The sequence below is a fragment of the Micromonospora sp. NPDC051924 genome (assembly GCF_055586005.1).
In genome coordinates this window covers 1-45257 of record NZ_JBVJJA010000047.1, presented here as the reverse complement: position 1 = coordinate 45257, position 45257 = coordinate 1, and the positions used below count along the sequence as shown (strand labels likewise).

30 protein-coding genes are annotated in these 45257 nt (G+C 73.3%); 16 read left to right on the top strand and 14 right to left on the bottom strand.

What is annotated here, in order from left to right; all coding sequences use genetic code 11:
- Window positions 1–105: 105 nt before the first annotated feature.
- Both ACZ6S5_RS28725 and ACZ6S5_RS28720 read right to left on the bottom strand, forming a co-directional pair.
- Window positions 106–870, bottom strand: coding sequence for a class F sortase (locus ACZ6S5_RS28725; RefSeq protein ID WP_466005343.1), 765 nt, complete (start codon window positions 868–870; stop codon window positions 106–108).
- The gene (locus tag ACZ6S5_RS28720; protein ID WP_466005342.1) at window positions 857–1732 is read right to left on the bottom strand and encodes a hypothetical protein; all 876 of its coding nucleotides are present in this window, start codon (window positions 1730–1732) and stop codon (window positions 857–859) included. Before ACZ6S5_RS28720 ends, ACZ6S5_RS28725 begins: the two co-directional genes overlap by 14 nt.
- A gap of 619 nt (window positions 1733–2351) precedes the next feature.
- On the opposite strand from ACZ6S5_RS28720, the gene ACZ6S5_RS28715 reads away from it, so the two are divergent.
- On the top strand, window positions 2352–4124 hold the full coding sequence (locus tag ACZ6S5_RS28715; protein ID WP_466005341.1) for a glycoside hydrolase family 6 protein: 1773 nt from the start codon (window positions 2352–2354) through the stop codon (window positions 4122–4124).
- Between the two features lie 206 nt (window positions 4125–4330).
- Here ACZ6S5_RS28715 and ACZ6S5_RS28710 read toward each other — a convergent pair whose 3' ends face one another.
- From ACZ6S5_RS28710 to ACZ6S5_RS28690, 5 genes are all read right to left on the bottom strand, one after another.
- Entirely contained in the window at window positions 4331–4714 is a 384-nt protein-coding gene (locus ACZ6S5_RS28710) for a hypothetical protein (RefSeq protein WP_466005340.1), read from the bottom strand.
- A gap of 133 nt (window positions 4715–4847) precedes the next feature.
- Window positions 4848–5171: a hypothetical protein gene (locus ACZ6S5_RS28705; protein WP_466005339.1), complete on the bottom strand. Its 324-nt coding sequence runs from the start codon at window positions 5169–5171 to the stop codon at window positions 4848–4850.
- Between the two features lie 13 nt (window positions 5172–5184).
- Window positions 5185–6840: a sodium:solute symporter family protein gene (locus ACZ6S5_RS28700; protein ID WP_466005338.1), complete on the bottom strand. Its 1656-nt coding sequence runs from the start codon at window positions 6838–6840 to the stop codon at window positions 5185–5187.
- 133 nt (window positions 6841–6973) lie between these two features.
- The gene (locus ACZ6S5_RS28695) at window positions 6974–7984 is read right to left on the bottom strand and encodes a hypothetical protein (protein WP_466005337.1); all 1011 of its coding nucleotides are present in this window, start codon (window positions 7982–7984) and stop codon (window positions 6974–6976) included.
- 14 nt (window positions 7985–7998) lie between these two features.
- A complete protein-coding gene (locus ACZ6S5_RS28690; RefSeq protein WP_466005336.1) occupies window positions 7999–8604 on the bottom strand; it encodes a hypothetical protein in 606 nt (201 codons plus the stop codon).
- Between the two features lie 487 nt (window positions 8605–9091).
- On the opposite strand from ACZ6S5_RS28690, the gene ACZ6S5_RS28685 reads away from it, so the two are divergent.
- From ACZ6S5_RS28685 to ACZ6S5_RS28655, 7 genes are all read left to right on the top strand, one after another.
- Complete coding sequence (locus ACZ6S5_RS28685; protein WP_466005335.1) at window positions 9092–11413, top strand: sensor histidine kinase; 2322 nt, start codon at window positions 9092–9094, stop codon at window positions 11411–11413.
- Complete coding sequence (locus ACZ6S5_RS28680) at window positions 11413–11835, top strand: roadblock/LC7 domain-containing protein (protein ID WP_466005334.1); 423 nt, start codon at window positions 11413–11415, stop codon at window positions 11833–11835. Before ACZ6S5_RS28685 ends, ACZ6S5_RS28680 begins: the two co-directional genes overlap by 1 nt.
- The gene (locus ACZ6S5_RS28675) at window positions 11825–12214 is read left to right on the top strand and encodes a DUF742 domain-containing protein (protein WP_466005333.1); all 390 of its coding nucleotides are present in this window, start codon (window positions 11825–11827) and stop codon (window positions 12212–12214) included. The genes ACZ6S5_RS28680 and ACZ6S5_RS28675 overlap by 11 nt, the downstream gene beginning before the upstream one ends.
- Complete coding sequence (locus ACZ6S5_RS28670) at window positions 12195–12797, top strand: GTP-binding protein (RefSeq protein WP_466005332.1); 603 nt, start codon at window positions 12195–12197, stop codon at window positions 12795–12797. Before ACZ6S5_RS28675 ends, ACZ6S5_RS28670 begins: the two co-directional genes overlap by 20 nt.
- 121 nt (window positions 12798–12918) lie before the next feature.
- Window positions 12919–13956 carry a lactonase family protein gene (locus ACZ6S5_RS28665; protein WP_466005331.1) on the top strand — a complete coding sequence of 346 codons (1038 nt, stop codon included), beginning with the start codon at window positions 12919–12921 and terminating at the stop codon, window positions 13954–13956.
- A gap of 178 nt (window positions 13957–14134) precedes the next feature.
- Window positions 14135–15886 (top strand): substrate-binding domain-containing protein, encoded by a 1752-nt coding sequence (locus ACZ6S5_RS28660; RefSeq protein WP_466005330.1) that lies wholly within the window; start codon window positions 14135–14137, stop codon window positions 15884–15886.
- 213 nt (window positions 15887–16099) lie between these two features.
- Window positions 16100–17584, top strand: a complete 1485-nt coding sequence (locus ACZ6S5_RS28655) for a sugar transferase (RefSeq protein WP_466005329.1) — start codon at window positions 16100–16102, stop codon at window positions 17582–17584.
- A 12-nt stretch (window positions 17585–17596) separates the two neighbouring features.
- On the opposite strand, the gene ACZ6S5_RS28650 is transcribed toward ACZ6S5_RS28655, so the two are convergent.
- Window positions 17597–18727 (bottom strand): PP2C family protein-serine/threonine phosphatase, encoded by a 1131-nt coding sequence (locus ACZ6S5_RS28650; RefSeq protein ID WP_466005328.1) that lies wholly within the window; start codon window positions 18725–18727, stop codon window positions 17597–17599.
- 95 nt (window positions 18728–18822) lie between these two features.
- On the opposite strand from ACZ6S5_RS28650, the gene ACZ6S5_RS28645 reads away from it, so the two are divergent.
- Window positions 18823–19362, top strand: a complete 540-nt coding sequence (locus ACZ6S5_RS28645; protein WP_466005327.1) for a MarR family winged helix-turn-helix transcriptional regulator — start codon at window positions 18823–18825, stop codon at window positions 19360–19362.
- Between the two features lie 31 nt (window positions 19363–19393).
- On the opposite strand, the gene ACZ6S5_RS28640 is transcribed toward ACZ6S5_RS28645, so the two are convergent.
- Both ACZ6S5_RS28640 and ACZ6S5_RS28635 read right to left on the bottom strand, forming a co-directional pair.
- Window positions 19394–21061: a PP2C family protein-serine/threonine phosphatase gene (locus ACZ6S5_RS28640; RefSeq protein WP_466005326.1), complete on the bottom strand. Its 1668-nt coding sequence runs from the start codon at window positions 21059–21061 to the stop codon at window positions 19394–19396.
- Between the two features lie 130 nt (window positions 21062–21191).
- Window positions 21192–22448 carry an ROK family transcriptional regulator gene (locus ACZ6S5_RS28635; protein ID WP_466005325.1) on the bottom strand — a complete coding sequence of 419 codons (1257 nt, stop codon included), beginning with the start codon at window positions 22446–22448 and terminating at the stop codon, window positions 21192–21194.
- A 59-nt stretch (window positions 22449–22507) separates the two neighbouring features.
- Between ACZ6S5_RS28635 and xylA the strand changes: the two genes are divergently transcribed.
- From xylA to ACZ6S5_RS28600, 7 genes are all read left to right on the top strand, one after another.
- Window positions 22508–23695 (top strand): xylose isomerase, encoded by a 1188-nt coding sequence (gene xylA, locus ACZ6S5_RS28630; RefSeq protein ID WP_466005324.1) that lies wholly within the window; start codon window positions 22508–22510, stop codon window positions 23693–23695.
- A 13-nt stretch (window positions 23696–23708) separates the two neighbouring features.
- Complete coding sequence (xylB, locus tag ACZ6S5_RS28625) at window positions 23709–25157, top strand: xylulokinase (RefSeq protein WP_466005323.1); 1449 nt, start codon at window positions 23709–23711, stop codon at window positions 25155–25157.
- A gap of 167 nt (window positions 25158–25324) precedes the next feature.
- Window positions 25325–28687, top strand: coding sequence for a LamG-like jellyroll fold domain-containing protein (locus ACZ6S5_RS28620; protein WP_466005322.1), 3363 nt, complete (start codon window positions 25325–25327; stop codon window positions 28685–28687).
- A 46-nt stretch (window positions 28688–28733) separates the two neighbouring features.
- Window positions 28734–34970: an RHS repeat-associated core domain-containing protein gene (locus ACZ6S5_RS28615; RefSeq protein ID WP_466005321.1), complete on the top strand. Its 6237-nt coding sequence runs from the start codon at window positions 28734–28736 to the stop codon at window positions 34968–34970.
- Between the two features lie 20 nt (window positions 34971–34990).
- Window positions 34991–35176 carry a hypothetical protein gene (locus ACZ6S5_RS28610; protein ID WP_466005320.1) on the top strand — a complete coding sequence of 62 codons (186 nt, stop codon included), beginning with the start codon at window positions 34991–34993 and terminating at the stop codon, window positions 35174–35176.
- A 286-nt stretch (window positions 35177–35462) separates the two neighbouring features.
- A complete protein-coding gene (locus ACZ6S5_RS28605) occupies window positions 35463–38660 on the top strand; it encodes an AfsR/SARP family transcriptional regulator (protein WP_466005319.1) in 3198 nt (1065 codons plus the stop codon).
- 57 nt (window positions 38661–38717) lie between these two features.
- Complete coding sequence (locus ACZ6S5_RS28600; RefSeq protein WP_466005318.1) at window positions 38718–40136, top strand: MFS transporter; 1419 nt, start codon at window positions 38718–38720, stop codon at window positions 40134–40136.
- Window positions 40137–40237: 101 nt separating this feature from the next.
- Here ACZ6S5_RS28600 and ACZ6S5_RS28595 read toward each other — a convergent pair whose 3' ends face one another.
- The 4 genes from ACZ6S5_RS28595 to ACZ6S5_RS28580 form a co-directional block, all read right to left on the bottom strand.
- On the bottom strand, window positions 40238–41893 hold the full coding sequence (locus ACZ6S5_RS28595) for a glycoside hydrolase family 13 protein (protein WP_466005344.1): 1656 nt from the start codon (window positions 41891–41893) through the stop codon (window positions 40238–40240).
- A gap of 81 nt (window positions 41894–41974) precedes the next feature.
- Window positions 41975–43048 carry a LacI family DNA-binding transcriptional regulator gene (locus ACZ6S5_RS28590; protein ID WP_466005317.1) on the bottom strand — a complete coding sequence of 358 codons (1074 nt, stop codon included), beginning with the start codon at window positions 43046–43048 and terminating at the stop codon, window positions 41975–41977.
- 63 nt (window positions 43049–43111) lie between these two features.
- On the bottom strand, window positions 43112–44074 hold the full coding sequence (locus ACZ6S5_RS28585) for a carbohydrate ABC transporter permease (protein ID WP_466005316.1): 963 nt from the start codon (window positions 44072–44074) through the stop codon (window positions 43112–43114).
- A gap of 1 nt (window position 44075) precedes the next feature.
- Entirely contained in the window at window positions 44076–45125 is a 1050-nt protein-coding gene (locus ACZ6S5_RS28580) for a carbohydrate ABC transporter permease (protein ID WP_466005315.1), read from the bottom strand.
- Between the last annotated feature and the right edge of the window lie 132 nt (window positions 45126–45257).

Genomic DNA, 45257 nt, shown 5'->3' with positions numbered 1-45257 from the left:
CCCCCCCCCCCCCCCCCCCCCCCCCCCCCCCCCCCCCCCCCCCCCCCCCCCCCCCCCCCCCCCCCCCCCCCCCCCCCCCCCCCCCCCCCCGCGCCCGTTCCGTCGTCAGGCAGTCATGGTGGCGAAGACGACGACGTTGTCGGCGTAGCTGCGGGCGTTCTGGTCGAACGCGCCGCCGCAGGTGACGACCCGCAGCCCGGGCCGGTCGCTCGGGCCGTAGACCAGCTCGGTGGGGAACGCGGTCTTCGGGTACGACTTCACCTCGTCCACGGTGAAGGTGGCGGTGGAGCCGTCCTCCCGGGCGACGCTGATGGTGTCGCCCTTGATCAGCGAGCCGAGGTTGAAGAAGACCGCCGGTCCGAGCTTGGCCGAGTCGACGTGACCGACGATCACGGCGTTGCCGGTCTCGCCCGGGCTGACGCCGGGGGAGTACCAGCCGGCCTTCATGGCCTGGTCCAGCGGGGGCACCTGGACCGTGCCGTCCGGGTTGGTGTCGAGGCTCATGATCTCGGCCTGCACCCCGATCCGGGGGATCGAGATGGTCGTCGGGGTCGACCGGGGCAGGGCGGCGGCGCCGCCGTCGGGGTTCGCCGTGTCCGGGGACGCTTGGAGGTCGGGGGCCGGCGCTACGAGGGCGTCGTCGCTGGCCTCCGTGCCGTCGGCGGGGGTGGCGGAGGCGGTGGTCGGTTCGGCGGGCCCGGCCTGAGCGAGCGGCTGGGGTGGGCGGGGCGGGGGCACCGTCCGGAAGGACGCGCCGATCATGCCGGCGCCCACCATGGCGAGTAGGACGACGACGGCGGCGCCGGCGGCGCGCCACGGTTTCCCGACACGGCCGCCGGCCCCTGTCGCCGTCCGGTCAGACGAGGTCATTGGCCCGACGCCGGCGCAGCAGGACGAGGCCACCCAGGGCGGCGGCACCGATCATGCCCGCGCCACCGGCGGCCATGCCCCGGTCGGTGCTGGTGGTGGTCATGCCACCGTCACCGCCGTCGACGTGACCCTTCGGCAGGACCACCAGCTCGCCCTCGCCGCACGAGCCCCTCAGCTCGTACCTGCCCGGGCGGGCGTCCTTGGAGATGGTGGCCTCGCCGAGGTAGACGAAGTCCTGCCCGTGCTCCCAGCTGTCCTCGCCGCTGCCGTAGTCGGACTCCCCGTCCTGGCCGTACTCGTCGTGGCCCTGCCAGCCGCTGCCCTGGTCCCCGGGGTCGACAGCCACGCCACCGCCCGTGCCGTTCCCTGGCGGCTGCGGCCAGCCGGTCTCGTCGCCGTGGCCGTCCGGGCCCTTGCCGTGGTCGTCCTTGCCCTTGTCGTCCTTGCCCTTGTCGTCCTTGCCCTTGTCGTCCTTGCCCTTGTCGTGGTCGTCGCGGCCCTGCTCGTCTCCGCGACCCTCCTCGTCGCGGCCGTGCCGGTCCTTGCCGTCGGGGCCCTGGTCCGCATCCTCCTCGTCGCGGCCCTGCCAGCCACCCTGCTCGTCGCCGCGGTCGTCCCGGACCGAGTGGAGGTCCACCTTGCCGGTCACCTTCGACCAGACAGAGGCGTGCTCCTGTGCCTCCGGGCAGATCTCGAGGAGCTTGACCTCGTCACCGGCCTTGACGACGTGCGGCTTGGCGATGACCTTGCCCTCGTCGTCCTGGTGCCCGGCCGCCCAGGCCAGACCCGGGGTGAACACCAGAAGGCCCGCACCGCCGAGGGCGGCACCCGCAACGACCTTCCCGAGCATCTTTTTAGCCATGACCTGCGTCACTCCATCCCTCTTTGTCCTGAGCTCGACGAGAGCCGAACTGCGACCGACGTTAGACCGTTTCATGACTTATCCGAGGGAAGATTCGCGTTTAAGAGTTTGAGGGAGAAGCTCCGTATAGGGCCTGTACGCGGCTTTAGCGGCCTTCTCGGATGCCTCTTGACGCTCCGTGCCGGCGTCGGGCCCCGGCGGCGTGGTTGGGTCGGTCCGGGCGCGGTCGTGCCCTGGCTGTCAGTCGCCACGGAACTGCCGGCTTCCGCACAGAACCCGCCGATCGCCCGCTCCCTCGCGATCCGGAACGATCAGCACCCGTGGTGCGGCGACGATGGCATCGAACCATTGCCATGGAAGCGCTCCCATGCAAGAATCGCTGCACGCGGTTCGGGGAGCCACACCGCGAGCTCAGGCGTCGAGGGCAGCCGGGTCGACCGGACGACGTCGGAGAGTCGACCGGCCGCTCGTGCCGGTCGCGTCCACACCACCACACGCCCGTCCGGGTCGGGCGCCCCCGAAGACACCCGTGGCGCCGACGGCCGTCCCTGGCGGACGTCCCGAGGGCCATTTCGCCGGGCCGTACGCGGATCCGGTCTCGCCCAAGGAGATCAGTGGCATGAATCTGTGGAGAAGGCTGTCCGGCCGGAGCCGGACGCTCGCGCTGACCGGCGCCGGCGTCCTGGTCGCCGGCGGGCTGGTGACCATCCCGGTCACCGCGGCGCAGGCCGCGACCCAGTGCAGCGTCGACTACGTCACCAGTGACTGGCAGGGTGGCTTCACCGCCACCGTGACGATCAAGAACATCGGTGACCCGCTGAGCGCCTGGAACCTCGGCTTCACCTTCCCGAACAGCTCGCAGAAGGTCGTCTCCGGCTGGTCCGCGAAGTGGTCGCAGAGCGGCCAGAACGTCACCGCGACCAACGAATCCTGGAACAGCACCCTGGCCAGCGGCGCCAGCACCACCATCGGCTTCAACGGCGCGTGGAGCGGCAGCAACCCGAAGCCGACCTCGTTCACCCTGAACGGCACGGTCTGCAACGGCGGCAGCCCGACCACGCCGCCGCCGACGACCCCGCCGCCCACCACGCCCCCGCCCACCACGCCCCCGCCCACCACGCCTCCGCCCGGTCAGCGCGTCGACAACCCCTACGCCGGGGTCAAGGGGTACGTGAACCCGGAGTGGAAGGCCAAGGCCGAGTCGGTGGCCGGCGGCAACCGGGTGTCGAGCAACCCGACCGCGGTCTGGCTGGACCGGATCGCCGCCATCAACGGCACCTCCGACAGCAGCTCCAACGGGTCGATGGGCGTGCGTGCCCACCTGGACGCCGCGCTCGCCCAGGGGGCCGGCTACATCCAGTTCGTCATCTACAACCTGCCCGGCCGCGACTGCGCCGCGCTCGCCTCCAACGGTGAGCTGGGTCCGGACGAGCTGCCCCGGTACAAGACCGAGTACATCGACCCGATCGCCGCGATCCAGGCCGACCCGAAGTACGCCAGCCTGCGGATCGTCAACATCATCGAGATCGACTCGCTGCCCAACCTGGTGACCAACACGTCGGGCAACGCGGGCGGCACCGCGATGTGCGACACGGTCAAGGCCAACGGCGCGTACGTGAACGGTGTCGGCTACGCGCTGGCCAAGCTGGGCGCGATCGGCAACGTCTACAACTACATCGACGCGGCGCACCACGGCTGGATCGGCTGGGACAGCAACTTCGGCCCGACCGCGGACATGTTGAAGACCGCGGCCACCGCCTCCGGCAGCACCGTGCACAACGTCACCGGGTTCATCGTCAACACGGCGAACTACTCGGCGCTCAAGGAGCCGTACATCAAGATCACCGACACGGTGAACGGCACCAGCGTACGGCAGTCCAAGTGGATCGACTGGAACCAGTACGTGGACGAGCTCTCCTTCGCCCAGGCGTTCCGCAACAAGCTGGTCTCGATCGGCTTCGAGAGCAACATCGGCATGCTGATCGACACCTCCCGCAACGGCTGGGGCGGCTCCGCCCGGCCCACCGGCCCGGGCGCGACCACCAGCGTCGACACGTACGTCAACGGGGGCCGCATCGACCGCCGGATCCACGCCGGCAACTGGTGTAACCAGGCCGGGGCCGGCCTCGGCGAGCGTCCCCGGGCGAACCCCGAGTCGGGCATCGACGCGTACGTCTGGGTGAAGCCCCCGGGCGAGTCGGACGGCTCCAGCGAGTACATCCCGAACGACGAGGGCAAGGGCTTCGACCGGATGTGCGACCCGACGTACACCGGCAACGCCCGCAACGGCAACAACCTGACCGGCGCCCTGCCCAACGCGCCGATCTCCGGTGCGTGGTTCCCGGCCCAGTTCCAGGAGCTCATGCAGAACGCCTACCCGCCGCTCTCCTGAGCCGGCGGCCGGCCCACCCACGGCGGCGGGAGTGAGGCACCGCCGCGTGGGTTCCCCGGGCCCCTGGTCGACGCCCACGTCGGCCGGGGGCCCCCGGCCGACCGGGGCACACCCCGGCGGCACCGGCCGGCGTGGACGAGCGCGGGGCCGGCGACGGCGGACGTGATCCGCGACGCCGCCGACCCCGCGCCGGATGCGTCAGCGCGTCAGGGGACCGTCTTCTCGATCGCCGCCCGGCCCAGCTCGGCCAGGTCGCGGCGGGCCCGTTCCAGGTTCTCCGGGGTGAGGTCCTGGCCCCGGGCCATCACCAGGTCCTCCGGCTCCCACGGCTGCTCGGCGCCGGTGCGGATGTTGTCCCCGCCGGCCCCGGTACCGGTGCCGGTGGCGCCGGTGCCGGCCGCGTACGGGTCGCCGAGGAGGTCCGGCGAGCCGGTGTCGGGCACGGCGCCGTCGGGCTCGGTGAAGACGGGATTGTCCGGGTCGCTGCCGCCGCTGCGCAGCTGCGGCACCGTGCTGTCGTCGTCCACCGCCGCGGCCACCTCGGGGGTCTCCTCCAGCGGCCGCCGGCCACCGCGGTCACGATCCGTCATGCTGCTGCCCTCCTGTCGGAGTTCCGTGATCCACCTGGGTTACCCCGTGCCAGCCCGGCCATGCCCACGGCCCGGCGGCGGGCCGCCGGGCCGTGCGGAAGTCGGCGGCACCGGGCCGCCCGGGTGGTCCGGGTCAGCGCTCCTCGCCGTGGTGCGGCTCCGGCGCGCGGCTGGGGCTGACCCACTGCCAGCCCAGCATCGCCAGCCCGAAGACCAGCATGACCAGGCCGGCCCAGAGGTTGATCCGGATGCCCTGCGCCTTGTCGATCTCCGCCTGCGAGTCGAAGAGCCCGATCAGGCCCACGATCAGCCCGTACACGACGAACAGCCCGCCGATCACCCGGCGGATGTCGAAGAGCCGGGCGGCTGCGGAGCGGTCCCGCTCCTCCTCGGTCTCCTCGACCAGCGGGTCGTACGACTCGCGGTCGTAGTGGTGGTGCTCGCGGTGGTCGGACATGGTGCGTCCCCTCTCAGAAGACCGGGATGTAGAAGAGGGCGGCCAGGATCACGGCGACCACGCCGAGCAGCACCGGAGAGCGGTACCAGGCGGCGTCGCCGGCCAGCGAGTCGTCGGTCAGGGTGGTGTTCGCCATGCCGTAGACCAGCCCCTCCAGCTCGTGGTCGCGCTTCGGCCGGGTCAGCGGGGTGATGATCAGGGCGACCACCGCCACCGTGACGAAGGCGATGCCGGCACCCCAGAAGCTCTCCTCCAGGTCCGAGTTGAAGTGCACCACGCCGCCCTTGTAGAGCAGGTACGTGGCCAGCGCGGCCAGGGTGCCCAGCAGCAGCGACCAGAAACCGGCCAGCGCGCTCATCCGCTTCCAGAACATGCCGATGATGAAGGTGGCGAAGAGGGGGGCGTTGAAGAGCGAGAACAGGGCCTGGATGTAGTTCATGATGTTGCTGAACCCGGCCGCGATGAACGCGGTGCCGATGCCCGCCAGCACGGCGGCGACGGTGGCGATCCGGCCCACCCTGACGTAGTACTCGTCCGAGCGGTCCCGCTTGAAGTACGCCTGCCAGATGTCGTACGTGAACACGGTGTTGAAACCGCTGACGTTGGCCGCCATGCCGGCCATGAACGAGGCCACCAGGCCGGTCACCGCGATGCCGAGGACTCCGTTGGGGAGCAGGTCGCGCATGAGCAGCGGGATGGCGTTGTTGTAGACCAGGTCGCCCTTGTCGGCGCCCAGCCCCTTCACCGTGATCAGCGCGATCAGGCCGGGGATCACGGTGACCAGCGGGATGAACAGCTTGGGGTACGCGGCGATGATCGGCGTACGCCGGGCCGCGCTCATGTTCCGGGCGGAGAGGGCGCGCTGCACCTCGGCGAAGTTGGTGGTCCAGTAGCCGAAGGAGAGCACGAAGCCGAGGCCGAAGACGATGCCCAGCCAGTGCGCGCCGAGCGGGTTGTCGGTGCTGCCGGTGCCCTGCCAGGCGTGCAGGCCGCCCGCGCCCAGCTTGGAGCCCTTGACCGCGTCCATCAGGCCGGCGACGCCGCCGACCTTCATCAGGCCGATCACCGTGATCGGCACCAGCCCAGCGATGATCACGAAGAACTGGAGCACCTCGTTGTAGATCGCGCCGGAGAGACCGCCGACGGTGATGTACGCCAGCACGATGAGCGCGCCCACCACGATCGCGACCCAGAGCGGCCAGCCGAGCAGCAGCTGCATGATCAGGGCGAGCGCGTACAGGTTGACGCCCGCGATGAGCACCTGGGCGACCGCGAAGCTGAGCGCGTTGAGCAGGTGGGTCGGACGGTTGAACCGCAGCCGCAGGTACTCGGGGACGCTGCGGACCTTGGAACCGTAGTAGAAGGGCATCATCACGATGCCGAGGAAGACCATCGCCGGGACGGCGCCGATCCAGTAGTAGTGGACCGTCATCACGCCGTACTGGGCGCCGTTGGCGGCCATGCCGATGATCTCCAGCGCACCCAGGTTCGCCGAGACGAACGCCAGGCCGGTCACCCACGCGGGAAGCGACCGGCCGGAGAGGAAGAAGTCGACGCTGGTGCGGATCGCGCGCCGGGCGGCGAAGCCCACCCCGAGGACCGTGACGAAGTAGAGCGCCAGGATCACATAGTCCAAGGCGTTCATGTTCAGGCGTAGGTCTGCGCCCATTCCGCGCTCCCTCCGTGCGACGCTGCGCCCGCAGGTACCCAGATCCGGAAATTTCATGCATGGAGTGCGATGCGTCGCACAGGGCGAGGCCCCGGCCGGACATCCGGCCGGGGCCTGGTGGTGGATGCTCCGGTCAGCGACCCAGCACGCGGTCCAGGAAGTCGCGGTAGCCGCGCACGGCCACCCGGAGCTGCTCGGTGTCGGCAGAGCCGGACTCCTGCCAGCCGCCCAGCTTGCTCTTCTGGTCCCGCAACGCGGCGGCGAGGGCCTCCATGGCCTCGTCGACCAGCGCCTGCGCCTCGCCGACCGCGGCCTTCGGGTCGTCCACGAAGCGCAGCTGCACGTCCCGCCAGCGGTCCCGGAAGCCCTGCGCGGCCTCCGGGGCGAAGAGCGTGGCGGCGTCCGCCGGAACCGCGCCCGGGGTGGGCCGGGCCGCCGGGGCCGCCGCGTCGGCCACGCCCGCGCCCGCGGCCGCCCCGGCCACACCCGCGCCGGCCGCGGCGGTGCTGGCGTCCGGATCGACCATCGCCGGCTCCGCGCTGCCGTACCCGGTGGCACCGGCCTCCGGTGCGTCGTCGCGCGCCGCGTCGGAGTGCTCCGCCGCCCAGCGGTCCGGGTCGTGCAGCCGGTCGCCGGCCGTCGGGTCGGCCCGCTCGTCGTCGAACGCGTCGGTCCGCCCCGGGGCGCCGTCGCCCGGCACGGCGGTCTCCTCGCCGCGCGGGTCGCGCTCGTCCTGCGGCCGCCCGCTGGCCATCGCGGACGCGGCCACCGCGTCGCCGACCGTGGTCGCCCCGAACGCCGTCGGCAGCGGAGCGGGGTCGTGGTACTCGGCCCGGCCGTCCCCGTCGGCGTCGGCGGCCTCCGCGTCCCGGATGTCCCGTGCGTCGTACGCCCGGGTCTCGTCCAGCTCCGCGTCCCGTTCGTCCGTGATGTCGGCGCGGCGGTCGTCGCGCTCGTCGACCACCGCCGGGTCGTCGAAGGTGCCCCGGTCGTCCAGCGCGTCCTCGGGTACGTCGGCCCGGTCGCCCCGGTCACGCCGGTCCCCGTCGGCCTCGGCGACGTCACCGGGCGGAGGGACCGGCACCGGCTCGGACCGGACGGCGTCGGGGTGGTCCTGGGTGATCTGCTGCTCTTCCTGGCGCATGGCGGCGGGCCTCCTCAGCGGCTCGTGGCGTCGGGCTCGGGCTCGGGCTCGGGGTCGGGGTGGCGCTGCTCCGGCGGCTGGGCGCCGACCGGGTCCGCGCCGAGCAGGTCGGCGAAGAGGGCCCGGTAGTGCACGAGCGCCTGCCGGAGGTCCTCCGTGCCGGCCTCGCCGCGCTCGTTGCGCAGCCGGATCTCGTGCGCGTCCCGGTAGTGGCCCAGGGTGCGGGCGTGCTCGACGGAGAGGTGGGCGGCCTGCTCGGAGAATTCGCCGGTCGGGTACCCGCGCTCGGCGATCAGTCGGCTGACCAGCTCGTCGGCCTCGCCCACGGTCTCGGCCGGGGAGTCGACGAAGCGGACCTGGAGTTCCTCCCAGGCCGCGGCGTACTTCGCCCGGGACTCCGGGCTGAGCGGGGTGAGTTCCAGTTCGGCGTGGCGGCGCTCCCGTTCGCGCAGCTCCCGCTCGGCTGCGCCCCGGCTGTCCTGCTCGGCGAGGGCCCGGTCGTACTCGGGGCCGAAGCGCTGCCTGAGGGCCCGCCGGCGGCTGGCCACGACGGCGACCGCGGCCAGCGCCGCGACGATGAGAACGACGATGACTAAGACGACTACCTGCGTGGGCGACATGGCTCCTCCTTCGCCGCCTGTATTCCCTCTGTGCCGTGATCGCCAATCCCGATCCGGGGGACTTTCCTCGGCGATTCCGCGCGGAAATCTCCGGACGGCGCGCCGGGCTCCACCAGCGGCCCTCGGCACCGGAACCTGACTCGTTCCAAAGAGCGGATTCGGGCGACGCCCGGCGCTCAGAGCTGCTGAAGCGGGCGCGCGACGAGGACCACGGCCGCCGGTACGCGAGGGGCGGGGCCTCCCGGTCACCGTCCGATCCCACCCGGGGCGGGCGGGTCCGCCCGCCGGTTCCGACGGGTGCCCCCGTCGAACGACGTCCACAGCGGAACATCCCGGACGGTAGTGCCCGGCGAGACGGCCGGTAGTGCATCGGCCGGTGATTACGTATCCTGCCCAAGGCGCCCGAGCCGGGGCCCGGCGTCCGTGGCCGGTCAGCTTCCGGCCCGGTGTCGGCGCCACCCCTGCGACACCTTCCGGGCGAGGTCTGATGAACACCCGTGACTGGCCGATCCGCGCCAAGCTGACCGCGCTGGTCATCGGCCCGGTGACCGCGCTGCTGGCGCTCTGGATCTTCGCCACCACGCTCACCTTCGGGCCCGCCCTCGATCTGCTGGCCGCGCGCACCTACCTCTACGACCTGGGCCGTCCCGGTGAGACGGTGGTCGCCGAGTTGCAACGGGAGCGCCGGCTGTCGGTCGTCCAGCTCGCCGGGGACAGCACCCTCCCGGCCCTTGTGGAGCAGCGGACCCGGACCGACCGGGCGGTCGGCGAGCTGCGGCGCCGGGTCAACGGGGAAGACCTGCGCGACGCCGCCGACGACCTGCTCGACGCCCGCCTCGACCAACTGGTCTCCGCACTCGACGCGCTGCCCGCGGGCCGAGGCTTCATCGACGCCCGCAAGGTGGACCGCGCCGGGGCGATCGGCCTCTACAGTGGAATGATCAACTCGGCCTTCCAGGCGTTCTCCGCGATGGCCGCGATGCCCGACACCCAGCTCAACCGGGAGGCGCTGGCGCTCACCGCGCTGGGCCGGTCCCGGGAGCTGCTCGGCCAGGCCGACGCCCTGCTGGCCGGTGCGATCACCGCCGGTCGGTACGCCGAGGGAGAGCACGAGCAGCTCGTCCGGACCATCGAGAACCAGCGGTTCCTGGCCGAGACCGCGGTCGCCGACCTGCCTGCGGCGGAACGCGCCGCGTACCAGCGGCTCACCGAGGGCGCGGACTTCGTCCGGCTGCGCGCCCTCCAGGACGCCCTGATCCGCAGCCCCGGACTGCCGACGGGGCTGGACGTACGGGGTTGGGAGACCAGCCAGTCCGGGGCCTGGCAGGGGCTGCGCGACTTCGAGCTGCGCGGCGCCGACGGGCTGACCGAGCGGTCGGTGCCGATGGCGGTGGGCATCCTGGTCCGGCTCGCCGCCGCCGGGTTGCTCGGCATGCTCGCCATCGTGATCTGCGTGCTGATCGCGCTGCGGGTCGGCCGCTCGCTCGCCCGCCGGCTCACCGGGGTCCGCACCGCCGCGCTGGAGATGGCCGAGCACCGGCTGCCGGACGTGGTCGCCCGGCTGCGGCGTGGCGAGGAGGTGGACGTCACCCGGGAGGCGCCCGAGCTGGACCACGCCGGTGACGAGATCGGCGAGGTAGGGCGGGCCTTCAACGAGGTACGCCGGACCGCCCTCCAGTCCGCCGTCGACGAGGTCACCCTCCGCCGCGGGCTCAACGAGGTCTTCCTCAACATCGCCCGACGCAGTCAGGGCCTGGTGCACCGGCAACTGGCCCTGCTGGACCGGCTGGAGCGGCAGACCGAGGACCCGGACGAGCTGGCCGGGCTGTTCCAGGTCGACCACCTGGCCACCCGGCTCCGGCGGCACGCCGAGGACCTGGTCATCCTCGCCGGCGCCGCCCCCGGCCGGGGCTGGCGCAACCCGGTCGCCGCCGTCGACGTGATCCGCGGCGCGATCTCCGAGGTGGAGTCGTACGACCGGGTGGACGTGGGCGAGGTGCAGCCGGCCGGGGTGCTCGGCCGGGCCGTCGGCGACGTCATCCACCTGCTCGCCGAGCTGATCGAGAACGCCGCAGCCTTCTCCCCGCCGGGCAGCCGGGTGGACGTCACCGGGCGGACCGTGCCCGGCGGGTACGCCGTCGAGATCACCGACCGTGGGCTGGGCATGTCGCCGCCGGCTCTCGCGGAGGCCAACCGCAAGCTGTCCCGGGCGCCGGAGTTCGACCCGGCGGACAGCGCCCGGCTGGGTCACTTCGTGGTCGCCCGGCTCGCTGCCCGGCACGGCGTCCGGGTCGAGCTGCGGACGGCCGGGCCGGCCGGGTCCACCGCCGTGGTGCTCGTCCCGGCCGACCTGGTCACCGAGGAACCGGCACTGGCGCCGACCGGCCCGGGGGCGGCGTCCGGCGACCGCCGGATGGCCAAGGTGACCCGGCTGAGCACGGTGCCCCGGTCGCGTGCCGCCCGGCCGAGCCGGGAGCGTCCCGAGTCGGCGGTGGTGCCGCTGCCTTCGGGCCGTACCTCCGCCGTGGAGGACCCCGCCGACGGGGACGGCCTGCCGCGTCGGGTGCGGCGGCGCGGGCCGGCCAACCGCCCCCGGCCGGTCGTCGCGGACACCCCCGCACCCCGTACGCCGGAGGAGGCACGCCGGGCCATGTCCGCCCTCCAGGCCGGCACCGCGCGCGGCCGCCGGGACGGTGCCCGCGCCGCCGTCGACCCCGCCGCCCCGGCCCGCGACCGGGCCGCGACGTCCTCCCCGACGGAGCCGGCGCCGGCTCCGGAACCTCCGACCGCGACTGAGAGGGACGCCTAGTGGTGCACACGACGCGGCAGAACGCCGATCTCGACTGGTTGCTCGACGACCTGGTGGAGCGGGTGCCGGCCGCTCGCCAGGCGGTGGTGCTGTCGGCGGACGGGCTGCTGCTCGGCGCCTCCGCCGAACTCGACCAGGACGACGCGGAGCACCTCTGCGCCCTGGCCTCCGGCTTCTCCAGCCTGGCGAAGGGGACCACCCGCCACGTGAACGGCGGCGCGGTCCGGCAGACCGTGGTGGAGATGGAGTCCGCGTACCTGTTCGTGACAGCTGCCGGGCAGGGGGCCTGCCTGGCGGTGGTGAGCGACGCCGACGCCGACATCGGCCTGGTGGCGTACGAGATGGCGATGCTCGTGATCCGGGTCGGTGAGAACCTCAGCGCCCCGGCCCGGACGGTGCCGGGGGCCGACGATGCGGGCTGAGTCGCCGGGACCGCAGCACGAGTGGCTGGACGGGGCGGCCGGGCCGGTCGTCCGGCCGTACACCCTCACCGGGGGCCGGGTGCGCCCGCCGGTGGAGGGTTTCGACCTGGTGGCGTTCGTGCTGGCCAGGCCGGCGACCGACGCGACCGGCCAGCCGGGCTTCCAGCCGGAGCACCGGCGCCTGGTCGAGCTGGCCCGGCGTCCGGTCGCGGTGGCCGATCTCGCCGCCGACCTGGACCTCGCCGTGGGCGTGGTCCGCGTGCTGCTCGGCGACCTCGTCGCCCGTGGGCTCGTCGCGGTGCACCAGCCGCCGACCGCCGCGTATCTGCCCGACGACAACATCCTCAAGGCGGTGGTCAATGGACTCCGTGCGCTTTGACCGGCAGGTGACCGCCCCGCGCGTCCCGCTGGCCCTGAAGATCCTCATCGCCGGCGGGTTCGGGGCCGGCAAGACGACGCTGGTGAGCGCGTTGAGCGAGGTCCGGCCGTTGCAGACCGAGGAGGTGCTGACGGGTGCCGGGATCGGCACCGACGACGTCTCCGGGGTGGAGGAGAAGTCGACCACCACGGTGGCGATGGACTTCGGCCGGATCACCATCAACGACGACCTCCAGGTCTATCTCTTCGGCACCCCCGGCCAGGACCGGTTCTGGTTCCTCTGGGACGAGTTGGCCTTCGGCGCCCTCGGCGCGGTGGTGCTGGCGGACACCCGCCGGCTGGCCGACTGCTTCCCCTCGATCGACTACTTCGAGCAGCGCGGCATCCCCTTCGTGGTGGGGGTCAACTGCTTCGACGGGGCCCGGCGGTTCGGCTTGGAGGCGGTCCGCGACGCGCTGGACCTGGACCCGGAGGTGCCGCTGGTGCTCTGCGACGCCCGGGACCGGCAGTCCGGGAAGCTGGTGCTGATCTCGCTGGTGGAGCACGTCGCCCGGCAGCGCGGCGAGCCGGTGCCGGTGGGCTGAGGCCCGGCCCGCCAGGGGGCGGACCGGCGAAACCGGTCCGGGAAAAGACGGCTAACCGGCCGGCTCCCGGGGAAGCCTCTGGTTGGATCTGGACCATGGGCGGCGGCGGAAGGTGGGACCGGTGACCGGGCAGGACACGATCGTCCACATCGGCGGGTACACGGCGGAGATGGGCGGGCGGGCCGAGGGTATCGTCGCCGCCCGGCGCGACCCGCGTACCGGGGCGCTCACCCCGCTCGGCACGGCGGCGGTCACCCCGTCGCCGTCGTTCCTGGTCCGGCACCCCGCGCTGCCCGTGCTGTACGCGGTCAACGAGGGCGCCGAGGGGCGGGTCAGCGCGTTCCGGGCCGACCCGGACGGCGGCCTGGGGCTGCTCGGTGTCGGGGAGACCGGCGGGGCCGAGCCGTGCCACCTTGCGGTGGTCCCGGACGGGCGGCACCTGGTCGTGGCGAACTACGGCGGCGGCAGCGTGGCCGTCTTCCCGCTGGATGCCGCGGGCGTGCCGGGGAAGCGCAGCGACCTGGTCCGGCACGAGGGGCACGGCGCCGACCCGCAGCGGCAGGAGAAGGCCCACTGCCACATGGTCTCGCCGGACCCGGGCGGCGGTCCGCTGCTCGCCGTCGACCTGGGCACCGACTCGGTCTACCGGTACGACCTGGACGCCGCCACGGGTCGGCTGGTGCCCCGGGCGCCGCGGCTGCGTACCCCGGCCGGCACCGGCCCCCGGCATCTCGCCCGGCACCCCGACGGGCGGCGGTGCTGGCTGGTCGGCGAGCTGGACGGGACGGTCACCGGCTACGAGCTGACCCCGGACGGCGCGCTGCACCAGCGGGTCCGGGTGGACGCCAGCGAGCGGGCGGGGCACGTGCAGCCCTCCGAGGTCGCCCTCGGGCCGGACGGACGGTTCCTCTACGTGGGCAATCGCGGGGTGGGCACGGTGGCCGTCTTCGCGGTGGCGGGCGAGCGGCCTGAGCTGGTGGCCGAGGTCGACACCGGCGGGGAGTGGCCCCGGCACTTCGCCCTCACGGGTGGCCACCTGTACGTGGCCGACGAGCGGGCCGACATGATCAGAATCTTCCGGGTGGATCCCGGCACCGGGGTGCCCGAGCCGGTGGGGGAGCCGGTGCCGGCGGCGAGCCCGACGTGCGTCCGGCCGTAACGGATCACGGTGCCCGAGCGCTGTCTTCTGTGGAGGACGACCACGTCCGATGACTGATCAGTCACCCAGGGTGACTATTTGGCGATCAACTGTTTCTCCTGCGTAACTTTCGTCCGAACGGACGTGGCAGTACCCCCACGAGATACGCAAGATGGTCACCGTGTCTGGCCGCCATCGCATGCGTTCAAGCCTCCGTGGGGCAGGTGCCGCCGCGGCGGCCCTCGCGCTCGTTCTCGTCATAGCCGGCTCCTGGTTCGGTTACCAGCAGCTGGCGGGCCCCTCCTGTGCCGGGAAGATCCAGCTCTCCGTCGCCGCGACCCCGGAGGTCGCCCCGGCCGTCAAGGGGGCGGCCGACCAGTGGGTCTCCGACGGGGCGGCGGTCGGCGGCACCTGTATCGCGGTGAACGTCACCGCCTCCGAGTCGGTCGACGTGGCCGCCGCGGTGGCGAGCAAGCACGGTGCCACCCTCGCCGGCGTCGGGCAGGCCAGCGGCACCGTGGTGACGCCGGACGTCTGGGTGCCGGATTCGTCCAGCTGGCTGCTGCGCCTCAAGTCCGGCGGGGCCACCGCCTTCGCCCCGGCCAACGGGGCCTCGATCGCGCGCAGCCCGGTGGTGGTCGCGGTGCCCGAGCCGGTGGCGACCCGGTTCGGCTGGCCGGACAAGAAGCTCACCTGGAACGACCTGCTGCGGCAGGTGACCAGCGACAAGCCGCTGCGGGCCGGCATCGTGGAGCCGACCCAGGACGCGGCCGCCCTGTCCGGGCTGCTCTCGCTCACCGCCGCCGCGACCGCCACCGGCAACCCGCCGGACTCCGCGAAGGCGCAGGAGGCCAGGGTCGGCGCGCTCCGGGCGTTGGCGACCAACCGCTCCTCGCTGCGGCAGGACCTCCTCGCGCGCTTCCCGCGCTCGTCCGACCCGACGGCCATCGCCAACGGGCTGGGCGCGGCGGCGCTGTCCGAGGAGGACGTGATCGCCTACAACAACACCAAGCCGCCGGTCCCGCTCGCCGCGCTCTATCTCGACCCGTCGCCGATGCCGCTGGACTACCCGTTCGCGGTGCTGCCCGGCATCGAGCCGGCCAAGGCCTCGGCCGCGAAGGTGCTCTTCGAGGTGCTGACCGCCCCGGGTTTCAAGAACCGGCTGGCCGCCCAGGCGCTGCGCGCCCCGGACGGCAACTGGGGGCAGGGGTTCAAGGCGCCGCAGGGCGCGCCGAGCCCGGCGGGCAACACCCCCGCCGCCCCCGCCGGTGAGGGTGCCACCGCCGGCCTGGACCCGAGCACCATCCAGCAGGCCACCAGCTTCTGGTCGGTGGCCACCCAGTCGGGTCGCATGCTCTGCGTCATCGACGTCTCCGGCTCGATGAAGGCGGGCGTGGCCACGGCCAAGGGCGCCAGCCGGGAGCAGGTCACCGTGGCCGCCGCCAGCCAGGGCCTGTCGCTCTTCGACGACTCCTGGTCGATCGGGCTGTGGACCTTCTCCACCAACCTCCAGGGCACGCAGGACTACCACCAGATCGTGCCGATCAGGCCGCTGTCCAGCAACCGGCGGCCGTTGCAGCAGGGGCTGGCCTCGATCAAGCCGTCGCGCGGCAACACCGGCCTCTTCGACACCCTCCTGGCCGCGTACAAGACGGTCCAGGAGGACTGGGAGCCCGGCAAGGTCAACTCGATCGTGCTCTTCACCGACGGCAAGAACGACGACGACAACGGCATCTCCCAGAAGCAACTGATCGACCAGCTCAAGAAGCTCCGCGACCCGGAGCAGCCGGTGCAGGTGATCATCATCGGCATCGGGAACGACGTCAGCAAGGCGGAACTCGACCCGATCACCGCGGTCACCGGCGGACGGACCTTCGTCACCATCGACCCGACCAAGATCGGCGAGATCTTCCTCCAGGCGATCGCCCTGCGGCCGCCGGCCCCTCGTTGAGTCGACAGTCAGCGTAAGAGTTCCGCCGTATCGGGCAATCCGGTACGGCGGAACACTTTCCCGGCCGCCCGAGTGCCAGAAAAGTGACGGCAATACGTCCGAAGCAATCGGCGTCGATAATTACCGAGGCAAGATGTCCGGGTGCTCCGAGTCGCCGGCTCGCCAGCGGGCCAGCGCGGTGCGGGGCTGTCCTGTGTGACGGGGGGAGGGCCGGTGACGTCCGCGACGCTGTTGACCCCCGCCCGGGCGGCGGCAGGTCCCGGAGACCACCCCGCCGGTCCGGCGACGCGGGCCGCGGAGCGGGCGTACGTCCGGGTGCTCGCGGTGCTGGACACCGCCGTGCTGGCGGTGGCGATCCTCGTCGGGTATGTCGGCCGCTTCGGCGAGCGGGAAGCGATCGGCTCGGAGATCCCGTACGCGGTGGTCGCGCCCGCCCTGCTGCTGGTCTGGCTGGTCTCGCTGCGGGCCATGCGCTGCTACGACGACCGGGTGCTCGGCTACGGCGCCGACGAGTACCGGCGGGTCAGCTCGGCCAGCCTGCGGCTGGCCGGGGGCATCGCCATCGTCGGGTACATCGCCGACCTCGGAGTCTCCCGCGGCTTCCTGGCCATCTCCTTCGCGGCCGGCACCATCGGCCTGGAGGTGGCCCGGTTCGCCGCCCGCAAGCGGCTGCACCGGGCGCGGTACCGGGGCGCCGGCTGGTCCCGCAAGGTGCTGGTGGTGGGCGACACCGCGCACGTGCTGGAGCTGGTGCACACCCTGCACCGCGAGCCGTACGCCGGCTACCAGGTGGTCGGCGCCTGCATCCCGGACGCGCTGCTCGCGCCGGTGCCGCAGCGGTTGGGTAACGTCCCGGTGGTCGGCTCGTTCCGGGGCATCCCGGAGGCGGCCACCGCCATCGGCGCGGACACCGTGGCGGTCACCGCCTCCGGCGAACTCACCGCGACCCGGCTGCGGCGGCTGGGCTGGCAGCTGGAGGGCACCGGAGTCGACCTCGTGGTGGCCCCCGCGCTGACCGACGTCGCCGGGCCGCGGATCCACACCCGCCCGGTCGCCGGGCTGCCGCTGATCCACGTCGAGGCGCCCGAGTTCCGGGGCGGCCGGAAGCTGGTCAAGGGACTGGTCGACCGGTCGATGTCGCTGGTGGCGCTGCTTCTGCTGCTGCCGATCCTGGTGACGATCGCGCTGGCCATCAAGCTCGACAGCCGGGGTCCGGTGCTGTTCCGCCAGGTCCGGGTCGGCCAGGGCGGCCGGGAGTTCGGCGTCCTCAAGTTCCGCACCATGGTGGTCAACGCCGACGACCTGCTGGCCGACCTGGCCGGGCGCAACGAGACCGACGGCCTCATGTTCAAGATGCGCGACGACCCGCGGGTCACCCGGGTCGGCCGGCTGCTGCGCAAGTGGTCCCTCGATGAGCTGCCCCAGCTGGCCAACGTGCTGCTCGGCCAGATGAGCCTGGTCGGCCCGCGCCCGCCACTGCCCACCGAGGTGGCCCGGTACGACGGCGACGTCGCCCGCCGCCTCCTGGTCAAGCCGGGCATCACCGGCCTCTGGCAGGTCAGCGGGCGGTCCGACCTGAGCTGGGAGGACGGCATCCGGCTCGACCTCTACTACGTGGAGAACTGGTCCCTCGCCGCGGACCTGACCATCCTCTGGAAGACCTTCGGCGCGGTGATCCGGGGCCGCGGCGCGTACTGAGCCGCCGCCGGCTCAGGCCTGCGGGCCCATCCAGTCCAGGCAGACCACCACCGCGTCGTCGACCAGGTCCCCGGCGACGAAGGCGCGCAGGTCGCCGATCAGCGAGCGGACCGCGTCCAGCGGCTCCATCGGCCCGGTACGCCGCAGGAACCGGTCCAGCGCGGTCTCGCCGTACCGGATCCGCTCGGCGGTCGCGTCGATGACCCCGTCGCTGACCACGAAGAGCCGGTCCCCGCGCCGCAGCTGGAACTGCTGCTCCCGGTAGTCCGTGCCCTCGAACATGCCGAGCGGGAACTGCTTCTCCAGGACCTGCTCGCTGACCTCGCCGTCGCGCAACCGCACCAGGCGGGGCGAGCCGGCGTCGACCACGGTCAGCGTGCCGGACGCCAGGTCCAGCTCCAGCAGCAGCGCCGAGAGGTGCTGCCCGCCCCGGTGCAGCGCGTAGATCGCCTGGTCGGCCAGGGCGGCCTGATCGGCCAGTCCCAGCTCGGCGCGGCGGGCGTTGCGCAGCGCGTGGGTGGCCAGCGAGGTGAGCATGGACGCGGCCACCCCCTCGCCCGAGCCGTTGATCACCGACAGCCAGAGCCGGTGACCGTCGTCGGACCAGTCGAAGCCGTCGCCGCGCACCGCGTACGCCGGCTCCAACTGGCCGGCCAGGCTGAACGACGGGCGGATCCGGCTGCGGCCGGGCAGCAGCTCCCACTGCATCTCGGCGGCCAGCGTCAGCCGGCGTACGCGCCGCGCGGTCAGGTAGATGTCGGTGCTGGCCATCACGGCGGACAGCTCGTGGCCGAGCACCGTGGAGATCGTGTCCAGCGCCCGGACGACCTCCGGATCAGCCGGCACCGGCGACACCCGGAGCACCCCCCGCCGCTCCCCGCGCATGCCGACCGGGAACCAGCCGGTGCCCTCCGCGACGATCGGCTCCTGGTGGTCGAAACAGCGCCAGGCGGGATGGCCCGGACCGGTGATCGGCTCGCCGTCGCCCAGCGGCAGCAGCACGGACAGCCGGTAGTCGACCTGGTAGAGCTCGGTGCGGGTGATTCCGTAGGACCGCTCCAGCTCGGCACCGAGCCGGTCGAGCAGCAGATCCGACGGTGCCTCGGTGAGGGTCCGGCGGGCCCGATCCTCCGGTCCACTCATCTTTGCTCCTTTGCACAGGTCGTCGGCCCGGTACGCCGGGTAGTCTCGGGCGCACCATGGCCGAAGAAGTCGGTCCGCACGGACCTGAACCGAGTATGGCCGCCGCCCTGGACGACGCGGCGGGCACCCTGCTGGCTGTCTGGGAGGCGGCCCGGGAGCGGACCACGAGCCGACTCTCGGGCGCCCAGTTACGCGCGGTCATGGTCGTCGAGCAGTACGACGGGATCAACCTCCGCCGGCTCGCCACGCTGACCGACATGCTGCTCTCCTCGGCGAGCCGGCTCTGCGACCGGCTGGTGGCGGCCGGGATGCTGGAGCGGGAGCCGGGCCGGTACGACCGGCGGGAGATCTCCCTGCACCTCACCCCGGCGGCGATCCGGCTCCTGACCGAGCTGCGGGCCGACCGGCACTACCGGCTGGACCGGATCCTGGGCGGGATGAGCCCGGAGGGGCGGGCGGCGCTGCTGCGCGGGATGCGCGAGTTCGACGAGGTGGCACGTCGGGGCGAGGCCGCCGCCGCGGAGGCCGGGATCCCGGAGGACTGGACGCCGCTCCGGCCGTCCGGCGAGCGGCTCGCTGGCCTCCCGGAGGCCGCGGCGACGACCGAGGAGCCGCCGGCCGCCCGTACGGCCTGAGCTCAGTCCCGCCCGATCTCCGGCGATCCGGTCACGCCGGGGCCACGGCGAGCATGGCGATGTCGTCGTGCACCTGCCCGTCCAGCCACTCGTCGACCAGTTGGAGCAGCCGGTCCACCAGCGCGGCTGGCGGCAGGCCGGTCCCGGAGGCGAGCGCCTGGCGCAGCCGCGCCTCGCCGAACATCCCCAACCCGGTCGGGCCGCCCCGCGCCTCGGTCACCCCGTCGGTGTACGCGACCAGCAGGTCACCTGGGCCCAGCCGTACCTCGGCCTCGACGAAGCGGGCGGCGGCCAGCGCCCCGACCGGCATGCCGCCCACCTTGACCGACTCGATGGTGCCGTCCGCGCGGACGACCAGCGGTGCGGGGTGGCCGCCACCGGCGATCCGGGCCAGCAGCCCGCCGTCCGGCTCGCGGATCAGCGTGCCCAGCAGCAGGGTGGTGAACTGGGCCCGCCGGGCCGCGTCCGGCGCGTCGAGGAGTGCCCGGTTCAGCAGCTTCGTCAGCTCCAGCGGGCGCTGCTCGACCAGGCGCAGGGTCTGCAGCGACTGGCGTACCCGGCCGGTCAGCACGGCCGCCCCGACGCCCTTGCCGCAGACGTCGCCGAGGGCGAAGAGCGCGCCCGGCCCGGTCGGGAAGACGTCGTAGAAGTCACCGCCGATCCGCAGGCTGTCCCCGGCCGCGCGGTAGCCGCCGGCGAGCGTCATCCCGTCGATCGCGGGCAGGTCCGGCGGAAGCAGGCTGTTCTGCAGGACGCGGGCCAGGTGGGCCTGCTCGCCGTACAGCTCGGCGGCGGCCAGCGCCGCGCCCGCCCGGGCGGCGAACTCCCGGGCCAGTTCGATCTCGCGCTGGTCGAAGCCGGCCCGGTCGGCCCGGCGGACCAGCACCAGCGCGCCGGCCGGCCCGCCGGCGCTGAGCATCGGGCTGATCAGCACGGTGCCCGGCCGGCCGAAGTCCTCGGGCAGCACGTCGGTCAGCTCGGCCAGTTCCGCGTCCAGCCACGGGCTCGGCCCGGTCACGTCCCCTTCGAGCGCCTCGATCAGCCCGGGGACGGACTGCACCAGGCCCCAGCCCCCGGTGCCGGTGGCCGGGCCCGGGTCGCCCTCGGCGTACCGGATCCAGTGCGGCAGGTCCTCGGCCGGCGGCGCCGAACGGTGCACGACCATCGCGACGTCGGCCAGGTAGGGCACCGGCAGCGTGACGGCGGCCCGCAGCGACTGGTCCCGGTGCAGGGAGAGTCCGAGCCGGCTGCCGGCCTGGGCCAGGAACGCGGTCCGGGAGCGCTCGGCCAGCAGGGCGTCGGTGCGCGCCTGCTCCTCGGTGACGTCCCGCACGTACCAGGCGCAGCGGCCGCCGGCCAGGCCCCGCCGCACGCCGCGCAGCCGCCGGCCGTGGTGCTCGGCGTCGAAGATGTCGGCACCCCCGTCGACCGCTCGGGCCAGCGCGGGCACCGGGCAGCGGGCCAGGTCGGTGCCGGGGAAGAGTTCCGGGAGGAGTTCGGCGGCCATCGCGTTGACCAGTGTCACCACCCCGGCGTGGTCGGTGGTCACGACCGCCTCCGCGAGTCCGTCCAGGAGCTCACGGGCGAGGCGCGAGTCGGCCGGCAGGCCGGTGCCGGTGGCCCGCCGTGCCCGGGGTCGGGAGGTCTGGCCACCGCCGCTGACCGGTCCGGCGAGTCCGCCCCGTCGGGTCGTCGTCACCGCCGGTCGCCGGGTGCCCCGGTCGGTCGGCCTGCGCGCATGGTCTCGGTGGTCTCCTCGGTCGCGGGTCCGTTGCCTTCGGGCAAGCGTACCGAGCGGGGCAGGCGATCGCCCATCGAGGAACGCCGGGTCAGCCGGTCCGGGCCAGCCAGCCGACCGGCCGGTCCACGATCCGGCGGATCACCGAGGCGGCTCCGCCGACCGCCGCGGACCGCGCCCCGAGCGCCGCCGGACGGACCGTGACCGGGGACCAGGCGGCGGTGAGCACCCGCCGGGAGAGCTCGGCGACCACCGGCGGGGAGAGCCACCGGGCGAGCGGGGCGTATCCGCCGCCGAGTACCACGGTGTCCAGATCCAGCAGGTTCACCACGCCCGCCACGGCGACCCCGAGGGCGGTGCCGGCGTCGGCCAGGGCGGTGAGGGTGGCCGGGTCGCCGGCCCCGGCGAGGTCGGCCAGCCGGGACGCGGCGGTGTCCGCGGGCAGGTCGGCGCCGGCCAGTCCGGCCGCGGCCAGGATGGCCTCCTGGCCCGCGTACCGCTCCAGGCAGCCCTGCCCGCCGCAGCGGCACGGCCGGCCGTGCGGGTCGACCGGGATGTGACCCAGCTCGCCGCTCCAGCCGCGGGCGCCCCGGTAGAGCACCCCGTCGAGGACGATCCCGGCACCGATGCCGATCTCCCCGGAGACGTGCAGGAAACTGGCCGACCCGGGTGGGCCGGCGTGCAGCTCGCCGAGCGCGGCCAGGTTGGCCTCGTTGTCCACCACCAACGGCGGGATCCCGTCCACCGGCTCGGCGAGTGGGTGCCCGCCGAGCAGCCGGGGCACGTCCACGTCCCGCCAGCCGAGGTTCGGCGCCAGCCGCACCAGGCCGCCGTCGGAGACCAGGCCGGGCACCGCGAGCGCCGCGCCGGCCAGGGTCAGGCCCTCGCGTACGGCCGCGGCGCGGGCCTCGGCGGCGAGCGCGGCGAGCCGGTCCAGGGTGTCGGCGGGGGAGACCGGGCGCAGGTCGGCCCGGCGTACCAGGTGGTGGCGGACCGCGCCGGTCAGGTCGACCACGCAGGCGGCCAGGTAGTCGACGTTGACCTCCAGCCCGAGCCCGGCCGGGCCGTCGGCCGCCAGCACCAGGCCGCGGGCCGGCCGCCCGGCGCCGGTACGCGGCGCGGGCTCCGCCTCGGCCACCAGCCGGCCGGCGATCAGGTCGTCGACGACGGCGGAGACGGTGGCCCGGGTCAGCCCGGTCGCGGCGGCGAGGTCGGCCCGGGAGGGCGGTCGGTCGGCGGCGGCGATCCGCCGGAGCACCACCGCGAGGTTGAGCTCGCGGAGGCTGCCCTGCCGGACCGCCCCGGTGCTGGTGCTGGTCACCGCTTGACACTGCCACATCGCCGCCATTTAATTCAACCACTGAACAAATTGCGGACGACACCACCACCATCACCCGGAGGTCTGCCATGGCACCCCGTCCCACCCCTGCCGACAAGTTCTCCTTCGGTCTCTGGACGGTGGGCTGGACGGCCCGTGACCCGTTCGGCGACGCCACCCGGCCTGAGCTGGACCCGGTGGAGGCGGTGCACCGGCTCGCCGAGCTCGGCGCGTACGGGATCACCTTCCACGACGACGACCTGGTCCCCTTCGGCTCCGACGCCGCCACCCGCGACCAGCACATCGCCCGGTTCCGCAAGGCCCTCGACGAGACCGGCCTGGTCGTGCCGATGGTCACCACCAACCTCTTCACCCACCCGGTCTTCAAGGACGGCGGCTTCACCAGCAACGACCGGGACGTCCGCCGGTACGCGCTGCGCAAGGTGCTGCGCAACGTCGACCTGGCGGCCGAGCTGGGTGCCCGTACCTTCGTGATGTGGGGCGGCCGGGAGGGCGCCGAGTACGACCTGGCCAAGGACGTCCGCTCGGCGCTGGACCGCTACCGGGAGGCGGTCGACCTGCTCTGCCAGTACGTCATCGACCGCGGCTACGACCTGCGCTTCGCCCTCGAGCCGAAGCCGAACGAGCCCCGCGGCGACATCCTGCTCCCCACCGTCGGGCACGCGCTGGGCTTCATCTCCGCCCTGGCCCACCCCGAGCTGGTCGGCCTGAACCCGGAGGTCGGGCACGAGCAGATGGCCGGGCTGAACTTCGCGCACGGCATCGCGCAGGCACTCTGGCAGGGCAAGCTGTTCCACATCGACCTCAACGGGCAGCGCGGCATCAAGTACGACCAGGACCTGGTCTTCGGCCACGGCGACCTGCTCAACGCGTTCGCCCTGGTCGACCTGCTGGAGAACGGCGGCCCGAACGGCGGCCCGGCGTACGACGGGCCGCGGCACTTCGACTACAAGCCCTCCCGCACCGAGGACATGACCGGCGTGTGGGCCTCGGCGGAGGCGAACATGCGCACCTACCTCCTGCTCAAGGAGCGGGCCGCGGCGTTCCGGGCGGACCCCGAGGTGGCCGAGGCGCTCGCCGCCAGCAAGGTCACCGACCTGGCCACGCCGACGCTGAACCCCGGCGAGGGCTACGCCGAGCTGCTCGCCGACCGGACCGCCTTCGAGGAGTTCGACCCGGCGGCGGCCGGGGCGAAGGGCTTCGGCTTCGTCCGGCTCAACCAGCTCGCCGTCGAGCACCTGCTCGGCGCGCGCTGAGGCGGGCTCCGACATGCCGCTCGTCGCGGGCATCGACTCGTCCACCCAGTCCTGCAAGGTGGTCGTCCGGGACGCGGAGACCGGCGCGCTGGTCCGCGAGGGCCGCGCGCCGCACCCGGACGGCACCGAGGTCGACCCGACCGCCTGGTGGGAGGCGCTGCGGGCGGCCGTCGCGGCGGCCGGCGGGCTGGCCGACGTGGCCGCCGTCTCGGTCGCCGGCCAGCAGCACGGCATGGTCTGCCTGGACCCGGCGGGAGAGGTTGTCCGGCCCGCGCTGCTGTGGAACGACACCCGCTCCGCGGACGCCGCGCGTGACCTGATCGCCGACGCCGGGGACGGCGAGGCCGGCCGCCGGTTCTGGGCCGACGCGACGGGCGCCGTGCCGGTGGCCAGCTTCACCGCCACCAAGCTGCGCTGGCTGGCCCGGCACGAGCCGGCGAACGCCGAGCGGGTGGCTGCGGTCTGCCTGCCGCACGACTGGCTCACCTGGCGGCTCGCCGGGGCCCCCGGCCTGGACGCGCTGCGCACCGACCGGGGCGACGCCAGCGGCACCGGCTACTGGTCGCCCCGGACCGGCGAGTACCGGCTGGACCTGCTGGAGCGGGCCCTCGGGCGGCGGGTCCGGGTGCCGGTCGTGCTCGGCCCGGCGGAGGCGGCCGGGCAGCTCGACCCGACGGTGCTGCCGGGGCCCGGCGTCGCTGCCGGGCCCGTGCTGCTCGGCCCCGGCACCGGGGACAACGCCGCCGCGGCGCTCGGCGTCGGGGCCGGCCCGGGCGACGTGGTGGTCTCGATCGGCACCTCCGGCACGGTCTTCGCGGTCGCCGACCGGCCGGCCGCCGACCCGACCGGCGCGGTGGCCGGCTTCGCCGACGCCACCGGGCGGTTCCTGCCGCTGGTCTGCACGCTCAACGCGGCCCGGGTGCTGGACGCCGCCGCGACCCTGCTCGGGGTCGACCTCGACGGGCTGAGCGAGCTGGCGCTGGCCGCCCCGCCCGGCGCCGACGGGCTGGTCATGGTGCCGTACCTGGAGGGGGAGCGGACCCCCGACCGGCCCACCGCGACCGGTGCCCTGCACGGGCTCACCCTGGGCACCTCGACCCCGGTCCACCTGGCCCGGGCCGCCGTCGAGGGGATGCTCTGCGCCCTCGCCGACGGCCTCGACGCGCTGGTCACGCAGGGCGCGCGGGCCGAGCGGATCATCCTGGTCGGCGGCGGGGCCCGCTCGGCGGCCGTCCGCCGGATCGCGCCGCAGGTCTTCGGCCGCCCGGTGATCGTCCCACCGCCCGGCGAGTACGTCGCGGACGGCGCGGCGCGTCAGGCCGCCTGGGTCGTCCTGGGCGGTGCGGAGCCGCCGTCGTGGACGGTCGCCGACACCGAGGAGTACGCGGGGCAGCCCGTCCCGGCCATCCGGGCGCGCTACGCCCGGGCACGCGACCTGGTCGTCGAGCGGCAAGCGGGCTGAGCCAGCGGCACCGCCGGCGGTCTTCCCCGACCGCCGGCGGTGCTCGCTCGGTGGCCGTCCTGATTGGATCCGGCAGATGTGATGTCCCGGCGATAGCCGGCGAGTAGTCCGGCGATAGGCCGATGCGTGACCCTCCAGGAACCTTGTGAAGCCTGGGAGGGACCGCCATGTCTGCCGGGAACCCGTTAGCCTTTGTGATCCGCCGCCAGCGCCGTACGGTCCTGGCCACGACGCTCGCCGTCCTGGGTGGCCTGCTCACCGCACCCGTGGCCGCCGCCGCGCCGGCCGCCCCGCCCGGGCCACCCGCCCTCGGCGAGGAGGCGGCCCGCGCCGCCGCGCTCGCCACCCACCAGCGGGTCGAGGCGACCGCGCTGCGCACCGAGAACATCCAGGTCTTCGCCAATCCGAACGGCACCTTCACGATGCGGCAGTCCGTCGTGCCGGAGCGGGTGCGGCGCGGCGCGGACTGGGTGCCGGTCGACACCACGCTGCGTGCCCGCGCGGACGGCATGGTTTCGCCCGCCGCGACGACGTTGGACGTGGCCTTCTCCGGCGGTGGCGACGGGCCGCTGGTACGGCTGCGCCGCGACGGGACGGAACTCGCGCTGGCCTGGCCGGGGCGGCTGCCGGTACCCGTGCTCGCCGGGAACGCCGCCACCTACCGCGAGGTGTTGCCCGGCGTGGACCTGCTGCTGCGGGCGAACGTCGAGGGCTTCTCCCAGCTGCTGGTCGTCCGGTCCGCCCGGGCGGCCGCGAACCCGGCCCTGCACCGGCTGCGGCTTCCGGTGACCACCTCCGGCCTGTCGGTGCGCAGCGCGGACGGGGGCAGCCTGGCGGCCGTCGACGTGGCGGGGCGGGCGGTGTTCCGGGCGCCGGCGGCGTACATGTGGGACTCGTCCGGGGAGGTGGCCGCGGCGGAGCCGGGACAGGCCCGCCCGAGCGCCGCCGAGGTGCCCGGCGGCCGGGTCCGGTCGATGGGGGTGGCGCTCACCGCCGACGCGCTGACCCTGGTGCCGGACCGCGACCTGCTGACCGCCGCGAGCACCCGCTATCCGGTCTACCTGGACCCGTCCTGGTCGGGTGCCCGGCTGGCCTGGACCCAGGTGTGGAGCAACTACCCGAACACGTCCTTCTACAACGGCGCCAACCTCGGCACGTCCGAGGACTCGGCCCGGGTCGGCTACGACGCGACGGACAACAAGCTGACCCGTTCGCTGTTCCGGATCGACACCTCCGGGGTGAAGGGCAAGCACGTCCTGAAGGCGACGCTGCAGACGTACGAGACGTGGTCGCGGTCGTGCACCACGCGCGAGGTGCAGGTGTGGGAGACGAGCGGGATCTCGTCCTCGACGACCTGGAGCAACCAGCCGAGCTGGCTCACCAAACTGGACGCCAAGAGCGTGGCGAAGGGGTACTCGTCGAGCTGCCCGGCCGGTGGCGTGGAGTTCAACGTCACCGCGCACGTGCAGAAGGCGGCCGCGAACAGTTGGAGCAGCATCACCGAGGGCCTGCGGGCGTCGTCGACGGCGGAATCCAACAAGGACACCCTGTCGTGGAAGAAGTTCCGGAACAACCCGACCTTCACCATCGACTACAACACGGTCCCGAACGCGCCGACCAATCTGACCACGGACAACTCGACGCTCTGCACCACCGGCTCGGGCCGGCTGGTGCTGGGCACCCCGACCCCGACCCTGCGGGCCACGGTCAGCGACGCGGACAACGCGGTCAAGGCCCACTTCGAGTGGTGGAACGCGGGCGGCACGGCGCCGGTCGGCAGCTGGACGTCGGCGTCGGTGGCCGGCAAGACCCCCACGGTGGTGGCCGTCACGGTGCCCAGCGGCGCGTTCAGCAGCGGCTCGATCGCCAAGTGGCGGGTACGCGCCGAGGACGGCACCGACGCCAGCGCGTGGAGCGCGTTCTGCGAGTTCCAGGTGGACACCAGCCGCCCACCGATCCCGACCGTCACCTCCAGCGGCTTCCCGGACAACGGCGAGTCCACCGCGGTGATGGGGACCGGGCTGACGGTCACCCTCGGCCCCAACGGGGGCATCGACGTGTCGTACTACGAGTACACGGTCAACGGGGACGTCACCGCGCTGAGCAAGAAGGCCACCCCGTCCGGGTCCACCACCCCCGTCGACGTCACCGTCGTACCGGACCGGTTCGTCAACTGGATGCACGTGCGGGCCGTGGACAAGGCGGGGAACCGGTCCGAGGTCGCCACCGTGGTCTTCTATGCCACCGAGCCCTCCGGGCCGGTCGCCGACTGGCCGCTGGACTACACCGGGGACGGCACCGTCGCGGCGGACGTCTCGGGCGGCCACGACGCGACCCTGGCCGGCGGCGCGTCCTGGACCGAGGGGGTCACCGGCGGCGCGCTGAACCTGGACGGTTCCACCGGGTACGCCAGCACGACCGACCTGGCCCCGGACACCACCCGGTCCTTCTCGGTCAGCGCCTGGGTCCGGTTGAGCCAGACCACCAAGAACGCCGCGGCGATCTCCCAGCCCGGCAACCGGGCTGCGGCGTTCCTCCTCTACTACTCCGCGACCTACCAGCACTGGGAGTTCAAGCGGATGAGCGCGGACAGCGACACCGCCACCACCGTTCAGGCGGTCTCGACCACCAAGCCGGTCGCCGGCGAGTGGTACCACCTGATCGGGGTGTACGACGCGCCCGCCCAGCAGCTGCGGCTCTACGTCGACGGCGCGCTGGAGGGTACGGCCAGCTACACCACGCCGTGGAACAGCAGCGGATCGGTGCAGCTGGGCCGGTCGAAGTGGAAGGGCAACTTCACCGACTACTGGCCGGGGGACCTCGACGGCGAGCGGTTCTACGACCGGGTGCTGCTGCCGGGTGAGATCCAGCAGGTGCCCCGCCTGGTCGGGCGGTGGAAGCTGGACGAGACCACCGGCACGACCGCCGCGGACTCCGTCGGTGGGCACCCGGCCACCTGGTCCGCCACCGGCGTGACCCGGATCGCCGGGGTCAGTGGGAACGCCGTCCAGCTCGCCGACGGCGTGCTCAGCACCACCGCCCCGGCAATTCGCACCGACGGCAGCTACACGGTGACCGCGTGGGTCCGGCCGGACGCGCTGACCAGGAACGGGATCGCGCTCAGCCAGGACGGCGGCAGCGTCGGCGGCGTCAACCTCGGCTGGTCCTGGGACGCCACGGCCGGGTCGTACCGCTGGTCGGTCCGGGCCCCGGTGGGCGACTCCGCCTCGGCCGAGGTCCGCGAGGCGGTCGACCCGTTCGACACCCCGGTCGCCGGCACCTGGACGTTCCTCGCCGGGGTCTACGACGCGCAGGCGCACGCGCTGCGGCTCTACGTCGACGGCCAGTTCGTCGCCGAGACGTACCTGGCGGGCACGTGGCAGGCCGGTGGCCCGGTGGGGATCGGCCGGGGACGGGCCGGCGTGACGTTCTACCAGTACCTCACCGGTGCGGTGGACGACGCCCGGACGTACGCGGGACCGCTGAGCGACCAGGCCATCTGGGACCTGTACACCACGCAGGCCGCGTGAGCCGGCCGGCCGCACGAACGGGAGGTAATCGGCGATGAGAACGATCGTGACGAGCCCTGCGCGCCGGCGACGGCCGGGCCGGGCCCACCGACGGCTGGCGGCGGTACTCGCCGCCGCGCTGGCGGCGGGAGCGCTGGTCGCACCGGCGCGACCCGCTGCGGCCGCGCCGGTGCGCTGGAAGCCCGACGTGGCCCGCGAGCGGTCGGTGCCCGGCCGGGACTTCGTACCCCCGCCGGCGCGGCCGGCCACCACGCCGCGCCGGTTCGCGCCGGCCGCGTCCTGGCCAACCCCCGGGGTCGCCGAGGTGCGGCTGCCGGCGAACCTGGACGGGCTGTCCGCCGCGGACCGCAAGGACGCGCTGGCCGGCGGCCTGGCCGGGGCCGCCTCGGCGCGCCGGGTCCCCGCGGGCGGCCTGCCGGTGCGGGTCGGCGCGACCGACGTCGGCCGGCCCGACGGCCTGCGGGTGGAGCTGCTCGGCCAGGACGCTGCGGCCCGGGCCGGACTGCGTGGCGTACTGCTCACGGTGGCGGCCACCGGCACGGCCCGCGCGGCGGCCGGCACGTCCGGTGCCAGCGTCGAGCTGGACTACGCCGGCTTCCGGGACGCGTACGGCGGCGACTGGGGATCGCGGCTGCGGATGGTCCGGCTCCCGGCCTGCGTGCTGACCACGCCGAACCGCCCGGACTGCCGTGCCGGCACCCCGCTGGCGACCCGGAACGACGTCCGCTCCGGGCGGCTGACCGCCGACGTCCCGATGGGCGCCACTGCGACCGTGCTGGCGGCCACCGCGTCCCCGTCCGGTAGCGCGGGCGACTACAAGGCCAGCTCGCTGTCGGCGTCGTCGTCCTGGGAGGCGGGCGGCTCGGCCGGCGACTTCGTCTGGTCGTATCCGCTGGAGGAGGTGCCCGCGCTCGGCGGCCCGGAGCCCGACCTGACGCTGGCGTACTCGTCGGGCAGCGTGGACGGGCGCACGGTGTCCACCAACAACCAGTCGTCCTGGGTCGGCGAGGGCTGGGACTTCAGCGAGGGCTTCATCGAGCGGCGCTACGGGTCGTGCTCGGACGACGTGTCGTTCAGCCCGAAGCCGTACGACCTGTGCTGGGAGACCGACAACGCGTTCCTCTCGCTCGGCGGGCGCACGGTGGAACTGGTGAAGGACGACGCCACCGGCGCGTGGCATCCGCGCAACGACGACGGCTCCCGGGTGGAACGCCTCACCGGCGCCGTGAACGGTGACGACAACGGGGAGTACTGGAAGATCACCACCCGGGACGGCACCCAGTACTTCTACGGGCTGCACCGGCTGCCGGGCTGGACCACCAACGCGGCGGTGACGCAGTCGGTGTGGACCGCGCCGGTGTACGGCGACGACAGCGGCGAGCCGTGCCACGGCGACACCTTCGCGGCGTCGTACTGCACGCAGGCCTGGCGGTGGAACCTGGACTACGTCGTGGACCCGAACGGCAACGCGATGTCGTACTGGTACACGAAGGAGTCGAACTACTACGGCCGGAACCTGACCGCGACGGCCGGCACCGCGTACGTCCGCGGCGGCTACCTGAGCCGGATCGACTACGGGCAGCGGTCGGACACCGTCTACTCGGCCGCGGCCCCGATGCAGGTGGTCTTCACGGTGGAGGAGCGGTGCGCCGACGGGGCGACCTGCGGTACCGGGACGATCACCAAGGACACCGCGAAGAACTGGCCGGACGTGCCGTACGACCAGAACTGCGACGCCGGGGCGACCTGCACCGACCAGTACGCCCCGACCTTCTGGACCCGCAAGCGGCTGGCGAGCGTGACCACCCGGGTGTCGGGGACCGGGGACGTGAACACCTGGGCGTTGGGCTACCGGTTCCGCGACCCGGGCGACGGTACGTCGCCCTCGCTCTGGCTGGCCTCCATCACCCGTACCGGCAAGGTCGGCGGCAGCCTGGCGCTGGCGCCGGTGACCTTCGAGGGCGTGCAGCTGGCGAACCGGGTCGACGCGTTGGAGGGCATCCCGCCGCTGTACAAGTGGCGGCTGACCGACGTGTACGACGAGTCCGGCGGGCACGTGCGCGTCAACTACTCGGGCCCGGAATGCACCCGGGCCGCCGCGCCGACCCCGGACACGAACACCAAGCGGTGCTTCCCCCAGTACTGGGTGCCGGAGGGTGCGCTGGAGCCGCAGCTCGACTGGTTCCACAAGTACGTCGCGGCCCAGGTCCTGGAGGACGACCAGTCCGGCGTGGCCGGGATCGAGCAGACCGACTACGAATACCTCGACGGCGGTGCCTGGCACCACGACGACAACGAACTGACCCCGGCGAAGTACCGCACCTGGGGCGAGTGGCGCGGCTACGGGCGGGTGCGGGTGATCCACGGTGCCACCGGCGGGGTGCGCTCGCAGCGGGAGACGCTGTACCTGCGCGGGATGGACGGGGACAAGCTGTCCAGCGGCACCCGGAGCGTCTCGGTGACCGACTCGGAGGGCGACTCGGTCGCCGACCACCCGGCGCTGGCCGGCTTCGCCCGGGAGACCATGACCTACGACGGGGTCGGCGGGAGCGTGCTGGACGGCGAGATCACCGACGCCTGGATCTCGGCGGCCACCGCGACGCACGGCTCGGCCAAGGCGTACCTGACCGGCATCGCGCGCAAGCGCAGCCGGCTCACGCTCGCGTCCGGTGGCTGGCGGCGCACCGAGGAACAGACCACCTACGACTCGTACGGGCTGCCGACCACGGTGAACGACCTGGGCGACACCGCGACGAGCACCGACGACGAGTGCAACCGCACCACGTACGCCCGCGACACCGCGAAGTGGATGATCGACTACGAGGTGCGGGTGGAACGGGTCGGGGTGGCCTGCACGGCGACCCCGTCCCGCCCGGCGGATGTCCTCTCCGACGTGCGTACCTTCTACGACGGGTCGACCACGTTCGGGACGGCGCCGACCAAGGGTGACGAGACCCTGACCCAGGAGCTGGCCTCGTACTCGAACGGCACGCCGGTGTACGCGCAGGCCTCGCGGGCGACGTACGACAGCTACGGGCGCACGCTGGACACGTACGACGAACTGGACCGCAGGACCAGCACGGCCTTCACCCCGACCACCGGCCCGGTCACCGGCACCACGGTCACCAACCCGCTCGGGCACGTCACGAGCACCACGTTCGAGCCGGCGTGGGGCGTGGAGACGGCGACCGTGGATCCGAACGGCCGGCGTACCGACCTGACCTACGACCCGCTCGGCCGGTCCACGGCGGCCTGGCTGCCCGACCGGTCGAAGGCGGGCGGCGCCACCGCCAACCTGAAGTTCTCCTACCTCATCCGGACCACCGCGCCGAACGTGGTCACCACGGAGACGATCCGCGACGACGGCGGGTACGACACCGAGTACGCGTTCTACGACGGCCAGCTGCGGGAACGGCAGACGCAACAGCCCGCGGCGGGGGGCGGCCGGATCGTCAGTGACACCTACTACGACTCCCGGGGTCTGGAGGTGAAGAGCAACGCGGCCTACTGGAACGACGGCACCGCCGGCACCACCCTGCTGACTGTCGACGACAACGCGGTGCCGGCCCAGACCCGGACCGTCTACGACGGCAACGAGCGCGAGACGGCGGAGATCTTCCTCTCCCTCGGGGCGGAGAAGTGGCGCACCACCACCAGCTACGGCGGCGACCGGGTCTCGGTCACCCCACCCGCGGGCGGCACCGCCACCACCACGGTCACCGACCCGGAAGGCCGGACCGTCGAGCTGCGCCAGCACTCCGGTGGCACGCCGAGCGGCGGCTACGACGCCACCCGCTACACCTACACCCGGGGTGGGGAGCTGGCGAGCGTCACCGACCCGGTGGGCAACGTCTGGCGGTACAACTACGACCTGCGGGGGCGGAAGATCGAGGAGCAGGACCCCGACCGCGGCACCACCACCTCCACCTACGACAACGCCGACCAGCTCCTCACCGTCACCGACGCGCGGGGCCGGACGCTCGCGTACGCCTATGACGCGCTCGGCCGGCGGACCGGGATGTACGAGGGTTCGACGGCCGGCGCGAAGCTGGCCGACTGGACCTACGACACCCTGACCAACGGCACCGTGGTGAAGGGGCAGCCCGCCACCGCCACGCGGTACGCCAACGGCGCCGCGTACACCACGTCGGTCAACGGGTACGACTCCCGCTACCGCTCGCTGGGCAGCACGGTCACCGTGCCGGCGGTGGAGGGCAAGCTGGCCGGCAGCTACCGGGTGAGCACCGGCTACACGGCCACCGGCAATCCGCTGTCCGTCTCGTACCCCGCGGCGGGCGGCCTCTCGCCGGAGACCCTGCGCTACGCCTACGACCCGGACGGCCGGCTCCAGACGGCGCAGACGGGGCTGTCCACGCTGCTGGTCGCGGCCACCTACAGCCCGTACGACGAACCGTTGCAGTACACCCTGCAGGCGGTGTCCGGCAGGCAGGTGGCGCAGACGTTCTTCTACGACGACGCGACCCGCAAGCTCACCCGCTCGCTGGTCGATCGCAGCATCTCCCCGCTCCACCTGGCCGACGTCAACTACACCTACGACGCCGCCGGCAACGTCACCCGGATCGCCGACACGCCCTCCGGCGGCGTGGCCGACACGCAGTGCTTCCGGTACGACCACCTGCGCCGGCTCACCACCGCGTGGGCGGCGACCGACGACTGCGCGGCCGCACCTGCGGTCGGTGTGCAGGGCGGGCCGGCGCCGTACTGGCAGTCCTGGACCTACGACAAGACCGGCAACCGGCTCACCGAGACCAACTACGACCCGACGACCGGCGCCGGGACCACCAGCACCTCCACGTATCCGGCCGCCGGTTCGGCCCGGCCGCACGCGCTCTCGACCGTGTCGACCGGCGGCCGGACGAACAGCTACGGCTACGACGCGACCGGCAACACCACGGCGCGTACCGTCGGCGGCTCCGCGCAGACGCTGGTCTGGGACACCGAGGGCAACCTCGCCTCGGTCACCGAGGCCGGCAAGGTGACCGAGTTCCTGTACGACGCCGACGGCGACCGGTTGATCCGTCGGGAACCGGACGCGGTCACGCTCTACCTCGACAAGACCGAACTCAGGCTCACCAGGTCCACCGACGTGGTGACGGCGACCCGGTACTACGACCTCGGCACGGCCACCGCGGTGCGGACCAGCACCGACGGGCTGTCCTTCGAGGCGGAGGACCAGCACGGCACGGCGCAGCTCGCCGTCGACGCCGACGACCTGTCCGTGACCCAACGCCGTTACCTGCCCTTCGGTGAGCTGCGCGGGGCGGCCCCGGCGAGCTGGCCGGATCAGCAGGGGTACGTCGGTGGCACCGTCGACGCCTCCACCGGACTGACCCATCTCGGTGCCCGCGATTACGACCCGGGCATCGGGCGGTTCATTTCGGTGGACCCCCTCATCGACACCGACGAGCCCCAGCAGATGAACGGCTACGCCTACGCCGACAACACCCCGGTGACGATGAGCGACCCGGACGGGCAGTGGCGGGTGCTGCCCGGCGGGCACTACTGCGACGGCTGCGGCGGCTACGACAACCCGCCGCCGAAGAAGAAGGCGAAGAAGAAGTCGAAGCCGAAGAAGTCCTCGCCAGCGACGCACCACTACTGCGACGGCTGTGACTACAGCCGCCCGGTGTCGAAGCCGAAGCAGGCTCGGCACTACTGCGACGGCTGCGACTACCAGCGGACGGGCGCCGAGGCCCGGCGGCTGGCCCGGGAATGGGCCATCAAACACGCCCGCGAGGAGGCCGCCCGCAAGGCGCGGGAGGCGCTGGCGAAGAAGGCCCGCGAGGCCGCGGCCAAGCAGAAGCAGAAGCAGAGTCGCTGCAAGCTGACCAGTTTCTGGAGCAGCGCCTGCCGCAAGGCGGCCGGACATGCCGTCACCGGCGCGGCGAAGGCGGTGGGCAACCACTTCAAGAACAACTGGCGGACCTACGCGACGATCGGCATCGGAATCGGCGCCGCTCTCGGGGCGCTCGCCTGCGGAGCGACCGCGATCGCCTGTGTCATGCTGGTCGGCGCGGTGAGCGGGATGGGCACGTACGCGGCCGGCACCGCGGGCACCAAGGACTTCCGCGTCAGCACCATGCTGCAGAGGGGTGCGATCGGAGCCGCGCTCGGTGGCTACGGTTCCCGCCTCACCGCAGGTTCCCGCGCCTTCAAGATGGCCCGGGTGGCGAAGGGCATCAAGGGTAGCCCGGGGCCGCTGGAGCACATCGTCGGCGCCCACCGGTACATCTTCAGGGCCAAGCGGACGTGGTGGCCGTGACCGGGGTCGGGGGGAGTCTCATGGGCGTGCGGCAACGGTTCCGTCTGCTGTTCGGCACCCGGCGTGGCCGGTTCTTTCTCCTCGGGGTGATCGCGTTCCTCGCCGTGGGAACCGCGCTGCTTCCCGCGACCTGGTGGCCGGCGCTACCGCTGGTGGTCCTGCTGGCGGCCGTCTGGTTCGCCGCCGGATCGGAGGAGGACCGGTAGGGACGTGTCCCGCGGGATGACCTGCGCACACCGCATCCGCCACCGGAGTTCGTCGCTCCGGTGGCGGATTCGCGTTACCTCCCCGTGACCAACCGTCGGCCCCGCCAGTCGCATTGATCGATATCGTACGGAGTACCGCCCCGTCGAACGGGGGCGGCTCCCGCTGACGCGGCTCTGCTGGCGACCGGACGGGGAGGTGCGCGATGTGGACGGTGCCGCACGATCGGGCTCACGAAGCCCGGCCGGAGCGCGGATCCGGGGCGCGGTGACATCCCGGGCGGACCCGGTGGACCGCGAGACCGCCGGGGAGCAGCACGGTAGCCGCACACCCGGCCTCGCCTTCAACGTCCTCGGCTCGCTGGAGGTACGGGGGCGATCGGGCCTGATCCCCTTGCCGGGTACCCGCCAGCGGATCGTCCTGGCCGCGCTGCTGTTACGGCGCAACCGGGTGGTCTCGGTCGACGAGCTGATCGACGGGCTGTGGCCCGAGTCTCCGCCCGCGACCGCCCGCGAGCAGGTGCTGACGGTGGTGTCGTCGCTGCGCCGGCTGTTCGGCGAAGCCGGCCGGCCGGACGCCGACCGGCTGGTGGTCACCCGCAGCCCCGGCTACCTGCTGCGGATCGAGGACGACCAGCTCGACCTGGCGCGGGTGGAGCAGCTGCTGCGGGACGCGGACCGGGACGGCCTGCCGCCGAAGGTCACGGCCGCCGCCTTGCGCGCCGCGCTGGCGCTGTGGCGGGGGCCGGAGCTGACCGACGTGCCGGCGCCGTTCGCCGTGGCCGAGGCGCACCGGTTGGCCGAGCTGCGGCTGGCCACCACGGAGAAGCTGGTCGACGTGGAGTTCGCGCTGCACCGGCACGCCGAGCTGGTCCCGGAGCTGACCCGGCTGGTGGCCGAACACCCGCTGCGCGAGCGGCTGCGCGGGCAACTGATGACCGCGCTGGACGCGGTCGGGCGCACGGCCGCGGCGTTGGAGGTCTACCGCACAGGACGCCGGCTGATGGCCGACGAGCTGGGCATCGAGCCGGGCGCCGAGTTGCAGCGGCTGGAACGGACCATCCTCGCCGGTACCGACAACCGATCCGACGACGCCTCGCGCCCGGCATCGGGGGCACCGGCCCGGCACGCACCGGCCGAACCCGGGCCGGAGCCGCACCGGGTCGCCGGAGTCACCCCGCCGTCGGCCGCGGTGCCGGCCCAGCTTCCCGCGGACGTCAGCGACTTCACCGGCCGCGTCGCCGAGGTGGAGGAGGCGTGCCGCCGGTTGACCTCGACCGGCACGACGGCGGTGCCGGTCGTGGTCGTGGCCGGCATCCCGGGGGTCGGCAAGACCGCCCTGGCCACCCACGTGGGCCATCGGTTGCGGGCGCGCTTTCCCGACGGACAGCTGTACGTCGCCCTCGGCGGGACGCACGACCGGCCGCAGCAGCCGGCGGAGGTGCTGGGGCGGGTGCTCGTCGCGTTGGGCATCCACCGCGCCGCGATCCCCGAGGAGGTCCAGGAACGGATCCTGCTCTACCGCTCGGTCACGGCGGAGCGCCGGGTGCTGGTCGTGCTCGACGACGCGGCGAGCGCGGCGCAGGTGCGCCCGCTGGTGCCGGGCGGATCGGGTTGCGCCGTGCTCGTCACCAGCCGTTACGACCTGGCGGACGTGGAGGGCGGATACCACCTCGACCTCGACGTGCTGCCCGACGAGGAGGCGCTGGCGCTGCTGCGGGCGATGGTCGGCGCCGAACGGGTGGCGGGCGAGCCGGCGGTCGCGGCACGCCTCGTCGAACTGTGCGGGTGGTTGCCGCTGGCGGTACGCATCGTCGGCGCGCGGTTGGCCAGCCGGCCGTACTGGTCCCTCCGCAGGCTCGCCGACCGGTTGGCCGACCAGCACCGCCTGGACGAGCTGCACCACGGCGACCTCGAGGTACGGGCCAGCCTGGAGCTCAGCTTCCGCGGCCTGGATCCGCACGCCGACGCCGCCGCGCAGCTGCTGGCGCTGCTGGCCGCACCGAGCTTTGCCAGCTGGGCCGCCGGGGCGGTGCTGCAGCGCCCCGTCGCGGTCGCCGAGGCGCTGATCGACCAGCTCGTGCAGCACCGCATCGTCGAGTACGCCGGCCGGGACGCCGCCGGCCAGGACCGGTACCGGTTCCACGACCTGGTCGGACTGCTCCTGCGCGAACGGGCCGCCGCGCGGATCGACGAGCCGAGCCGGCGTACGGCCGTGGTGGCGGGCCTCAACGCCTGGCTCGGTTACGCGCTGTCGGCCATGCGGGGCCTGCCCGACAAGCAGTTCCCCGGGCTGGAGCCCGCGATCACCGGTACCGCCCTGCTCGATCCGGCCGTCGGGTCCGCCGCGGCCACCGACCCGGTCGCCTGGTACGAGGCGGAGAGCGAATCGCTGCTGGCCGGCGTACGCCAGGCGTACGACCTGGGTCTGGACGAGCTGTGCGGGGCGCTGACGCACGTGCTCGGGCCGTTCCTGGAGATGCGTGGGGCGGTCGACGTCTGGCGGTCGATCAACGCCCTCGCCGAGGCGGCGGCCGAACGGGACGGCGACCGACGCATGACGGCGCTGGCGATGTTGTACCGCAGCCGGTCGGACGAGTACCACGCGGTCTCCGACGCGGCGGGCTGGGCGGAGACCGCCGCGGAGCTGTTCGAGGCGCTCGACGACGACTGCGGCCAGGCACACGCCCTCAACCGGTTGACCTACCTGCAGGGCTACCTGGGGCACCTGCCGCAGGCCCGCCACGCGGCGGAGCGCGCCCTGGTGCTGGCCGAGCGGGTCGGCAGCCTGTGGTGCACGGCTCGCGCTCGACAGCACCTCGGGGCGATCGAACGCGAGCACGGCCGGCTGGGGGAAGCCGAGCAGCAGTTGCGCCGCGCTCTCGACCTCTACGCCGCCTGCGACAGCCGGAGCAGCCAGGCCGACGTCATGAACGGGCTCGCCCGGGTCTACCACGACGCCGGCCGGATCACCGACGCGATCGAGCTGCTCACCACCGCGCTGGCGATCTTCCGGGACCTGCGTGACCCCTACGGTGAGGTCATCACGCTGTACCGGTTCGCCGGAATCTACCTGTCGGCCGGGCGCGACGCGGAGGCCGTGGTGGCGGCCGAGCAGGCCTTAACCATCGCCGAGGCGATGCGGTACGCGACGGGCACCGCGGAAGCGCTGACCGTACTGGCCGACGCGCATCGCCGGGCGGGGCGGCCGGCCGCGGCGGCGGACCTGCTCACCTCGGCGATCAGTGTCGGACGCAACGAGGGCGAGCGGTGGTTGGGCAAGACGCTGCTGATGCTCGGCGACGTCCGCGAGGAACAGGGCGACCACGACGGCGCGCTGGCCGCCTGGCGGGAGGCCGCCGACCTGCTGCACGGGGTCGCCCACCCCAGCGCCCGGGACGCCGACTCACGCCTGGCCGCCTGGTTCCCGCTGCCCTCGCCGGCTCTGCGTGCGTCGCCCGAGGAACAACACGGCCGGACGGCGTAGCGGGGATCTCCGTTGGACGGGTGGCGGGCGGCGGCTGATCCTGGTTGGGTGCCAGACATGACCATGGGCACCGAGCGCGCGACCCGTGGGGGAAGTGCAGCCCACCGGCTCTACAGCGTGATCGTGTTCGTGGTGCTCGCCTCGCTGGACAACGTCGCGATCGGCCTGGTCCCCCCGCTGTACGGGCCGATCTCCGGCGCGCTCGGCGTGCCGCAACGGCTGCTCGGGCTGGTCACCGCGGTGAGCTTCCTGGTCAGCGCGGTCGCCGCGGTGGGCTGGGCGTACGTCGGCGACCGGACGAACCGCAAGCCGCTGCTGATGGTGGGCACGCTGATCTGGGCGGCCGGCACCGGGGGCAGCGCCCTGGCCCAGCACTACCCGACGTTCCTGGTCGCTCAGCTGGTCGCCGCGGTCGGGCTGGGCGCGGTCGGCTCGGTCGGCTTCTCGGTGGTCACCGACCTGATCTCGCCCCGCCGCCGGGGTCTGGTGATGAGCTTCTGGGGGCTGTCGCAGGGGGTGGGCACGCTCGCCGGCACGCTCACCGGCGGCATCCTCGGCGCGACCGACTGGCGACGGCCGTTCCTGCTGCTCGCCGTCGTCGGCCTGGCCGCCACCGTGGCCTACCTCTTCACGTACGACATCCGCCGGGGCGAGAGCGAGCCGGAACTGGCCGCGGCGCTCGACGCGGGCGCCGACTACGACTACCGGATCAGCCGGGCCGACCTGCCCCGGATCCTGGCCCGACGGACCAACCGCTGGCTGATCCTCCAGGGGCTGACCGCGCAGGCGGCGTTCGGCTCGCTGGTCTGGCTGCCGGTGCTCTTCGCCGAACGGGCCGAGGCGCAGGGCTACTCGGCGGCCACCGCCGTCGTGGTGGGCAGCGTCTTCGCCACCCTGTTTCAGCTCGGCGGGGTCTTCTCCATCCTCGGCGGCCTGGCCGGCGACGCGCTGCAACGGCGTACGCCGAGCGGGCGGGCGCTGGTCGCGGCGGTGGGCATCCTCGCGGCCGTGCCGTTCTACCTGGTCCTGTTCCTGGTCCCGATCCGGATCGACGTGCCGGACGGCGGCAGCTCCGGGGCCGTGGTCGGGGCGGTGCTGGCCAGTGTCTTCACCGAACCCACGGTCGGGCTCAGCCTGCTGACCGCGCTGCTGGCCCTCGCGCTCACTTCGGCCAACTCGCCCAACTGGTTCGCGCTGATCGCCGACGTCAACCCGCCCGAGCACCGGGGCACCGTCTACAGCCTCGGCAACCTGGTCAACGGGGTCGGCCGGGCGGCCGGCAACGGCCTGGTCGGGGTGGCCTTCCAGGGGTTGCGGGCGGCCTTCCCGCCACCGCTGAACTTCGCCGTCGGGCTGGCCGTGTTCCAGCTCTTCTTCATCCCGACCGGGTTCATGTACTGGCTGGCCGCGCGTACCTCACCCGGGGACATCGAATCGGTGCACGACCTGCTGCACACCCGCGCCGACCACCTCTGACCGGTCAAGGTCCACGCTGTTCGCCGGAAGGAGTGGCCTCCCGCGGTCGGGAGGCCACTCCTTCCCGGACGTTACCGGGACCGGAAGCCCGGTCCGGGGCGTCAGACGCGGTACCAGACCGTGACGTCGGTGGGGACGGCATCGCCGTCGAGCGGCGCGCTGGCCGCCAGCACCTCGGCGCCGGCCGGCAGCGGCACCGGCGCCGCGCCGAAGTTGGTCAGCACGGTGAGCTCCCGGTTGGTGAAGGTGAGCACCTCGTCACCGGAGGAGAGCCAGCGCAGGGGACCCTGACCCAGGTCGTGCTCACGGCGCAGCCGCAGCGCCGTCCGGTACAGCTCGTACGTCGAGCCGGGCACCCCGCGCTGCCGGTCGAGGGCGTACTCGGCCCAGCTCGAGGGCTGGGGGAGCCAGCTCGCGTCGGCCGGGCCGAAGCCGTACGACGGGGCGTCCGCCTCCCACGGGATCGGCACCCGGCAGCCGTCCCGGCCGCGCTGGGTGTGGCCGCTGCGCTCCCAGGTGGGATCCTGCCGGGCCTCGTCGGGGAGCGTGGTGTGCTCGGGCAGCCCCAGCTCCTCGCCCTGGTAGAGGTACGCCGAGCCGGGCAGGGCGAGCATCAGCAGGCTGGCCGCGCGGGCGCGGCGCAGGCCGAGCGCGGCGTCCGGCTGCGGGTCGCCGATGCCGATGCCGTTCGGCCGGCCGCCACCGATCGGCAGGCCGAGGCGGGAGGCGTGCCGGACCACGTCGTGGTTGGAGAGCACCCAGGTGGTGGGGGCGCCGACCGAGTCGGTGGCCTCCAGGGAGCGCGTGATCACCGCGTACTGGGCCGGGGCGGTCCACGCGGCGAGCAGGTACTCGAAGTTGAACGCCTGGTGCATCTCGTCCGGCCGGACGTACCGGGCCAGCCGCTCGGCCGGCTCCACCCACGCCTCGGCGACCAGGATCCGCTCGCCGTCGTACGAGTCGAGCAGCCGCCGCCACTCGCGGTAGATGTCGTGCACGCCGTCCTGGTCCCACATGGGCGGGCGCGGCTTGTCGATCTCCGCCCCGGAGAGGATCTCGGGCTGCTCCTGCCAGTCCGCCAGGTCGGCCTGCTTGATCAGCCCGTGCGCCACGTCCACCCGGAAGCCGTCCACGCCCCGGTCAAGCCAGAACCGGAGGATGTCGAGGAACTCGGCGCGGACGTCGGGGTTGTCCCAGTTCAGGTCCGGCTGCCCGGTGTCGAACAGGTGCAGGTACCACTGGCCGTCCGGCAGCCGGGTCCACGCGGGGCCGCCGAAGACGCTCTGCCAGTCGTTCGGCGGCTCGGCGCCCTGCGGGCCCTTGCCGTCCCGGAAGACGTAGCGCTGCCGCTCGGGGCTGCCCGGCCCGGCGGCGAGCGCGGCCTGGAACCAACGGTGCTGCGACGAGGTGTGGTTCGGCACCAGGTCGACGATCACCCGCAGCCCGCGCGTCTTCGCCTCGGCGATCATCTTGTCGGCGTCGCCGAGGGTGCCGAAGAGCGGGTCGACGTCCCGGTAGTCGGCCACGTCGTAGCCGGCGTCGGCCTGCGGTGAGGGGTAGAACGGGGACAGCCAGACGGCGTCGACCCCCAGCTCGGAGAGGTGACCGAGGCGGGCGGTGATGCCGGGCAGGTCTCCGATGCCGTCGCCGTTCGAGTCGGCGAACGAGCGCGGGTAGATCTGGTAGATGACGGCCTCGGTCCACCAGCCGGTGGCCGGGGCGCCGGCCGGTCCCTGCTGCGTCGCGTCGGTGTTCAGAGCCTTCTCCCCTGTTCGTACTGTGGCCGCCCGGTGACCGGACGGTCGTTGCCCGGCCACCCCCGGGGGCGCCGGATCCGTTCAGTGTGCCCGGGGTGGCGCGGTCGACTCGCGCACCACCAGGCGAGTGGGCAGGATCACGGACGGCGTCGGCGTGTCGCCGCCCGCGTCGGCGCCGCGCGGTGCGGGCACCAGCCCGGCGTACGGGTCGGCGGCGCGGACGCCGAGCGGGTCGAGCAGGATCCGGGCGGCGAGCTGCCCCTGCTCCGCCGCGGGCTGAACGATGGTGCTCAACCCGAGCACCCCGGCCAGGTCGTGGTCGTCGACCCCGATCACGCTGACGTCCTGCGGCACCCGCAGCCCGGCGTCGCGCAGCGCGGTCATCGCGCCCATCGCCATCTCGTCGCAGGCCGCGAAGATCGCGGTCGGCGGCTCGCCCCGGGCCAGCAGCTCGGTGGCCGCCTGGATGCCCCCGTCGATGGTGAACTGGGACTCGACGTCCAGGCTCGGGTCGGGCCGGATCCCGGCCGCGCGCAGCGCCTCCTGGTAGCCGCGACGGCGGTCCAGGTGGGTGGTGAAGGCGAGCTCGTCGTCCGGGTCGCCGGAGATGTGCGCGATCCGGGTGTGGCCGAGATCGAGCAGGTGCCGGGTGGCGGTCCGGGCCGCGGCCACGTCGTCGATACGGACACAGGGCCAGCCGGGCACCCCGCTGCCGGAGCTGATCGTCACGCCCGGCAGGTCCAGCTTGGTCAGCGCGGTCACGTCCGCCGGGCGCAGCGGGGTGGCGACCAGGATGATCGCGTCGACCCGCTTGTGCAGGCTGGCCGTCCGCAGCACCCGCCGCCGGGTCTGCTCCCGCCCGCCGAGGTTGTAGAGCAGCAGGTCGTAGCCGTTCTCGTGGAGGTGGTCCTCGACCGCCTCCACGACCGTGGCGAAGAACCACCGGGTGATCCGCGGGACCACCACCGCCACCGTGCCGGTCTTTCCACCGGCCAGCCGCGACGCGCTCGGCGAAACCGCGTACTGGAGCTGCTCGGCGGCGGCCTGCACCCGCCGCCGGGTGGCGGCCGAGACCGTCGGCAGGCCGCGCAGCGCCCGCGACACGGTGGCCGTGGAGACCCCGGCCAGCCGGGCGACGTCGTCAATCCTGGTCATCGCTGTTCCCCGCTCCGACCCGTGTCCGCCGCCGCCGGAGGCCGGCGGCGGCGGAGCAGCGGGTCAGCCCTTGACGCTGCCGGCGAGCAGGCCCCGGACGAAGTAGCGCTGGAGGGACAGGAACACGATCAGCGGTACGACGATCGACACGAACGCGCCGGACGTCAGCCGCTGCCACTCGTTGCCCCGGGTGCCGGCCATCTCGGCGAGCCGGACGGTCAGCGGGGCGGTCTCGTTGCCGCCGCCCGCGAAGATGAGCGCGACCAGCAGGTCGTTCCAGACCCAGAGGAACTGGAAGATGCCGAACGCGGCCAGCGCGGGCGTGATCAGCGGCAGCACGATGGTGCGGAAGATCTTCGGGTGGGTGGCACCGTCGACCCGGGCCGCCTCCATCAGGTCCGACGGCAGCTGCGCGATGAAGTTGTGCAGCAGGAATACGGCGAACGGCAGCGCGAAGCAGGTGTGCGCGAACCACACCTGCGCGAACTTCTGCTCGTCGACGAGATCCCAGGCCGGGAGCACCTGGATGCCGGCGACGGTGACGCCGGTGGAGAAGAACTTCAGCAGCGGCACCAGGGCCATCTGCAGCGGCACGATCTGCAACGCGAAGATCGCGATGTAGAGCCAGTCCCGCCCCTTGAAATTGATCCAGGCCAGCGCGTACGCGGCGAGTGCCGCGAACGCCGTCGGGAAGAGCACCGAGGGGATGGTGATCGCCAGGGAGTTGATGAAGTAGCTGGCGAGCTGGCCGGACGAGGAGGAGGTGCTGAAGAGCACCTGCTGGTAGTTCTCCAGGGTGAACTGCGGGTCGGTGAAGAACGTCCACCAGCCGGTGGTCTTGATCTGGTCCTCGGGCCGGAACGAGGAGATGAACAGGCCGAAGGTCGGGACCGTCCAGAGCAGCGCGATGACGATCGAGACCAGCGTGGCGGTCCGGCTGTTCAGGCGCTTGCGGACCCGGCCGACCCGCGTGGTCTTCCCGGTCGCCTGGACACCGGCTCCGACGGTGGGCGTGGCGGTGGTCATCTCAGCCCTCCCGCTGCTGACGCAGGTTACGGATCTGGTAGATCACGATCGGGATGACCAGGACGAAGAGGAAGACCGCGAGGGCGGAACCCTGCCCGTTCTGGCCGTACCGGAACGCCTGGTTGTACATCTCGTTCGCGATCACGCTGGTGTCGTAGTTGCCGTTGGTGGCGGTCCGGACGATGTCGAAGACCTTGAGCGTGGCGATGGAGAGCGTGACCACCACCACGATCAGCGCCGGCCGGATGCTCGGCAGGGTGATCTGCCGGAACATCTGCCACGGGCTCACCCCGTCCAGCCGGGCCGCCTCGACGATGTCCGCCGGGATGGCCTTGATGGCGGCCGAGAGCACCACCATCGCGAAGCCGGCCTGGATCCAGACCATGATCACGATGAGCAGGAAGGTGTTCAGGGGCGATTCGAGCAGCCACTGCTTCGGCTCGCCGCCGAGGCTGACCACGATCTGGTTGAGCAGACCGATCTGCTCCTCACCGTCGCCGCGGTAGGCGTAGACGAACTTCCAGATGATGCTGGCGCCGACGAACGAGATCGCCATCGGCAGGAAGATCAGCGACTTGGCGACCGCCTCGAACCGGGCCCGGTCCACCATCACCGCATAGATCAGGCCGAAGGCGGTGGCGACCAGCGGCACCAGGAGCACCCAGATCAGGGTGTTGGTCAGCACCTGGATGATCGCGTCCTCGGAGAACAGCCAGCCGTAGTTGCGCAGTCCCACCCAGTTGTTGCTGCCGGAATCCATGAAGGAGAGCAGCGTGGTGCGGATCGCCGGCACCACCAGCCCGACGAGGAGGAACAGCAGCGTCGGCAGCAGGAAGAAGAGCGCGAACAGCCCCTCGCGCGGCTTGCGCCGGCGGGGCAGGGGGGCGCCGCTCGTCGCGGCGGCGACCAGCTTCGCCTCCCGGCGGCGGGCGAACCAGGCCGGCACCACGTCGAGGAGCAGGAGCAGCCCGCCCACCACCGCGACGAAAGCGATCAGCCCGTACATCAGCATGAGGAACTTCGGCTGTTCCTCCGCGAAGTCGAACTCCATCGACCCTCCCAGGGGTTGGATCGAGCGGTGGGGGGGGGGGGGGGGGGGGGGGGGGGGGAGGAGCGGGGGGGGGGGGGGGGGGGTGTGGGGGGGGGGTGGGGGGGGGGGGCCAGAGAGCGCAGGGGCGGAGGA

Coding starts and splice junctions, on each gene's coding strand:
- ACZ6S5_RS28725 (WP_466005343.1), bottom strand. CDS start 870: ATGACCTCGTCTGACCGGACGGCGACAGGGGCCGGCGGCCGTGTCGGG.
- ACZ6S5_RS28720 (WP_466005342.1), bottom strand. CDS start 1,732: ATGGCTAAAAAGATGCTCGGGAAGGTCGTTGCGGGTGCCGCCCTCGGC.
- ACZ6S5_RS28715 (WP_466005341.1), top strand. CDS start 2,352: ATGAATCTGTGGAGAAGGCTGTCCGGCCGGAGCCGGACGCTCGCGCTG.
- ACZ6S5_RS28710 (WP_466005340.1), bottom strand. CDS start 4,714: ATGACGGATCGTGACCGCGGTGGCCGGCGGCCGCTGGAGGAGACCCCC.
- ACZ6S5_RS28705 (WP_466005339.1), bottom strand. CDS start 5,171: ATGTCCGACCACCGCGAGCACCACCACTACGACCGCGAGTCGTACGAC.
- ACZ6S5_RS28700 (WP_466005338.1), bottom strand. CDS start 6,840: ATGGGCGCAGACCTACGCCTGAACATGAACGCCTTGGACTATGTGATC.
- ACZ6S5_RS28695 (WP_466005337.1), bottom strand. CDS start 7,984: ATGCGCCAGGAAGAGCAGCAGATCACCCAGGACCACCCCGACGCCGTC.
- ACZ6S5_RS28690 (WP_466005336.1), bottom strand. CDS start 8,604: ATGTCGCCCACGCAGGTAGTCGTCTTAGTCATCGTCGTTCTCATCGTC.
- ACZ6S5_RS28685 (WP_466005335.1), top strand. CDS start 9,092: ATGAACACCCGTGACTGGCCGATCCGCGCCAAGCTGACCGCGCTGGTC.
- ACZ6S5_RS28675 (WP_466005333.1), top strand. CDS start 11,825: ATGCGGGCTGAGTCGCCGGGACCGCAGCACGAGTGGCTGGACGGGGCG.
- ACZ6S5_RS28670 (WP_466005332.1), top strand. CDS start 12,195: ATGGACTCCGTGCGCTTTGACCGGCAGGTGACCGCCCCGCGCGTCCCG.
- ACZ6S5_RS28660 (WP_466005330.1), top strand. CDS start 14,135: ATGCGTTCAAGCCTCCGTGGGGCAGGTGCCGCCGCGGCGGCCCTCGCG.
- ACZ6S5_RS28650 (WP_466005328.1), bottom strand. CDS start 18,727: ATGAGTGGACCGGAGGATCGGGCCCGCCGGACCCTCACCGAGGCACCG.
- ACZ6S5_RS28645 (WP_466005327.1), top strand. CDS start 18,823: ATGGCCGCCGCCCTGGACGACGCGGCGGGCACCCTGCTGGCTGTCTGG.
- ACZ6S5_RS28635 (WP_466005325.1), bottom strand. CDS start 22,448: ATGGCGGCGATGTGGCAGTGTCAAGCGGTGACCAGCACCAGCACCGGG.
- xylA (WP_466005324.1), top strand. CDS start 22,508: ATGGCACCCCGTCCCACCCCTGCCGACAAGTTCTCCTTCGGTCTCTGG.
- xylB (WP_466005323.1), top strand. CDS start 23,709: ATGCCGCTCGTCGCGGGCATCGACTCGTCCACCCAGTCCTGCAAGGTG.
- ACZ6S5_RS28620 (WP_466005322.1), top strand. CDS start 25,325: ATGTCTGCCGGGAACCCGTTAGCCTTTGTGATCCGCCGCCAGCGCCGT.
- ACZ6S5_RS28610 (WP_466005320.1), top strand. CDS start 34,991: ATGGGCGTGCGGCAACGGTTCCGTCTGCTGTTCGGCACCCGGCGTGGC.
- ACZ6S5_RS28600 (WP_466005318.1), top strand. CDS start 38,718: ATGACCATGGGCACCGAGCGCGCGACCCGTGGGGGAAGTGCAGCCCAC.
- ACZ6S5_RS28590 (WP_466005317.1), bottom strand. CDS start 43,048: ATGACCAGGATTGACGACGTCGCCCGGCTGGCCGGGGTCTCCACGGCC.
- ACZ6S5_RS28585 (WP_466005316.1), bottom strand. CDS start 44,074: ATGACCACCGCCACGCCCACCGTCGGAGCCGGTGTCCAGGCGACCGGG.
- ACZ6S5_RS28580 (WP_466005315.1), bottom strand. CDS start 45,125: ATGGAGTTCGACTTCGCGGAGGAACAGCCGAAGTTCCTCATGCTGATG.